The 42512-nt window shown below is 74.5% G+C and carries 42 protein-coding genes, 1 pseudogene and 1 riboswitch; of the genes and pseudogenes, 20 read left to right on the top strand and 23 right to left on the bottom strand.

Annotation, left to right across the window (positions count from 1 at the left end; all coding sequences use genetic code 11):
* From AC2A1K_RS24425 to AC2A1K_RS24400, 6 genes and pseudogenes are all read right to left on the bottom strand, one after another.
* A pseudogene (locus AC2A1K_RS24425) lies at positions 1-242 on the bottom strand (hypothetical protein); the annotation flags it as partial.
* Between the two features lie 130 nt (positions 243-372).
* The gene (locus tag AC2A1K_RS24420) at positions 373-2034 is read right to left on the bottom strand and encodes an AMP-binding protein (RefSeq protein WP_483898932.1); all 1662 of its coding nucleotides are present in this window, start codon (positions 2032-2034) and stop codon (positions 373-375) included.
* Positions 2031-2738 (bottom strand): alpha/beta fold hydrolase, encoded by a 708-nt coding sequence (locus AC2A1K_RS24415; protein ID WP_483898931.1) that lies wholly within the window; start codon positions 2736-2738, stop codon positions 2031-2033. Before AC2A1K_RS24415 ends, AC2A1K_RS24420 begins: the two co-directional genes overlap by 4 nt.
* A 116-nt stretch (positions 2739-2854) precedes the next feature.
* Positions 2855-3097: a hypothetical protein gene (locus AC2A1K_RS24410; protein WP_483898930.1), complete on the bottom strand. Its 243-nt coding sequence runs from the start codon at positions 3095-3097 to the stop codon at positions 2855-2857.
* Between the two features lie 43 nt (positions 3098-3140).
* Entirely contained in the window at positions 3141-4772 is a 1632-nt protein-coding gene (gene groL, locus AC2A1K_RS24405; protein WP_483898929.1) for a chaperonin GroEL, read from the bottom strand.
* Positions 4773-4965: 193 nt separating this feature from the next.
* Positions 4966-6483 carry a serine/threonine-protein kinase gene (locus tag AC2A1K_RS24400; protein ID WP_483898928.1) on the bottom strand — a complete coding sequence of 506 codons (1518 nt, stop codon included), beginning with the start codon at positions 6481-6483 and terminating at the stop codon, positions 4966-4968.
* Positions 6484-6678: 195 nt separating this feature from the next.
* On the opposite strand from AC2A1K_RS24400, the gene moeA reads away from it, so the two are divergent.
* From moeA to AC2A1K_RS24380, 4 genes are all read left to right on the top strand, one after another.
* Positions 6679-7947: a molybdopterin molybdotransferase MoeA gene (gene moeA / locus AC2A1K_RS24395; protein ID WP_483898935.1), complete on the top strand. Its 1269-nt coding sequence runs from the start codon at positions 6679-6681 to the stop codon at positions 7945-7947.
* 376 nt (positions 7948-8323) lie between these two features.
* On the top strand, positions 8324-9127 hold the full coding sequence (locus tag AC2A1K_RS24390) for a phosphatidylserine decarboxylase (RefSeq protein ID WP_483898927.1): 804 nt from the start codon (positions 8324-8326) through the stop codon (positions 9125-9127).
* Complete coding sequence (locus tag AC2A1K_RS24385; RefSeq protein ID WP_483898926.1) at positions 9124-10191, top strand: CDP-alcohol phosphatidyltransferase family protein; 1068 nt, start codon at positions 9124-9126, stop codon at positions 10189-10191. The genes AC2A1K_RS24390 and AC2A1K_RS24385 overlap by 4 nt, the downstream gene beginning before the upstream one ends.
* Positions 10188-12467: an AAA family ATPase gene (locus AC2A1K_RS24380; protein WP_483898925.1), complete on the top strand. Its 2280-nt coding sequence runs from the start codon at positions 10188-10190 to the stop codon at positions 12465-12467. The genes AC2A1K_RS24385 and AC2A1K_RS24380 overlap by 4 nt, the downstream gene beginning before the upstream one ends.
* Positions 12468-12477: 10 nt before the next feature.
* On the opposite strand, the gene AC2A1K_RS24375 is transcribed toward AC2A1K_RS24380, so the two are convergent.
* On the bottom strand, positions 12478-13242 hold the full coding sequence (locus AC2A1K_RS24375) for a LytR C-terminal domain-containing protein (protein ID WP_483898924.1): 765 nt from the start codon (positions 13240-13242) through the stop codon (positions 12478-12480).
* Between the two features lie 77 nt (positions 13243-13319).
* Positions 13320-13619 (bottom strand): nucleoid-associated protein NapA, encoded by a 300-nt coding sequence (gene napA, locus AC2A1K_RS24370; protein ID WP_116707140.1) that lies wholly within the window; start codon positions 13617-13619, stop codon positions 13320-13322.
* Between the two features lie 147 nt (positions 13620-13766).
* On the opposite strand from napA, the gene AC2A1K_RS24365 reads away from it, so the two are divergent.
* The 8 genes from AC2A1K_RS24365 (at position 13767) to AC2A1K_RS24330 (ending at position 22330) form a co-directional block, all read left to right on the top strand.
* The gene (locus tag AC2A1K_RS24365; protein WP_483898923.1) at positions 13767-14354 is read left to right on the top strand and encodes a peptide deformylase; all 588 of its coding nucleotides are present in this window, start codon (positions 13767-13769) and stop codon (positions 14352-14354) included.
* 136 nt (positions 14355-14490) lie between these two features.
* Positions 14491-15402 carry a S1C family serine protease gene (locus tag AC2A1K_RS24360; protein ID WP_483898922.1) on the top strand — a complete coding sequence of 304 codons (912 nt, stop codon included), beginning with the start codon at positions 14491-14493 and terminating at the stop codon, positions 15400-15402.
* Positions 15403-15464: 62 nt separating this feature from the next.
* Positions 15465-16184, top strand: a complete 720-nt coding sequence (locus tag AC2A1K_RS24355) for a TIGR00266 family protein (protein WP_483898921.1) — start codon at positions 15465-15467, stop codon at positions 16182-16184.
* A 325-nt stretch (positions 16185-16509) separates the two neighbouring features.
* Entirely contained in the window at positions 16510-18123 is a 1614-nt protein-coding gene (gene thiC, locus AC2A1K_RS24350; RefSeq protein WP_483898920.1) for a phosphomethylpyrimidine synthase ThiC, read from the top strand.
* Positions 18120-18947 (top strand): bifunctional hydroxymethylpyrimidine kinase/phosphomethylpyrimidine kinase, encoded by an 828-nt coding sequence (gene thiD / locus AC2A1K_RS24345; protein ID WP_483898919.1) that lies wholly within the window; start codon positions 18120-18122, stop codon positions 18945-18947. The genes thiC and thiD (AC2A1K_RS24345) overlap by 4 nt, the downstream gene beginning before the upstream one ends.
* 60 nt (positions 18948-19007) lie before the next feature.
* Positions 19008-19847 carry a bifunctional hydroxymethylpyrimidine kinase/phosphomethylpyrimidine kinase gene (thiD, locus tag AC2A1K_RS24340; RefSeq protein WP_483898918.1) on the top strand — a complete coding sequence of 280 codons (840 nt, stop codon included), beginning with the start codon at positions 19008-19010 and terminating at the stop codon, positions 19845-19847.
* 310 nt (positions 19848-20157) lie between these two features.
* Positions 20158-20973 carry a hypothetical protein gene (locus tag AC2A1K_RS24335; protein ID WP_483898917.1) on the top strand — a complete coding sequence of 272 codons (816 nt, stop codon included), beginning with the start codon at positions 20158-20160 and terminating at the stop codon, positions 20971-20973.
* A gap of 70 nt (positions 20974-21043) precedes the next feature.
* Positions 21044-22330, top strand: a complete 1287-nt coding sequence (locus tag AC2A1K_RS24330) for a cytochrome P450 (RefSeq protein ID WP_483898934.1) — start codon at positions 21044-21046, stop codon at positions 22328-22330.
* Positions 22331-22546: 216 nt separating this feature from the next.
* On the opposite strand, the gene AC2A1K_RS24325 is transcribed toward AC2A1K_RS24330, so the two are convergent.
* Complete coding sequence (locus tag AC2A1K_RS24325; protein ID WP_483898916.1) at positions 22547-23035, bottom strand: LmrA/YxaF family transcription factor; 489 nt, start codon at positions 23033-23035, stop codon at positions 22547-22549.
* Between AC2A1K_RS24325 and AC2A1K_RS24320 the strand changes: the two genes are divergently transcribed.
* Positions 23019-23444, top strand: coding sequence for a nuclear transport factor 2 family protein (locus tag AC2A1K_RS24320; RefSeq protein WP_483898915.1), 426 nt, complete (start codon positions 23019-23021; stop codon positions 23442-23444). The two genes, AC2A1K_RS24325 and AC2A1K_RS24320, sit on opposite strands and share 17 nt — an antisense overlap.
* Positions 23445-23586: 142 nt before the next feature.
* Here the strand turns inward: AC2A1K_RS24320 and thiG are convergent, their stop codons facing one another.
* The 3 genes from thiG to thiO all read right to left on the bottom strand — a co-directional run bounded on the left by thiG (position 23587) and on the right by thiO (position 25820).
* Complete coding sequence (gene thiG, locus AC2A1K_RS24315; protein ID WP_483898914.1) at positions 23587-24342, bottom strand: thiazole synthase; 756 nt, start codon at positions 24340-24342, stop codon at positions 23587-23589.
* Between the two features lie 6 nt (positions 24343-24348).
* Entirely contained in the window at positions 24349-24552 is a 204-nt protein-coding gene (gene thiS, locus AC2A1K_RS24310; protein WP_483898913.1) for a sulfur carrier protein ThiS, read from the bottom strand.
* A riboswitch (TPP riboswitch) is annotated at positions 24547-24654 on the bottom strand. It overlaps the preceding gene by 6 nt.
* A 20-nt stretch (positions 24655-24674) precedes the next feature.
* The gene (gene thiO, locus AC2A1K_RS24305) at positions 24675-25820 is read right to left on the bottom strand and encodes a glycine oxidase ThiO (RefSeq protein WP_483898912.1); all 1146 of its coding nucleotides are present in this window, start codon (positions 25818-25820) and stop codon (positions 24675-24677) included.
* A 32-nt stretch (positions 25821-25852) separates the two neighbouring features.
* On the opposite strand from thiO, the gene thiE reads away from it, so the two are divergent.
* Positions 25853-26539 (top strand): thiamine phosphate synthase, encoded by a 687-nt coding sequence (thiE, locus tag AC2A1K_RS24300; protein ID WP_483898911.1) that lies wholly within the window; start codon positions 25853-25855, stop codon positions 26537-26539.
* Here the strand turns inward: thiE and AC2A1K_RS24295 are convergent.
* The 6 genes from AC2A1K_RS24295 to AC2A1K_RS24270 form a co-directional block, all read right to left on the bottom strand.
* Positions 26517-27437, bottom strand: coding sequence for a S1 family peptidase (locus tag AC2A1K_RS24295; protein WP_483898910.1), 921 nt, complete (start codon positions 27435-27437; stop codon positions 26517-26519). The two genes, thiE and AC2A1K_RS24295, sit on opposite strands and share 23 nt — an antisense overlap.
* 100 nt (positions 27438-27537) lie before the next feature.
* Entirely contained in the window at positions 27538-28836 is a 1299-nt protein-coding gene (locus AC2A1K_RS24290; RefSeq protein ID WP_483898909.1) for a hypothetical protein, read from the bottom strand.
* A gap of 171 nt (positions 28837-29007) precedes the next feature.
* On the bottom strand, positions 29008-29706 hold the full coding sequence (locus AC2A1K_RS24285; RefSeq protein ID WP_483898908.1) for a DUF3159 domain-containing protein: 699 nt from the start codon (positions 29704-29706) through the stop codon (positions 29008-29010).
* Entirely contained in the window at positions 29703-30143 is a 441-nt protein-coding gene (locus tag AC2A1K_RS24280; protein WP_483898907.1) for a VOC family protein, read from the bottom strand. The genes AC2A1K_RS24285 and AC2A1K_RS24280 overlap by 4 nt, the downstream gene beginning before the upstream one ends.
* A gap of 93 nt (positions 30144-30236) precedes the next feature.
* Positions 30237-30881 carry a TetR/AcrR family transcriptional regulator gene (locus AC2A1K_RS24275; RefSeq protein ID WP_483898906.1) on the bottom strand — a complete coding sequence of 215 codons (645 nt, stop codon included), beginning with the start codon at positions 30879-30881 and terminating at the stop codon, positions 30237-30239.
* A gap of 61 nt (positions 30882-30942) precedes the next feature.
* Positions 30943-31350, bottom strand: coding sequence for a hypothetical protein (locus tag AC2A1K_RS24270; protein WP_483898905.1), 408 nt, complete (start codon positions 31348-31350; stop codon positions 30943-30945).
* Positions 31351-31561: 211 nt separating this feature from the next.
* Here AC2A1K_RS24270 and AC2A1K_RS24265 point away from each other — a divergent pair, with 211 nt between their 5' ends.
* The 3 genes from AC2A1K_RS24265 (at position 31562) to AC2A1K_RS24255 (ending at position 35662) form a co-directional block, all read left to right on the top strand.
* Positions 31562-32569, top strand: coding sequence for a helix-turn-helix domain-containing protein (locus AC2A1K_RS24265; RefSeq protein ID WP_483898904.1), 1008 nt, complete (start codon positions 31562-31564; stop codon positions 32567-32569).
* Between the two features lie 40 nt (positions 32570-32609).
* On the top strand, positions 32610-34445 hold the full coding sequence (locus AC2A1K_RS24260; protein WP_483898903.1) for a helix-turn-helix domain-containing protein: 1836 nt from the start codon (positions 32610-32612) through the stop codon (positions 34443-34445).
* Between the two features lie 173 nt (positions 34446-34618).
* The gene (locus tag AC2A1K_RS24255) at positions 34619-35662 is read left to right on the top strand and encodes an alcohol dehydrogenase catalytic domain-containing protein (protein WP_483898902.1); all 1044 of its coding nucleotides are present in this window, start codon (positions 34619-34621) and stop codon (positions 35660-35662) included.
* Here AC2A1K_RS24255 and AC2A1K_RS24250 read toward each other — a convergent pair.
* The 4 genes from AC2A1K_RS24250 to AC2A1K_RS24235 all read right to left on the bottom strand — a co-directional run bounded on the left by AC2A1K_RS24250 (position 35602) and on the right by AC2A1K_RS24235 (position 37852).
* Positions 35602-36027 carry a hypothetical protein gene (locus tag AC2A1K_RS24250; protein ID WP_483898901.1) on the bottom strand — a complete coding sequence of 142 codons (426 nt, stop codon included), beginning with the start codon at positions 36025-36027 and terminating at the stop codon, positions 35602-35604. The genes AC2A1K_RS24255 and AC2A1K_RS24250 overlap by 61 nt on opposite strands.
* Positions 36028-36143: 116 nt before the next feature.
* Positions 36144-36302: a hypothetical protein gene (locus AC2A1K_RS24245; RefSeq protein WP_483898900.1), complete on the bottom strand. Its 159-nt coding sequence runs from the start codon at positions 36300-36302 to the stop codon at positions 36144-36146.
* A gap of 17 nt (positions 36303-36319) precedes the next feature.
* Complete coding sequence (locus AC2A1K_RS24240; RefSeq protein WP_483898899.1) at positions 36320-36604, bottom strand: ANTAR domain-containing protein; 285 nt, start codon at positions 36602-36604, stop codon at positions 36320-36322.
* Positions 36605-37294: 690 nt separating this feature from the next.
* The gene (locus AC2A1K_RS24235) at positions 37295-37852 is read right to left on the bottom strand and encodes a TIGR03086 family metal-binding protein (protein ID WP_483898933.1); all 558 of its coding nucleotides are present in this window, start codon (positions 37850-37852) and stop codon (positions 37295-37297) included.
* Positions 37853-38461: 609 nt separating this feature from the next.
* On the opposite strand from AC2A1K_RS24235, the gene AC2A1K_RS24230 reads away from it, so the two are divergent.
* Positions 38462-39619: a rolling circle replication-associated protein gene (locus tag AC2A1K_RS24230; protein WP_483898898.1), complete on the top strand. Its 1158-nt coding sequence runs from the start codon at positions 38462-38464 to the stop codon at positions 39617-39619.
* Between the two features lie 111 nt (positions 39620-39730).
* Positions 39731-41041, top strand: a complete 1311-nt coding sequence (locus AC2A1K_RS24225) for a Fic family protein (protein ID WP_483898897.1) — start codon at positions 39731-39733, stop codon at positions 41039-41041.
* Positions 41042-41100: 59 nt separating this feature from the next.
* Here AC2A1K_RS24225 and AC2A1K_RS24220 read toward each other — a convergent pair whose 3' ends face one another.
* The gene (locus AC2A1K_RS24220) at positions 41101-41556 is read right to left on the bottom strand and encodes an NUDIX hydrolase (RefSeq protein ID WP_483898896.1); all 456 of its coding nucleotides are present in this window, start codon (positions 41554-41556) and stop codon (positions 41101-41103) included.
* A 75-nt stretch (positions 41557-41631) separates the two neighbouring features.
* Here AC2A1K_RS24220 and AC2A1K_RS24215 point away from each other — a divergent pair, with 75 nt between their 5' ends.
* Positions 41632-42408, top strand: coding sequence for a GntR family transcriptional regulator (locus AC2A1K_RS24215; RefSeq protein WP_483898895.1), 777 nt, complete (start codon positions 41632-41634; stop codon positions 42406-42408).
* The last annotated feature ends 104 nt before the right edge of the window (positions 42409-42512 follow it).

The following is a 42512-nucleotide window of genomic DNA, read 5'->3' as shown; positions in this document are numbered from 1 at the left end:
TGATATGCCTGGCCCGCCGCCGCACCGACGTCATCTACGCCATGCTCCGCGACCACCAGCCCTACCGCGCCCCAGCGCGAGCACCCGAGCCCCTCGCGGCTTGACAACCCCATAGAGACACCCCCCGCGAACGCCACGCGGCACAGCGCCTCGTAGGCCGTCGCGAATCCGCAGGCCACGCACGCCCCGTCGAGGAACGTGCGGCTGTCGGGCAGCAGGACGAGGTCGCGCTCCTCGGCCACCCCAGGTCGGCGTGCCCACGATGACGTCCTGGTAGGCCTCGGGGCCCTCGCCGAAGTGCTCGCGGTAGATCGCCCGCAGGTCGCTGCCGCAGATCGTCGACGCACGCATCTCCACACGACCTGGGGTCACTCACCCCATCCCGGTCGCCGCCCGTTCCGCCGCCCACCGGCGCAGCTCGGCGGCCTTGATCTTCGTGCCGTTCGTGCCCGACGTCGTCGGCATCGCGTCCACGACGTGCACCGCCGCCGGCACCTTGAAGCCCGCGAGCGTCTCACGGCACCACGCCACCAGATCCTCTCCCGACGGCGCCCGTCCCGCCGCGCCGACCACGAAACCGACCGCGGTCGTGGCCCCGTCCGCGCCGGTCACACCGACGACCTTCGCCGTGTCGACGTCGGGGTGCGCGGCCAGCCGCAGCTCGATCTCGGCCGGGTCGACGAGGAAGCCGCGCAGGCGCAGGGCGTCGCCGCGCCGGCAGACGTAGACGAACACGCCCTCGTCGACGAGCACACCGAGATCGCCGGAGCGGAACCAACCGTCGGCGGTCCAGACGTCCGGGGCTCGATCGTCAGGGGCGCCCAGGTAGGCGTCGACGACGTTGGGCCCGCGGAAGTGCAGCTCGCCCTCGCGTCCGGGCTCGAGAACGGCCTCGGTGTCGGGGTCAACGACGCGCACGGCGATGTCGGGGTGCACGACGCGCCCGCCGCTGGCCCAGCGTGCGGGCGCCGGCTCGTCGGCGGGCCAGGCGGCGGTGAGCGCGAAGACCTCCGACGAGCCGTACACCCCGCTCACCTGCGTCCCGGCCTCGTCCCGCAGCCACGCCGCCAGCTCGTGGCTGCGGCCCTGGAAGTCGGCGACGCCCCACCAGCGCCAGCTCGAGAGATCCCGCGGGCGCACCGACCAGGCGTCGTGCAGGCGCAGCACCAGGTCGTCGCCGGAGCCGAGGTGGGTGACGCGGTGCGCCGCGATGTGGTCGAGCACGCGGTCGGCGTCGAAGGTCGGCTCGAACAGCACCGCCGCGCCGGCGGCGAGCCCGGCCATCACCGCGTTGTAGCCGAACACGCCGGACATCGGCAGCGCGCCCAGCACCACGTCGCCCTCGCCGATCCCGAGGACCGCGGCGTCGGCCACCGCATGGGCCAGCACAGCGGAGCCGCTGTGCGCGGCGAGCTTCGGCAGCCCGGTCGAGCCGGAGGTCGTGAACGCGACGGCCAGGGCGCCCGGGTCGGACGGCCCCGGCTCGGGGCCGTCGTCGCGCGTCGGGGTCCAGGCACCGACCCCGACGTCGGACGCGGCGGGGTCGGGCGTCGCCTCGCCGGGGCCCGTGACGACGGCGACCTCGGGGGTGACGCCGGAGTGCGCCGCCGCCGCGCGCAGGCGCTCGAGCAGGTCGAGCCCGTGGAAGCCCGGGGCCAGCGCGACCAGCCGCGGGCGCGCGCGGCCGAGCACGTGCCCGGACTCCTCGATCCCGTAGCGGGTGTTGACGCCGACGACATGCGCGCCGCGGGCGGCGACCGCGAACTGCCAGACCAGCGCGTCGCTCCAGTTCGGCATCCACACCGCGACGGCGTCGCCGGCGGAGATCCCGTGCCCGCGCAGCTCCTCGGCCAGCGCGCGGACCCGGCGCCACAACTCGCCGCGGGTGACGGGGAGGGTGGCGCCGTCGGGGGTCGTGTCGAGCACGACCGTGGCGCCGGGGTCGCGGCGGGCCAGGCGGCCGAGCAGGTCGGGGAGGTCGACCGGCATCGCCCCCGGCGGCGGGAAGGCGCTGACGGCGTGCGGGATGGTCACGAGGCCTCCCGCACCGTCGTCAGCTCGGTGAGCCAGCCGCCGCGGACGGCGTCGACGTCCGCGATCTCCTCCATCGGGTCGTGCCCGATGCCCTCGAGGACCGTGCAGCGGGTCCCCGGGATGCGCGCCGCCGCTGCCCGCACCCGGTCGACGTCGAGCCACAGGTCGTCGTCGCCGACCACCAGGTGGGCGGGGCAGGTGACCCGGGGCAGGGCGTCGCGCCGGTCGTGGGTCACCCAGCCCAGCAGGTCGGAGGTGGACACGGCCGGATCCTCCCCTCGGTGCATGGTCGCGATGAGCTCGGCGCGCTCGCACGGGACGGCGCGGCCGACGACCACCAGTGTGCCGAGGTCGGTGCGGTCGGTGCGGCTCGGCGCGGCGACGTCGCAGAGCTCGCGGCGCAGGCCCGACACCGACGGGCGCCCGCCGGTGTGGGCGTCGGCGGCCATGGCGACGACGGAGCTCAGCGTGTCCGACGCCCGCACCGCGACATCGAGGGCGATCTCACCGCCGATCGAGCAGCCGACGACAGCCGGGCGTACGAGCCCGAGCCGCTCGATCAGCGCGAGGCACCAGGCGGCGTACTCGCCGAGGTCGGTGACGGGTCCGCCGGGGACGGGCTCGGAGCGGACCGTGACCGGGCAGGTCGAGGACCACGGCGCGGGTACCCGCGGACGGCGAGCGCCGGGGCGACGTGGCGCCACTGGACACCGCTCTGGCCCGCGGTGTTCAGGCAGAGCACGGGCGGGGCGTCGTCGGCACCGCACCGTGCTGCTCGACGACGGCGAGGGTGCCGCCCACGGACAGGCAGTCGGCGCCATCAGGCGATCTCCCGGGCGGCGTCGGCGAGGCGGTGGAGCGCGGAGGTCAGCCGCAGGTACTCGTAGCCGTCGCCGGTGACGGTGAAGCGCCCGGCCATCGCCAGGCGCGTGAACGGGTTGTCGGGGCCTCGACCAGTGTCGCTGTACATCATCGGCACCGCCGCGCCGACCTTCCTCGCCGTGATCACCCGCGCGGGGCCACGGCGATGCAGCGAGTCCCCGCACACGACGAAGGGCCGCACCCCCGTGGGGGTGCGGCCCTTCAGGTGCCGGGGAGGGCTGGACTCAGAAGTCCATGCCGCCCATGCCGCCGGTCGGGTCGGCAGCAGCGCCGCCGCCCTTCTCCGGCTTGTCCGCGACCACGGCCTCCGTGGTCAGGAACAGCGCGGCGATCGACGCGGCGTTCTGCAGCGCCGAGCGGGTGACCTTGGCGGGGTCGATGATGCCCGCGGCGATCAGGTCCTTGTACTCGCCGGTGGCGGCGTCGAGGCCCTCACCGGTGTTGAGCCCGCGGACCTTCTCGGCCACGACGCCGGGCTCGTGGCCGGCGTTGTGGGCGATCTGCTTCAGCGGCGCCTCGAGCGCGGTGCGCACGATGTTGGCGCCGGTGGCCTCGTCCCCGTCGAGCCCGAGGCCCGAGAAGACGTCGCCGGTCGAGGCCTGCAGGAGCGCGACGCCGCCGCCGGCGACGATGCCCTCCTCGACCGCGGCCTTGGCGTTGCGGACCGCGTCCTCGATGCGGTGCTTGCGCTCCTTCAGCTCGACCTCGGTCGCGGCACCGGCGCGGATGACCGCGACGCCGCCGGCGAGCTTGGCGAGACGCTCCTGGAGCTTCTCGCGGTCGTAGTCGGAGTCGCTGCGCTCGATCTCGGAGCGGATCTGCTGGACGCGGCCCTGGATCTGGTCCGCGGAGCCGGCGCCGTCGACGATCGTGGTCTCGTCCTTGGAGACGGTGACCTTGCGGGCCCGGCCCAGCAGGCTCAGGTCGGCCGTCTCGAGCTTGAGGCCGACCTCCTCCGAGATGACCTCGCCGCCGGTGAGGATGGCCATGTCGGCCAGCATCGCCTTGCGGCGGTCACCGAAGCCGGGGGCCTTGACGGCGACCGACTTGAAGGTGCCGCGGATCTTGTTGACGACCAGGGTCGCCAGGGCCTCGCCCTCGACGTCCTCGGAGATGATCGCCAGCGGCTTGCCGGACTGCATGACCTTCTCCAGCAGCGGGAGCAGGTCCTTCACCGAGGAGATCTTGGAGGACATGAGGAGGATGTACGGGTCATCCAGCTCCGCCTCCATCCGGTCCTGGTCGGTGACGAAGTAGGGCGAGATGTAGCCCTTGTCGAAGCGCATGCCCTCGGTGAGCTCGAGCTCGAGCCCGAAGGTCTGCGACTCCTCGACGGTGATGACGCCTTCCTTGCCGACCTTGTCCATCGCCTCGGCGATGAGCTCGCCGATCTGGGCGTCGCCGGCGGAGATCGACGCGGTGGCGGCGATCTGCTCCTTGGTCTCGACCTCCTTGGCCGACTTCAGGAGCTGCTGCGAGACAGCCTCGGTGGCCTTCTCGATGCCCTTCTTGAGCGACATCGGGTTGGCACCGGCGGCCACGTTGCGCAGACCCTCGCGGACGAGGGCCTGGGCGAGCACGGTCGCGGTGGTCGTGCCGTCACCGGCGACGTCGTCGGTCTTCTTCGCGACCTCCTTGACGAGCTCGGCGCCGATCTTCTCCCAGGCGTCCTCGAGCTCGATCTCCTTCGCGATCGAAACGCCGTCGTTGGTGATCGTGGGGGCGCCCCACTTCTTCTCCAGGACGACGTTGCGGCCGCGGGGGCCGAGGGTCACCTTGACGGCGTCCGCGAGGCTGTTCATGCCCCGCTCGAGGCCGCGGCGGGCCTCCTCGTCGAACGCGATCATCTTGGCCATGCGGGTGGTCCTCCGATGAGAGACACGTGAGCTCGGCCAGGCGCGGTGCCCGCGACGGACGACCGGCATCCAGACCGCCAGTCTCACCGTCCCGACCTGGCACTCGACGATACCGAGTGCCAACGCCATGTTGGCACTCGGGTCGGGCGAGTGCAACCGAGCCCCCCCACCGGTGTCGTGCCCGGCGTGACGCTCAGACGAGCAGCAGTACGAGCAGCACGACGACCGCGAGGACGACGACGGCGCCCACGACCAGGACCAGCGGCTTCGGTCGGTCCGACGCCGCGCGGACGAAGGACCCGTCACGGTCGGGGGGCATCGGGTCGCGCAACCGCATCGGCGGCGCCACCGAGGAGCGCGTGAGCGGTCCGGGCGGCGGGCTCCCGGGGGGAGGGCCGGGCGGGCCCTGCGCCGCGAACGGGCCCGACGGCGGGCCGGGTGGCCGTCCGGGCCGACCGCCGCGGGGCGGGGTCGGCGGCGCGGTTGGGGGCGGGCCGGGTCGTCCCGCGGGCGGGCCGGACGGCCCGCGCGGCGGCTGGAGGCCGTTCGGCGACGCCGGCGCGGACGGCGCCGGGGTCGCCGGGGTCGCCGGGGTCGCCGGCTCCTCGGCCGGGGTGGTCGGCGGGGCGTCCGCCACGGGGTCGGCGGGCGTGGCTGCGGACGGGGCGTCCGGCGTCGCGTCGGGCACGGCCGCCGGCCTCACCGCCTCGGCCGGCGCCACCGGCGCGGCGGAGGCCACGGGTGCGACGGGACCGACCGGGGCGGCGGGAGGCACGGGCGGCACCGGACGTCCGCGCGGCGGGACGCCGTGGGGCGGCCGGACTGCCGGCCGACGAGCGGGCGGCGGGCCGACCAGCGGCACCGGGCCGGGCCCGGTCAGCGCGCCCCGCGCCGCTTCGACGACGGCGCTGGCGGTCTCGTGGCGCCGGGGTCGGTCGGGGTCCATGCCGCGCCGCACGACGTCGTCGATGCGCGGGTCGAGGCCCACGAGGTCGGCGATCGAGGGCACGTCGCCCGCGAGGTGGCCGTCGATGACCTCGGTCACCGACCCGAGGTAGGGCGCGCGCCCGGTGAGGCAGGTGAACAGCACGCAGGTCAGCGAGTAGACGTCGGTGCGGGCGTCGACGGGCTCGCCACGCAGGTGCTCCGGGGCGGCGTAGGTCGGGGAGCCGAGGAAGTCACCGCCCGAGGTCCGGTGGCCGGTGGCCCCGCGGCGGGTGAGGCCGAAGTCGGCGAGGTAGACGTGCTCGCCGGCGGACTCGCGCGTCGTCACCAGCACGTTCGCGGGCTTGAGGTCGAGGTGCACGAGGCCGCGCGCGTGCACGGCGTCGAGGGCGTCGGCGACCTGACCGAGCAGGCGCAGCGTCCGCGAGACCGTCAGCGGGCGGTTGTCGATGACGCTCGCGAGGTCCGGGCCCTCGACGTGGCGCATCGCGATGTAGAGGTGGCCGTCGGTCTCGTCGAAGTCGTACAGCGGGACGACGTGGGAGTGGTCGACGGCGGAGGTGTTGCGGGCCTCGTCGACGAAGCGCTCGCGGAACTCGCGGTCGGCGGCCAGGGCCTCGTCGATGACCTTGAGCGCGACGCGGCGCCCGAGCCGGGTGTCGGTCGCCCGGTAGAGCACGCTCATGCCGCCGCGGCCGATGACGCCGTCCACGCGGAAGTGACCGAGCCGCTGCCCGGTCAGGTCCCGCGCACTCCGGTCCGCCACGCCGAAACCCTAACGCCGCGACCCCGCCGTTCCGGGCAGAACGACGCGCCCCGGTCGGCAGGCCCGCGACCCGGGCGGGACGATGCCGTGGTGACGGGACACGAGGAGACGGAGCGCGGGGGAACTCGACCGTCGGACGGGCACGGCGCCGGGCACGGCGCCGGGCACGGCCATGACCACGGCGACCCCACGGCGATGCGACCGGTCGCCGAGCACGTCGCCACCGTCGCCGCGCTGCTCGGACCGACGGCGACCGAGACCGTGCCGCTCGCCCGGGCGCACGAACGGATCCTCGCCCAGGACCTCGTCGCGTCGCACCCGCTGCCGCCGTTCGCCAACTCGGCGATGGACGGCTACGCCGTGCGCGGGGCAGACCTCGCCACGACACCGGTGGAGCTGCCGGTCGCCGCCGACGTCCCGGCCGGCCGCACCGACGGCCCGGCGCTGGCGCCCGGTACCGCGCACCGGATCATGACCGGCGCCGCGATGCCCGAGGGCGCCGACGCCGTGGTGCAGGTCGAGTGGACCGACGGCGGTACCGAGCAGGTGCGCGTCGACCGCCCGGTCGCCGCAGGCCAGAACGTCCGCGGCGCGGGCGAGGACGTCACGGTCGGCCAGGTCGTGCTGAGCGCCGGGACGGTCCTCGGCCCGGCGCAGATCGGGCTCGCGGCCGCGATCGGCGCCGGCACGCTGCGGGTGCGCCGCCGGCCCCGGGTGCTCGTCCTGTCCACGGGCTCGGAGCTCGTCGCGCCGGGCGAGCCGCTGCGCCACGGCCAGATCCACGAGTCCAACGGCCCCATGCTCGCGGCCGCGGTCGACGACGCGGGCGGGCGCGGCGAGCTGCTGCGCTTCGTGCCCGACGACGTCGAACAGTTCACCCGCACCCTCGACGAGGCCCTCGCCGCGCGCGCCGACGACCCCGTCGACCTGGTCCTCACCTCGGGCGGGGTGAGTGCCGGCGCGTACGAGGTCGTCAAGGACGCGTTCTCCCGGACGCGCAGCGCTCCAGGGAGCACCCCGAGGGGGGAGCCGGGCCATCGAGGCGGCCGGGGCGTCACGTTCTCGAAGGTGGCGATGCAGCCGGGCATGCCGCAGGGCGCGGGGCACCACAGCGGCCCGCTCGGCGAGGTCGCGGTGGTGACGCTGCCCGGCAACCCGGTGAGCTCGCTGGTCTCGTTCGAGGTGTTCGTCCGGCCCGTCCTGCGCCGGGCGATGGGGCACCCGCAGCCCGACCGCGCACGGGTCCGGGCGCGGCTCGCCGAGGCACTGGACTCCCCGGCGGGGCGCCAACAGTTCCGGCGGGGCCGGATCGACGCGGTCGCGGGCACCGTCGCACCCGTCGGCGCGGCCGGCTCGCACCTGCTCGCCGCGCTGGCCCGCGCCGACTGCCTGTTCGTGGTGGACGCGCAGGTCACGCGCGTGGAGGCCGGCGAGGACGTCGAGGTCTGGCTCCTGGACGGGTGATCCTCCAGGGACTCGATGGAGCCCCTCGAGTCCCGGTCGAGCGTCCCGTCGAGCAATCCCGTTGGACCGTTGGGGCGACTCGGACTTCCGCAGTCGCGCGACATCGGGCACCATGAGTGACAGGTGTCATGGACTCGCATCCACGTGTGTCCAGACATCGTCCGGGTGGGCCCGACACAGGACCAACCGCTTGTCGCTGGGGAGCGGACGAGCGGTTCCCGGCCGGGGTCGCCGTCTCGGGGGATGGCGGCCCCGGCCCCATCCCGGCCTTCCCACCTCGTCTCCCACCTCATCTCCCACCTCGTCCGCGACACGGCCCGGCCGATAGGTTTCTCCTCGCGCGTCGTCGAGGAGAGGGTTCCGTACCGACATGGTCATGTCCGACCAGTCCCCCGCCCAGCACGCCGACCGCCCGGAGACACCCGCGGGGCCCGGCGGCACGGTGCGCCACGCACTCACCCTCGTGCGCGACACGATCCCGCCGCTGCATCCCGGCGGCGCGCCCGTCATCGGGGCGGTCGCCGCCGCCGCGTTCGGCGTCCGGGCCCTGCGCGGTCGCGGCACGTTCGGCGCGCTGGCCGTCACGGCGGGGGTCGCCGCGTTCTTCCGGTCGCCGCACCGCACGACGCCGCGCCGCGCCGGGATCGCGGTGGCGCCCGCCGACGGCACCGTCAGCCTCGTCGACACCGCCGAACCGCCCGAGGACCTCGTCGCCCGCGGCCTGCCGCCCGGCCCGCGCCCGCGGGTCAGCGTCTTCCTCTCGGTCTACGACGTGCACGTGCAGCGCGTGCCGGTCGACGGGCAGGTCCAGGCCGTCGAGCACCGCCCCGGCAGCTACCTGTCCGCCGACCTCCCCGCCGCCAGCGACACCAACGCGCGCACGGCGATGTGGGTGCACGGCACCGACGGGCACGACCTCGCGGTCCTCCAGATCGCCGGGCTGGTCGCGCGCCGCATCATCTGCGACGCCGCGCCCGGCGACGAGGTCCGCGCCGGTGACGTCTACGGCCTGATCCGCTTCGGCTCGCGGGTCGACCTGCTCCTCCCCGCGGGCAGCACCGTGCGCGTCGAGCCCGGGCAGCGGGCGGTGGGCGGCGAGACGGTGCTCGCCGATCTGCCCGACACCGGTGGCGGGACACGTAGCGCAGCGCAGCCGGACCCGAGTAGAAGGTCCCGATGACTCCCGAGACCGCGGCGGGGCGCGGCGGCGGGCGTGGCGTACGGCTGCTCCCGAACGCCGTCACCGTCCTGGCGCTGTGCTCCGGGCTGTCCGGGGTGCAGTTCATGCTCGCGGACAACCGCGTCGCCGCCCTGGCCTGCATCGCTCTCGCCGCTGTCTTCGACGCGCTCGACGGCCGCCTGGCCCGCCTGCTCGACGCGACCAGCCGCATGGGCGCGGAGCTGGACTCCCTGTCCGACTGCGTGTCCTTCGGCGTCTCCCCCGCGCTGATCCTGTTCCTCTGGACGCTCGACGACATCCGCATCGGCTGGGTCGTGGCGCTGGTGCTCGTGGTGTCCGCCGCGCTGCGCCTCGCCCGGTTCAACACGCTCTCCGACGACGAGGAGGCGCCGCCCTACGCCGGCGAGTTCTTCGTCGGCGTCCCCTCCCCGGCCGGCGCGCTGGTGGCGCTGGCCCCGCTCGCGCTCGAGATCCAGCTCGGCCCGGGGTTCTGGTCGCTGCCCGCGGTGGTCGCGGTGTGGACGCTGATGGTCGGAACCCTGATGATCAGTCGCGTTCCGACCGCCTCGCTCAAGAGCGTCCGGGTGCCGCCGACACTCGTGGCGCCGCTGCTGGTCGCGGTCGCGTTCGCCGCGACCGCCCTGGTGACGTTCCCGTTCGTCGTCTACGCGGTGGCCGTGGCGGTCTACCTGGTGCACATCCCGTGGGCGGTCAGCCGCTACCGCTGGCTGGGCCGCCACCCCGAGGTGTGGCACGTGCCCCCGCGCCAGCGCCGGGCCGTGCGCCGCGCCCACCGCCGGCTCGGCCTCGCGCCGCCGCGCCGCAACCTGCGCCGCCGTGTGGCGGGCGCCGCGGCACGGGCCGGCACCGCCGCCCGCAACATCGGGCGCGACCGGGACCGGCGTGGCGGCCCGCCGACGGCGCCCCTGCCGCCCGGACCGCCCGAGCGGCCGGATCGCCCGGCCGACCGCAACGGCACCGGCGACGGGGTGCGCGACCGCAGGCCCCGGCCCCGCGGCTCCCGCCGGCTCGGCCTGCGCCGGCACCGGGAGGACCGCCCGTGAGCGCCCCGGCCGGCGTCGACCTCCTCGCCCGCCTGGGCACCTCCGCCGGCGACGCACGCCGCGGCGTCGTCCGCCTGCACCCCGAGGTGATCACCGCGCTGGGCCTCGAGGCCTGGGACGCGGTGCGTGTGACGGGCGTGCGCGCCACGGCCGCCCTCGTCGCCCCGGCGGCCGCCCCCGCCGCGCCGGGGACCGCGGTGCTGGACGAGACGACCATGGTCAACGCGGGCGTCGTCGACGGGTCGACCGTCGGTGTGGCCGCCGCGCCCGTGGCCGTCGCGCGGCACGTCGAGGTCGCGGGCTCCCGCCTCGCCACCGCGTCGCTGCCGCCCGAGACGCTGCGCCTGGCCCTGACCGGCAAGGTCCTGCTCTCCGGCGACACGCTCTCGCTGCTGCCCCAGGATCTCAGCCCGGTCCCCGGCGCCGACGCGGCCGGCGCGCGCCGGGGCCTCGCCGCCGCACTCGGCGGCACCTGGACCACCGAGCTCGTCACGGTCACCGCCGCCGAGCCGCCGAGCGGCGCCGACCCCGCCTCCGCGCTGGTCGTGGCGCCGACGACGGTCGTGCGCTGGCGCAACGGGGCGAGCACGGGGGCGCCGGCGGTGACACCGGCGGCCGTCGGGCCTCGCCCGGTCGCGGCGCCGGTCGCCGGCCCCGAGCCCGCCGCCGTCGCCCCGGAGCCCGCCGTCGCCGTCGCCGAGGAGCCCACCGTCGCCGTCGCCGACCTCGTCGGGCAGGCCGAGCCCGCGCGGCGGCTCGGCGAGTGGTTCGACCTGGTCTTCCGACGCCCCGAGCTGCTCGAACGCCTCGGCGCCGCGCCGCGGCTCGGGGTGCTCGTCAGCGGGCCCGAGGGCGTCGGCAAGACGACGTTGGTGCGGGCGGTGGCGGCCGACGTCGAAGCACGGGTGGTATGCCTGTCCGCGCCCGACGTCGCCGCGATCGAGGCCGGCGCGGCCGCCGCCCGGGTGCGGGAGGCCGTCGACGACACGACGGCGAGCGCTCCGACGGTGCTGCTCGTGACCGACGCCGAGGTGCTGCTGCCCGCGGCCGACCCGCCCCCGCTGTCCACGCTCGTGCTCGAGGCGCTGCGGCGGGCCGCGGGGACACCGGGCACGGCGCTGGTCGTGACGTCGTCGCGCGCCGAGGCGCTGGACCCGCGGCTACGGGGCGCCGACCTCGTCGACCGCGAGCTCACCCTGCCCGCCCCCGGCGACCGCGACCGCGCCGAACTCCTGCGGGTGCTGCTGCGCGGGGTGCCGCTGGCGAAGGACGTCGACCTGGCGTCGGTCGGCGCCCGGACCCCGGGGTTCGTCGCCGGCGACCTCGTCGCGCTGCGTCGGGAGGCGGCGGTGCGGGCGGCGCTGCGGGTGGGTCCCGAGGACGGCGCCCCGACCCTGACCACCGACGACCTCCTGGGCGCCGTGTCCTCGGTGCGACCGGCGTCGCTGTCGTCGGGGTCGCAGACGCTGTCGTCGGGCGGGCTGACCCTCGATCGCGTCGGCGACATGGTCGAGACCAAGCAGGCGCTCACCGAGACGATCCTCTGGCCGCTGCGCTACCCCGACTCGTTCGCGCGGCTCGGGGTGTCGCCGCCGCGGGGGGTGCTGCTCTACGGCCCGCCGGGGTGCGGCAAGACGTTCCTCGTGCGGGCGCTCGCGGGCACCGGCTCGCTGAACGTGTTCGTGGTCAAGGGCGCCGAGGTGCTCGACAAGTTCGTGGGCGAGTCCGAGCGCGCCGTGCGCACGCTCTTCCGCCGGGCCGCGGCGGCCGCGCCGGCGTTGGTGTTCCTCGACGAGATCGACGCGCTCGCCCCGCGTCGCGGCGGCTCCACCGACGCCGGCGTCTCCGACCGGGTCGTCGCCGCCCTGCTCACCGAGCTCGACGGCGCCGAGCCGCTGCGCGACGTCGTCGTCCTCGGCGCCACCAACCGTCCCGAGCTCATCGACCCGGCGCTCCTGCGGCCCGGGCGCCTCGAGCGCCGCGTCTACGTGCCGCCGCCGGACGCCGCCGCGCGCGCGGACATCCTGCGCGCCTCGGCCCGCGACACCCCACTCGCCGACGACGTCGACCTCGACGCGCTCGCCGAGGACCTCGACCGCTACTCCGCCGCCGACTGCGCCGCCCTCGTCCGCGAGGCGGCGCTGACGGCGATGCGCACGTCTCTGGAGTCGACGGAGGTGTCGGCGAGCGACCTGACGACAGCCCGCGAGGCCGTCAAGCCGTCGCTCGACCCCCGCCAGCTCGCGGAGCTCGAGGCCTATGCCGGGGAGAACTAGCCGGCCAGAACTACCCCCGGCTCTGGCCCCAGTTGTTCGTCGCGATCACGATGACCCCCGGTGAGGCGTTCGCGATGCCGTCGAACCGGGGCATCGAGCGCAGTCCGAACTCGCCGGCGATGGCGTCCGCGGCGCCCTGCTCGCCGGTGCCCGGGCGGTAGTAGACGGTGCTCTCGGGGATGACGCCGCTCGGGTAGTTGCCGACCTCGACGACGTTCCAGCCCTCGGCGCGCATCTCGCCGGCCGCGCGGTCGGCGAGGCCCTGGATGGTCGAGTTGTTGAAGACCCGCACCGCGACCGCGGAGTCCACACCGCCGCCGCCCCCGGCGGCGCCGCCACCGGACCCGCTGGAGCCACCGGAGCCGGCCGCCGGGGCAGCGCCGCCACCGGCGCCGCCACCGGGCACGATCGGCGCGCCCACCACGGGCCCGCCGCCGGCACCGCCGGGCGCCGGCGCACCACCGGCGCCGCCAGGCGGAACGGCGCCACCGGGCGGCACGGGCCCGCCGGGCGGCACGGGTCCGCCGGGCAGGCCCTGACCCGGCACGCCGGCCTGGTTCGGCGCCGGTGCCGGAGCGGGCGCCGGAGCAGGGGAACCGTTGCCGGTCGCCCCGGGGAGCGGTGCCGATGGGCTCGCGGGCGCGGCCGTGGGGCTCGACGGCCCCTCGCCCCCGAGAGCGAGCAGGCCGACCACCGCGGCGACACCCGCGATCGCGAGCAGGACGATGCCCGCGATGCGCATGCGCGAGGCGTCGGCGGACCCGGGCCCAGTCATCTCCTGCTCCCCACCGCGGACCGTCGTCCGCTTCCTGCTCGTTCGGCGGAATGCCGCGTCAGGGAGTCAGGAGACCATCAACGAGGCTCGACGCCGAGGCGACGCGCCGCACGAGCCCGCTGCCGGCTCTGTCTCAGGCGCCTCAGGCGTTTCACGAGCATGGGGTCGGCCGCGAGGGCCTCCGGCCGGTCGACCAGGGCGTTGAGCACCTGGTAGTAGCGGGTGGCGGACATGTCGAAGAGCTCGCGGATCGCCTGCTCCTTGGCCCCCGCGTACTTCCACCACTGGCGCTCGAACGCGAGAATCTCGCGGTCGCGACGGTCGAGCCCGTCCGACGGCTCGTCCTGCGGGGGATGTACCCGAACCGCGTCCGCCACGCTTCTCGCCTCCTGCCCACCACGGCGTCCCGCTGGCCTCGAATGACACGCCTGTCATTCGGGCTCCTCCATTCAATCACGGCGCCCCGACAGCGCGGGGCTCCACGCGTGGGAAGGCGCCGAGCGGCGGGCACTACGGTGCCCGCCGTGACCGTCAGGCCCGTCGTGATCGTCGGCGACCCGGTGCTGCACCGGCCGACCCGCCCCGTGACCCCCGAGGAGCTCGGCGGGGGCGCGCTGCGCACCCTCGTGGACGACCTCTACGAGACGATGGACGCCGCCAACGGGGTCGGTCTGGCCGCGAACCAGATCGGCGACGACCGGCGCGTCTTCGTCTTCGACTGCCCCGACCCCGAGCGGGGCGGGGAGCGCCGCCGCGGCGTCGTCGTCAACCCCGTCCTCACCGCCGACGCGCCCCCGGAGACGATGCCCGACCCCGACGAGGACGAGGAGGGCTGCCTGTCGGTGCCGGGCGAGTCCTTCCCGACGGGCCGGGCCGAGTGGGCCGAGGTGCGCGGGGTCGACGTCGACGGCGCCGAGGTCGTCGTCACGGGCACCGGCTACCTCGCCCGCTGCCTGCAGCACGAGACCGACCACCTCGACGGCTACCTCTACCTCGACCGCCTCGTCGGCCGGCACCGCCGCGCCGCCAAGCGCGCCGTCCGCGACCACGGCTGGGGCCGCCCGGGGAACTCGTGGATGCCCGGGGTCGACCCGGACCCGTTCGGGCACTGAGGCGCCCGGGGGGTTCCGCAGCGAACGTGGCGTTCGCTGCTTCTAAGCGCTCGAACTCCCCGTTGATCACTCGCCGCAGTCCGCTCACAGCGGACACGCCGACCGGAACGCGTGCAACGGTGTAAGCACGAGAGGTATGGACGAGCTCGACGCCTACTCCCGCACCGTGAGCACGGTGGCGGCCGCCGTGGGTCCGTCGGTCGCCGCGGTGCGCGCCGGGCGGGGCAGCGGGTCGGCGGTGGTCGTCGACGACGGGTTCCTGGTCACCAACGCCCACGTCGTCGCCGGCAGCCGCGACGGCACCGTGGCCTACGCCGACGGCACCGAGGGGCGGGTCGCGGTGCGCGGCACCGACCCGCTCTCCGACCTCGCCGTCCTGACGACCCGCGACCCCACCCCGCCCCCGCTGCCCCTGGGCGACGCCGCCGAACTGGTGGTCGGCCAGCTCGTCGTGGCCGTCGGCAACCCGCTGGGGCTGGCCGGATCGGTCACCGCCGGCGTCGTCAGCGGTCTGGGCCGCGCCCTGCCCGTGCGCAGCGGCCGGGCGAGCCGGGTGGTCGAGGACGTCATCCAGACCGACGCCGCGCTGAACCCCGGCAACTCCGGCGGCGCGCTCGCCGACGCGTCCGGGCGCGTGGTCGGCATCAACACCGCGGTCGCCGGGGTCGGGCTGGGCCTCGCGGTGCCGGTGACGGCGACGACGCGGCGCATCCTCGACACCCTGCGCGCCGAGGGCCGGGTCCGGCGCGGCTACCTGGGCCTCGTCGGCGCCCCGGCACCTCTCCCAGCGGACATCGCCGCGCGGCTCGGGCGCCCGCGCGGACTGCGGGTGGCCGAGGTCGTGCCCGGCAGCCCCGCCGCCCGCGCCGGGCTGCACGCCGGCGACCTCGTCGTCTCCGCCGACCGCGAGCCGGTCAGCGACGCACAGGGGCTGCAGCGCCGCCTGTTCGCGCCGTCGATCGGGCGCTCGATGCCGGTCACGGTGCTGCGGGGCGAGGCCATGGTCGACGTCATCGCGGTGCCCGCCGAGCTCACCGAGGCCTCTTGACCGTGCCGTCGGGGCACGCGGTTCGATGTCGATCTCGACAGATCGGACATCCGGAGGACCTCATGACGGCCCTGACCCTGCTCGACGACCGCGGCGGGCTCCCCGGCCTCGCCTACAGCATCGACTTCCGACCGACCGCCGCCGTGGCCACGCTCCTGCTCGACCCGGACCGCCCGGTGCGCGCCGAGGCGGGGGCGATGCTCGCCATGAGCAAGGAGATCGAGCTGGACGCCGGCTTCGAGGGCGGCCTGTGGAAGGCGGTCAAGCGCTCGGCGGGCGGCCGGTCGGCGGCGGTGTCGACCTTCACCGCCCGCCACGGCCGGGGCCGCCTGCTGCTCGCGCCGCCCGGACCAGGCGACCTCGTGGCCGCGGCCCTGAACGGCAACTCCTACGACGTCGCCGGGCACGCCTACCTCGCCGCCTCCGACCAGGTCACGGTGGAGACCGAGTGGGGCGGCGCGAAGGCGTTCTTCGCGTCGGACAACGCCCTGGTCGTGCGGACCAGCGGCGACGGCATCGTCTTCCTGAGCGCTTTCGGCGCGATGCTGCCCCAGGAGCTGGCACCGGGCGAGACCCTGGTCGTCGACACCGGGCACCTCATCGCCTGGGACTCCGGGATGCCGTACCAGATCCGCAAGGCCGCGAAGAGCGCCTGGAAGTCGATGACCTCGGGCGAGGGGTTCGTCGCCGAGTTCACCGGACCCGGGAACCTGCTCCTACAGACGCGGAACCTCTCGGCGCTCGCGGACGCGCTGAAGCCGCACCTGCCCACCAACGGGTGACGCCGCCGAGGTCCGGAGGAACGACCGACGCTCGGCCGGGCGCGCGCCCGGCTCGCGCGCGTGCTCCGGCACGGCGAGGAGGCCGTCGCGGCGCACCTGGCGTGGGCGCTGAGCGTCGTGGGGGACAGCGGACCGCGGCGCGACCGGGTCCGCCGCCGACAGCGAGTTGCTGCCCCTCGACGCGCGCGGATAACGTCGCGCGCACAACAGCACACCGCGGGAGCTCGCCGGAAGCGGGCTGAGAGGGCGGCTGGTCCCAGCACGGGACACGCGCCGCCGACCGCCGAACCTGACCGGGTAATGCCGGCGTAGGGAGGAGATCGCGTTGAGTCGCGCGCCCAGCACCGTCACCACCGGCCCGATCGACGGGTCGTCGAAGGCACACCTGCCCGGCGCCGACGGCGTCGACGTGCCCGTCCGCCGTATCGGACTGACGAACGGCAGCACGCTCGACGTGTACGACACCTCGGGTCCGTACACCGAGGACGATCCCGCGATCGACCTCCGGGCCGGCCTGCCCGGCCGCCGCCGAGCCTGGATCACCGACCGCACGCAGCTCGAGCGTGCCCGGACCGGCGAGGTCACCCCCGAGATGCGCTTCGTCGCCGTGCGCGAGGGCGTCGACGCCGAGACGGTCCGCGCCGAGGTCGCGGCCGGCCGTGCCGTCATCCCCGCCAACCACCGGCACCCCGAGACCGAGCCGATGATCATCGGGAAGCGGTTCGCGGTGAAGATCAACGCCAACATCGGCAACTCCGCGGTCACCAGCGGCATCGCCGACGAGGTCGAGAAGATGGTGTGGGCGACCCGCTGGGGCGCCGACACCGTCATGGACCTCTCGACCGGCGCCGACATCCACGAGACGCGGGAGTGGATCCTGCGCAACTCCCCGGTGCCGATCGGCACGGTGCCGATCTACCAGGCGCTGGAGAAGGTGGGGGATCCCGCGAAGCTCACCTGGGAGATCTACCGCGACACGGTGATCGAGCAGTGCGAGCAGGGTGTCGACTACATGACCGTCCATGCCGGCGTCCTGCTGCGCTACGTGCCGCTGGCGGCGCAGCGGGTCACCGGCATCGTCAGCCGCGGCGGGTCGATCATGGCCGCGTGGTGCCTGGCGCACCACCGGGAGTCGTTCCTCTACGAGCACTTCTCCGAGCTCTGCGCCATCCTGCGCCGCTACGACGTCACGTTCTCGCTCGGCGACGGCCTGCGGCCGGGATCGGTCGCCGACGCGAACGACGAGGCACAGCTCGCCGAGCTGCGCACGCTCGGCGAGCTGACGCACGTCGCCCGCGAGGCCGGCGTGCAGGTGATGATCGAGGGCCCCGGGCACGTCCCGATGGACAAGATCGCCGAGAACGTGCGCCTCGAGGAGGAGTGGTGCGGCGAGGCGCCGTTCTACACGCTCGGGCCGCTGGCCACCGACATCGCGCCGGGCTACGACCACATCACCTCGGCGATCGGCGCCGCGACCATCGCGCAGGCCGGCACCGCGATGCTGTGCTACGTCACGCCCAAGGAGCATCTCGGGCTGCCCGACCGCGACGACGTGAAGACGGGCGTCATCACCTACAAGATCGCCGCACACGCGGCCGACCTGGCCAAGGGCCGTCCGGGTGCGCGGGCCCGGGACGACGCGCTGAGCACGGCCCGCTTCGAGTTCCGCTGGCACGACCAGTTCCGGCTGGCCCTCGACCCGGACACCGCGCGCTCGTTCCACGACGAGACGCTGCCCGCCGAGCCGGCGAAGACCGCACACTTCTGCTCCATGTGCGGCCCGAAGTTCTGCTCGATGCGGATCAGCCACGACGTGCGCGCCTACGCCGAGGAGCACGGGCTCACCTCGCAGGAGGCGATCGACGCCGGGATGGCGGAGAAGTCCCGGGAGTTCGCCGACCACGGCCACCGCGTCTACCTGCCGGTGGCGGAGTCGTGACGGCGACGCCCCCCGTCGCCCTCGCGATCGCCGGCACCGACTCCGGCGGCGGCGCCGGGCTCACCGCCGACATCCGTGCCTTCACCGCCTGCGGGGTGCACGGGGCGGTCGCCGTCGCCGCGGTGACCGTGCAGAACTCCGTCGGCGTCGCGGGCTTCCACGCGATCCCGCCGGACGTCGTCGCCGACCAGATCCGCACGGTGGCCGGGGACATGGGCGTCGACGCCGCCAAGACCGGCATGCTCGCCTCGACCGCGATCATCGAGGCGGTCGTCGCGGCCGGTGACGAGGTCGGGCTCGGGACGCGCGTGCCGTTCGTCGTCGACCCCGTGGCGGCGTCGATGCACGGGCACGCGCTGCTGGCCCCCGATGCCCTGGACGCCGTGCGCACGCTGTTGATCCCGCGCGCCACCCTCGTGACGCCGAACCTCGACGAGGTGCGGCTGCTCGTCGGGGTCGAGGTCGTCGACGACGAGACCGCGCGCGAGGCGGCCCGCGCGCTGCTCGCCCTCGGGGCGGAGGCGACGCTGGTCAAGGGCGGGCACCTGGCGGGGTCGGCGGACGTGGTCGACCTCCTCGTGACCGCCGACGGCGCCGAGCACCGCTTCACGTCGCCGCGGCGGGGGACCGAGCACACCCACGGAGGCGGCGACTCGCTCGCCTCGTCGATCACGGCCGGCCTCGCGCGCGGGATGGAGCTGGTCGACGCGGTCGCGCTGGGCAAGGCGTACATCACCCGCGCCGTCGAGGACGCCTACCCGCTCGGCGCCGGCCACGGCCCGGTCTCGTCGCTGTGGTCGGTCGCGGCCTGGGAACCCAGGTGAGCACTTTCCGGGCGTATGGGCCCGGAAAGTACGCACAACCCGGGGCGCGATGATGTCGCGATGGCCGAGACCCCGCCGCGCGCGCTGACGATCGCCGGTTCCGACTCGGGCGGCGCCGCCGGGCTCGAGGCCGACCTGCGGGCGATGACCGCGTGCGGCGTGCACGGGTGCGTCGCGGTCACGGCGGTCACCGTGCAGAACTCGCTCGGCGTCTCCGGGGTGCACCTCGTGCCCGCGGACACCGTCGCGGCGCAGGTCCGGGCCGTCGTCACCGACATCGGGGTGGGCGCGGCAAAGACCGGGATGCTCGCCTCGCGGGAGATCATCGACGCGGTCGCCGACGTCGTCGACGAGGTCGGCATCGGGCACGACGAACACTCCGTGCCGTTCGTCGTCGACCCCGTCGCCGCCTCCATGGCCGGTGAGCAGCTGCTCGCCGACGACGCGATGGAGGCGATCCGCACGCGGCTGTTCCCCCGCGCGGCGCTCGCGACGCCGAACCTCGACGAGGTGCGCCTGCTCGCCGGCATCACCGTCACCGACGCCGACTCCGCCCGCGAGGCCGCGAAGGCCCTCCACGCGATGGGACCGCGGTACGTGCTGGTCAAGGGCGGGCACCTGCGCAGGTCGCCCGAGGTGATCGACCTGCTCTTCGACGGCGAGCAGACCTGGGAGTTCTCCGGCCCGCGGATCGACACCCCGCACGTCCACGGCGCCGGCGACGCCCTGGCCAGCGCCACGTGCGCCGCGCTGGCCCGGGGCGCCGCGATGCCCGACGCCGTCGCGGCCGCCGAGCGCTACATCCGCCGCGCGGTCGCCGAGTCCTACCCCCTCGGCGGCGGCGTCGGCCCGGTCTCGCCGCTGTGGGCGATCGACGACGCCCTCCGCGAGCGGGGCTGACCTCGACGGCGTCGCGGTACCGAAGCCGGCTTCTCCGCCCGCCGCTGGCGCCACCGCGTGACCGGCGGCAGGACGCCGGCACCGGCGTGGCGGCGCGGCGCCGGTCTCTCGGTGTCGGGCGGGGCGTTGGTCACGCCGGGCTCCCGGGGATCACGCGCTGCTCGTCGGATGCCCACCGGGTGGGCCTCATCCCTAGTCGTCGACGTGCTGCGCGCCTACCGCCTGACCACTCGTCGGAGTGACGCTCCGACCATGTCGTGCCATCCGAGGTGCGGGTGTGCTCCCCGTCGCCCGGGGGCACACAGCCGCCGTGACCGCCGACGCCCCCGTCCTGCGGCCGACCCGCGCGGGCTGGCCCGTCTACGCCGAACGCCCCCGCCGGCGCGCGCGCCAGTTCGTGGCCGACGTCGCCGTGCTCGTGTGGGTGGCGGTCGTCGTCTCGCTCGCGGTGCTGTTGTACGACGCGGTGCTGACGCTGCAGGGACCCGGGCGGCAGATCGGCGCAGCGGGCTCCCGGGTGCGCGACACGTTCGCCGGCGCCGCCGACACCGCGTCCGCCGTACCGTTCGTCGGCGACGACCTGGCGCGCGTCCTGTCCAGCGGCGCCGGCGCGGGCGACGACATCGTCGCCGCCGGCGACCAGCAGGTCGCCGGCGTCGAGGCGCTCGCCACCGGGCTGGCGTGGGCCGTGGCGCTCCTCGCGATCGTCCCGGTAGTCGCGGCGTGGCTCTGGTTCCGGGTGCGCTGGATGATCGCGGCGCGGGCCGTGCTCGCCCTGCGCGACGGGCTGCGTGGCGGGGTCGGCGACGCCGACCTGCTCGCCCTGCGCGCCCTGGTCCACGCCACGCCGCGCCGTCTCGCGCGCGTCCCCGACGCGGCCGTCGGCTGGCGGCGTGGCGACCCCCACGTGCTGTCCCGGCTCGCCCAGCTCGAGCTCGCCCGCCTCGGCCTGCGCGCCCCGACCCTCGTCCGCGCACCGGTCGGGGGCGTACCGTCCGGGGAGGTACCAGACGAACCGGACGATGCCGCCGAGTCCCCACCCGGGCATCTCCCCCGGGTCGACCCCGACGAACGGTGGGGTGACACACGCCCACCACCGGGTCCATCGGGCCCTCGGACGTCCTAGCCTCGGCCCCCGAGCGGGCGTCGTCCGGCGCGGGGAGGGCAGAGTGGACACAGTGGTGGACCGTTCACGGCTGGCCGCGCTGCGGTCACGGGTCGTGGGCTGGGCGGCGCGCCAGTACCTCGCCTGGCGCAGTCGCCGCGGCCTCGACCCGGTGACGCTGCTACCGGACCACGCTCTGATGCCGCTGCGGCGCGACGGCCTCGATCCCGTTCCCGCGCTGCGCGAGGCCCGTGAGGACCACCCCGTACGGCACTTCCCGCTGCCGTTCGGGGTCACCGCATGGCTCATCACCGGGCACGAGGAGGCGCGCGCCGTCCTCGGTCGCACCCGGGGCCTGTCGAACGACTTCGGCCACCTCGTCGGGCAGGCCGGCGTCACCGACGGGCAGAACCCCGGCGGACTGGGCTTCACCGACCCGCCGGAGCACACTCGGCTGCGGCGCCTGCTGACCCCGGAGTTCACGTCCCGGCGCCTGGCGCGCCTCGGCCCGCGGATCACCGAGATCGTCGAGGGCCGCCTGGACGCCATGGAGGAGCTGGCCGCGGCGGGCGAGCCCGTCGACCTCGTCCGTGACTTCGCAACCCCGATCCCCTCGCTGACGATCTGCGAGCTGCTCGGCATCCCCTACGACGAGCGCGACGAGTTCCAGGCGCTGTCGACCGCGCGCTTCGACCTGTTCGGCGGGGCCGGCGCGGTCTTCGACAACATCTCCGGCTCGCTGCAGTACCTGCGCGGCGTCGTCGAGCGCCAGCGCGTCGAGCCCGGCGAGGGCCTGCTCGGCCAGCTGATCCGCGACCACGGCGACGAGCTCGACACCGACGAGCTCGCCGAGCTGGCCGACGGCCTGCTCACCGGGGGCCTGGAGACCTCGGCGTCGATGCTCGCCCTCGGCGCGATGGTGCTGCTGCGCGACCCCGACAGCTTCGCCCTCGTGCGCGACGAGCCCGACGCCGTGCACGGGTTCGTCGAGGAGCTGCTGCGCTACCTGACCGTCGTCCAGATCGCCTTCCCCCGCTTCGCGACCGAGGACATGACCCTCGGCGGCGTGGAGATCAGCAAGGGCGACGGGCTGCTCGTGTCGCTCTCGGCCGCCGACCGCGACCCGCGCTTGCTCTCCGAACCCGAGACCTTCGACCCCCGCCGCCCCCCGGCGCCGCACCTCGCGTTCGGGCACGGCATCCACCGCTGCATCGGCGCTGAGCTCGCGCGGATGGAACTGCGCACGGCCTACCCGGCCCTGCTGCGCCGCTTCCCGCACCTCGCGCTGGCGGACGACGCCGGCACCCTCGACGACCAGCCCTTCCGCAGGACCTCGATCGTCTACGGCGTCGACGCCCTCCCCGTCGCCCTGGGCTGACCCCTCGCTCGGAGCGGCACGGGAGCGGCACGGGAGCCCGGCACGGGAGGTGCGAGCGATGCGGCATCGCTGGCATGTGACGCCAGGATCGCCACATCCTCGCATCGCGACACGCCGTGTCAGCGTGTCGGCGTGGTGCGGGGTGGTTCAGCGCGGCGGCCACGCTGACGAATCCACCACAGCAACGCCGAGAGCGTCAGGAATCCACCCGCTCGGTCAGGCGGGGCCCGCGAGGGCGAGCCTCCCGGCCGCGAGCATCGGCTCGGTGGAGCGCAGCGCCCGGCTGAGCACGAACGCCCCCTCGAGCGCGCAGATGATCGACAGGGCGTGGTCGCGGTCGCCGCCCAGCCGCTCGGTCAGCGCCTCGACCCACGCCGTGAAGACCTCGGCGGTGGCGCGGCGCAGGACCTCGCCGGTGCTCGCGACCTCGAGCGCGACGGTCGCGATCGGGCAGGCCTCGGCGTAGTCGGTGTGCTCGAGGGTCTCCGCGGCCCGGCGAACACCGCCCAGACGGACTCCGTCGTGGTCGCCTGCTCGTCGTAGGCGGCCGTGACGAGCGCCTGGAAGTACGCGCCGCTGGCGCGGACGACCTCGTCGCCCAGCTGCTGCGTCCCGCCGGGGAAGTGGTGGTAGAGCGAGCCGAAGGGGGCGCCGGCCTCGGCGACGACGGGCGCTACTGCCCGTGGCGATGCGGGGCAAGTTCACCGGCGACGTCGCGCGGCTCAACGCCGGCGACCCGACGTCGCTGCTCACGGCCTACGCCGACGACGCCGTGCGGCACTTCCCGCAGGGCGACCACGGCTTCGCCGGCCCGTGGCGGGGCAACGCGGCGATCGAGCGGTTCCTGACGACGTTCGTCGCCGCGCGCGTCCAGGGACGCATCCGTGAGATCGCGATCAGCGGTCCGCCGTGGGCGTTGACGGTGTGGGTGCGGTTCGACGACCACGCCGACGACGGCACGCGGATCTACGAGAACCTTGCTGTCCTCGTACGGCGCACACGCTGGGGCCGCGTCGTCGACCATGAGGACTTCTTCGAGGACACCGAACGCATCGGTGCGTTCCACCGCGCGCTCACCGATCGGGAGGCCGACGCCCTGCAGCCGACTCCGTGATCGTGGGGGATTCCCGGCCTCGTCAGCGTGGCCGCCCGACCGAAACACCCCGCGCCACGCTCTGTCGGCGTGTCGCGCGAGCGAGGATGTGGCGATCCTGGCGTGAGACGCCAGCGATGCCGCATCGCTCGCACCGGGCGTGCTAGTCCACGTGCGGGCTGGAGGCCTGGGCCCAGTGGCGACGGGGGATGCGGCCGGCGGCGTGGGCCAGGCGGCCCGCCTCGACGCCCAGGCGCATCGCCGTCGCCATCGCCTCCGGATCCGACGCGCGCGTGACCGCCGTCGCGAGCAGGACCGCGTCGCAGCCCAGCTCCATCGCCTGCGCCGCCTCCGACGCCGTACCGATACCCGCGTCGAGCACGACCGGGACCGACGACGAGGCAGTGATCATCTCGATGTTGTGCGGGTTGCGGATGCCCAGCCCGGTGCCGATCGGCGCGCCCAGCGGCATCACCGCCGCGCACCCCGCGTCGGCGAGCTTCGAGGCCAGCACGGGGTCGTCGTTCGTGTAGGGCAGCACCGTGAAGCCGTCGTCGACGAGCTGCTCGGCGGCGTCGAGGAGCTCGATCGGGTCGGGCAGCAGGGTGCGGTCGTCGGCGATCACCTCGAGCTTCACGAGGTCGGTCTCCAGCGCCTCGCGCGCCATCCGGGCGGTGTGGACGGCCTCGGCGGCCGTGCGGCACCCCGCGGTGTTGGGCAGGGCCTCGATGCCGAGGCGCTCGAGCAGCGCCAGCACACCGGGGCCGCCGCCCGCGTCGAGGCGGCGCATCGCCACCGTCGTCAGCTCGGTGCCCGACGCGACGAGCGCGCGCTCCAGCACGGCCAGCCCTGAAGCGCCCCCGGTGCCCATGATCAGGCGCGACGAGAACTTGCGGCCGCCGATGACCAGCGGGTCCACGAACGATCAGCCTCCCTGCACCGCGGTCAGCACCTCGACGCGCGAACCCTCGATCAGGGCCACGGTCGCCCAGCTCGCGCGCGGCACCACGGTCCCGTCGACGGCCACCGCGACGCCGCGCTCGGGGACGCCGTGCTCGGCCATCAGGGCGGCGAGGGTCGTGCCGAGGCCGATCTCGCGGCGCTCGTCGTTCAGCCAGACGGTGGTCATCGCTGCCCTCCCTCCCTGCGCCGGCATGACCCGGATCAGGTTCGACGGTCGGAGCCCGAGGGCTCCCTCTCAGCCCGTGCCCGGGCTCCCGTGGTGTCCGATTCCCACCGTACGCGCGGGCCTCAGCCGGGCGCAGCCTGCTCAGGGGCCGACCGGGCGGCGGCCGCCGCCCGCGCCTCCTCCGGCAGCGGCTCCCCCCGCAGCACCGCCACCAGCGCAGCCACCGTCACCGCCACCAGCAGTATCCCGTTGCGCCCGTGCCCGGTCGCGGCCACGAGTCCCGCGGGCCCGACCGGCCCGAGCAGCGGCAGGTTGTCGTCGGTGCCCGGACGGAACGAGGCGGCGGACTCCTCCAGCGCGTAGTCGGCGATCCCCGGCAGCACGCGCTCGACGTCGGCGACCAGGTCGCGCACCCCGCCGACCAGCACGTCCGGGTCGAACCCGGTCTCGTACTGCGTCGCCCCGACCACCAGCCCGCCACCGTCGCGCGGCACCGCGTAGACGGGACGCCCGCTCACCGACGCGCGCACCGTCCGTGACGGCGGCGGCAGCGACGACCGGCGCGCCCGCACCCGCAGGATCTCCCCCTTCACCGGCCGCACCCGCCCCGCGAGCACCGGGTGCATCGTCGCCGACCACGCCCCGGCCGCCACGACAACACGGTCGGCCTCCAGGAACTCGCCGTCGCCGAGCGACACCCCCGTCACCCGCTCCCCGTCGTCGACGACGCGCACCACGGGCCGCCGGGAGACCACCACCCCCCGAGCGGCGCCGGCCCGCGACAACGCCCCGAGCAGCACCCGGTTGTCGACGGCCAGGTCGTCGGGCACCGCCAGCCCCGCCCGCAGCGACGGCCCCAGCGACGGCTCCAGACGCCGCACCTCGCGCCCGCTCAGCCGCTCGACGGGTCGCCCCCACTCGCCCAGGTGCGCCGCCACCCGGTCCAGGTCGGCGACGTCGGCGGCGTCGACGGCGACCTGCAGGGTCCCCTCCCGGCGCAGGCCCACCGGAGCGCCCGCGTCCTCGGCCACCCGAGCGGCGAACGACGGCCACGAGGCCAGCGACGCCGCCCCCAGCTCGAGGACCTCCCGCTCGCCGGGCCACGCCTCGCTGATCGGCGCGAGCATGCCCCCGGCCACCCGCGAGGCCCCGGATCCCGGGTCGGGGTCGACGAGCACGACCTCGCCCGCGAGCCCCTCGCGCGCCGCCGCCCAGGCGACCGCGGAGCCCACGGCCCCTGCACCCACGACGACGAGCCGGTCCCGCACGGTCGCCGAAACTACGCGATACCGTCGTCACGGTGAGTGCACCGAGACCCGCCGGGCCCGCCACCCGCGTCGACCGCCGCACGCGGCTGCAGGACGCCCGCCTCTATCTGTGCACCGACTCGCGCGCCGCGCGCGGCGACCTCGCCGAGTTCGCCGACGCCGCCCTCCGCGGCGGCGTCGACATCATCCAGCTGCGCGAGAAGGGCCTCGAGGCGCGTGACGAGCTCGCCGCGCTCGAGGTGCTCGGGCACGCGGCCCGCCGCCACGGCGCGCTGCTCGCCGTCAACGACCGCGCCGACGTCGCCCTCGCCGCCGACGCCGACGTGCTGCATCTCGGGCAGGACGACCTCCCCGTGGAGTGGGCCCGCCGGGTGGTCGGCGACGACGTGCTCATCGGGCGCTCCACCCACGACGCCGACCAGGCCGCCGCGGGCGCCACCGAGGCGGGCGCCGACTACTTCTGCACCGGACCGTGCTGGCCCACGCCGACCAAGCCGGGCCGCCCCGCCCCGGGCCTCGGCCTCGTCCGCACCACCGCCGCCGCGGCCCCCGCGCGCCCCTGGTTCGCGATCGGCGGGATCGACCACGCGCGTCTCGACGCGGTGCTCGCCGCCGGGGCCGCACGCGTCGTCGTGGTCCGCGCGATCACCGAGGCCGACGACCCCGAGCACGCCGCGAGAACGCTCCGGGAGTGCCTCAGCGCTCCACCGACAACGTGAGCCGCTCCGTCGCGAGGATCTCGTCGATCGGCTGGTAGAGGCTCGTGCCGCCGGCGGTCGCGCAGTCGCCGGTCCCGCCGGAGAGCAGCCCGAGCGCCGAGCTGCCGGACACGAACGGGCCACCCGAATCGCCGCCCTCGCTGCACGCGTCGGTGAGCACGAGGCCCTGCACCGGACCCGTCGCGTAGTTGGCGGTGACGTCCACCGCCGTGACCTTCCCGCAGCGCCAGCCGGTCGTGGAGCCCGACCGGCAGACGGGAGCGCCGACGGGCGCGGAAGCCGTTCCCGTGATCGACCGGGTCGTCGAGCCCTCCGCGGCCACCGACGGGGTCGCCCGCCAGCCGGGACCGACGTCGACGACACCCCAGTCGCCGGTGCGGTCGAAGACCGAGCTGCGCACGGGCCCGATCGGGCTGTTGTTCGCACCGGTGACGTCGCCGCCGCGGTTCGTGCAGTGCCCGGCGGTGATCAGCCGGGGTTCACCGGACGCGGCGGTGGCCGTGAACGCCAGCGAGCAGCGCGTGCCGTTGACCCGGATCGCGTCGCCGCCGACGAGGTCGTACACCGGCGGGTCGGCGCGCGGGGTCGGCGCCGGCACGCCCTCGACGACCCGCACCGAGGCGTCGACCTCGCGCGCCTCCTGGACGTATCCCGCGGTCCGTGCGTCCCGGGGTGCGGTGTTGAGCGCCAGCACGACCGACCCGGTCGCGAGGTCCGTCCACCACGCGCTCACCGCCGCCGGCGCGCCGCGGCGTTCCGCGAGGGCGTCGAGCCGCTCCTTGACCGCGCCCAGCTCCGCGGGACTGTCCGCCGGCGCCGCCCGCGCGGGGACCGGTCCGGCGAGCAGCAGCCCGGCCACCACCGCCAGGGCGAGCACCAGGGCAGCCTGCCGCCCCATGCGCCACCCCCGAGTCGCTCGCGTCCGGCGGCCCAGATGCCGACGGCCGGACGAACGCTAAGGCGTCCGTCCGGCCGTCGGTGGGAGCCGGGGCGAGATCTCAGCCGTTGGTGGAACCCCCGCCGGACCCGCCACCCGAGTCACGCGGGACCAGGTTCGGCAGGAGCCCGTTCTGCGAGGTCCGCGTCGACGGCTGCGACGTGCTCGTGTCGGGCTGCTGGGTGCCGGTGCTGCCGGTGCCGCCCTGCTGCTCGTCCTGCTGCTGCGAGGTCGTCGTCTCGCTCGGGGCGGTGGTCTCCTCGGTGCCCGAGTCCTGGGTCGTGGTGGCCTGGGACGTGCCGGTCTCCTGACCGAAGAGGCTGCCCACCGACGTCCCGCTCTCCCCGCCGGACAGCGGGTGCCCGGTCGCGGTCTCGACGCCGAACGTCGCGAGCAGGGCGATCACGAACACGCTCGCCGCGACGCCGCCGAGGGTCACCCAGGTCTTCCACCCGAGGCTCCTCAACACCGCGAGCATGCCCGCGAGGGTGACCTTGCGGCGCGCGGGCTCCGGCTCGAGCGGCGCGACCGTGGTCACCGCGTCGTCGGGCCCGTACGGAGGATTACCGGGACCACCGGGACCACCGGGACCCGTCGGACGGCCGGGCTGGCCCATCGCCGCGGTCGGCCCGCCACCCGGAGGCGTCCCCGGCTGGCGGCTCCGCGGGACGAACGCGGTCGGGCGGACCTCGGTGGGCGCGCCCGGCGCTCCCGGCGCTCCCGGCGCGCCCTGAGTGCCCGGAGCACCCGGCGCCAGCGACGTCGCCGGGGCGTTCGGGTCGACCCGGGCGTGCACCCGCGTCGGGTCGGCGCCCTCGGCGCGCACCGCCACGCGGGTCTGGGGCACCGGATGACCCGGCTGACCGGGGCGTCCGGTCGGCGGGCCCGCGGCGCCGGGGGCCCGACGAGTCGGGTCGGCCGGAGGCATCCCGGGGCGCACCTGCCGCTGGCCCGGCGGCACCGGGACGCCGGGACCAGGGGTGGGCGGACCGGCGACCGGTCGGCCCGGCTGCGCGGACTGACCGGGCTGACCGGACTGCTGCCCCCGGTTCGGGGTCGGCTTGACTCCGGCGACCTTGCCCACCGCGGTCGCCACCCGGGTGTTGTTCGGCGCGGCGACGACGAGGCGCTCCTTGACCCGGTCGCGCGTCACCTCCAGCGAGCGCTGGTAGAGCGCCGAGCCGATCGTGGTGACGATCGACGCGACCGCGGCGCCGCCGATGGTGCCGAGCACGCCGAGGAAGGACCCGAGGATCGACGCGGTGGCCGCCGCGAGGGCGGCCCCGATGATCTGGGGGAAGGTCAGCCCCACACCGGAGGACTTGGCCTCCGAGGTCGTTTCAGGGTTCGCAGGTGACATGGCTCCCGGTGGGCACGGATCGGGGTGGATCGGGCAGGTCGGGGTGCCGTCCGACGCGACATCCCACAACGGACGACGCCCACCATGGTGCCGCGTTGTCCGCCGGTGAGAGCGTTCACCCTCGGACCACGTCAGGCGCGGCGGAAGGTCGTCATCGCTGGTCCGAACGGATCATGCTTCGGGCACGACGGGGCGTCGGGGGCCCGGGTGCCCGGGAGGCAGGGCCGAACGAACCAACGGCCAGGACGCTGCGACGCACACCACCACGAGCGGCCACGTCAGCACGAGCTGGGCGACGGCCAGCGCCGCTGTCTGACCGGCGATCCAGAGCCCGACGAACACCACGACCCGCACCGCGTACTGGCCCGCCCATACCCAGCTCGCCCGGCAGTAGCCCCGGACGAGGTCCGGGTCCCGGCGCCACAGCGTGGGATGCCCGGTGAGCGTGCCCACGACGACGCCCAGCAGCGGCCAGCGGATCACGATCGAGACCAGCCACGCGACGAGGCTGCCGGCGTTGGCGACGATGCGGGGCAGGAAGAAGTCCTCCGCGCGGCCCGTGTACAGCGCGAGCAGCGCCGCCCCGACCGCGAGCAGCAGGCCCACCGCGAGCGCGCGCGGGCGCTCGCCCCGTCGCAGGCGCCACACCGCGATCACCGCGGCGACGACGACCGCGGCGATCCCACCGAGGAGGATGGGCTGCACCCAGGCCAGCGCGTCGGCCGTCAACCAGACGGCGACGAAGACCACGCCGGGCACCGAGGCGTCGACGGCCTGGCCGCGCCCGCCGAGGAGCTCGGTGAAGGGATCGGCCTCGCGCCGGCGCTCTCGCTCGTCGCGCGCCTTCCCCACCCCAGGATCGTCGGTCAACCGAGGGGCTCCGCGGTGCGTCCCCGGCGCGCGAGCTCGGCGGTGAAGGCCGGCGACGGCGTGCTCGGGCTCGAGATCTCCACGAGCATGCCGTTGGGGTCGGTGACGAGCATCTGGCGGCGGCCGTGGAAGAGGTCCCGCGGCGGAGCGACGAGCGGCAGGCGCAGCCGCCGGGCCTCGGCGTGCACCGCGTCGACGTCGTCGACCATGAACGTGAGGATCACCCCGGCCGGCTCGGCGCGGTACGGCGGCGGCACCAGCTCGTGCCCGACCGCCCAGATCGCGAGCTCATGGACGTCGTCACCGTCGGCGCGGGTGAGCGCCACGTACCAGTCGCTGTCGAACGCGACCTGAAAGCCGAGCAGCGCGACGTAGAAGTCCCGCGTCTCGGGCAGCCGGTCGGACAGGACGGTGGGGAACGAGCGGCTCATCGCCATGCCTCGAGATCCTCTCTCCGGCGGGGCCACCATCGTCCCGCATCGCCGCCGTTCCCCCGGTCGGGGGGCCGACCGCGCGAGATCACAGCTCCGTCACGTCTCGACCGGGCCGACCGTCGCCCGGACGACCGCCCAGCACGCCTCGGTCAGCTGCGTCGCGAGCTGGTCGCGGGTGGCGCCGTGCGGCGCGTCGAGCCAGTGGGAGCTCGCGGAGTCGACCATGCCCACGAGGCCGAAGGCGAGCGGGTGCGCGACCGGCGGCGGGACTTCGGCCCCGAGCGAGCCGTCCACCAGCATCCCCGCGACGTGCTCGGCGACGGTCGCGCGCACGTTGGTCGTCGCGGACTCGCCGCCGGTGCCGAACGAGGTGCGCTTGAGGTACCGGTAGACGTTCGCGTTCGCCTCGAGCCAGCCGAGGTGCGCTCGCAGGGCGGTCGCCAGCATCTCGAACGGGCGTCCCGACGGGCGCCACACCGGCTCGAGCACGTGGACGAGGCGCTCGACCGAGCGCGCGGCGATGGCGCTCTGCAGGTCGTCGCGCCCCTCGAAGTGCCGGTAGAGCCCGGGCCGCGAGACGCCGGCGCGCGCGGCGATCTGCTCGGTGGTGACCTCGGGTCCGTGCTCGCCGATCGCGGCGACCGCGGCGTCGACCAGCTCGAGCCGGCGGGCCTCCCGGTGCCCGGCCCACCGCGCGGCGCGCCCGTCCACGGGCGCGTCGTCGGGGATCTCCTCGGTCATGGTCCGCCCAGCCTGGCACCAGGAGGGGTGACCGGCCAGTGAAACGCAGGTCAGGAGCGGATCAGGACCGGGTGCCGACGTGCTCGCTCGCGCGCCCGACCAGCACCAGCACACACCCGGCGAGCAGGCCCGCGACCACCGCGCGCCCGCCGTGGGTCGGGTCGGCGAGGGCCACCAGCGAGGAGAACACCGTGACCGCCCACCCGAACACCGCGAGCCAGCTCGAGATCGGCCGCAGGCCGGCGACGGTCGTCGTGTCCCGGCGGGCCCGCACCGACCGCCACGCCGCGAGCACGAACGCGAGGACCACGGCCACGACCACCGCGGCCGTCCGGCCGGGACCCGGCGGCACCAGGCCGACGACCAGCAACGTCGCCGCCGCCACGACCAGCGCGGCCCCCGTGACGATCCAGCCGGCGCGGCGCACACGGGCGTCACCGCCCTCGCCGGCGGCGGTCCCGATGGGCATGCGCCGAGGGTATCGGCGTGGTGGCCCGATCTGGCGCGGGCCCGGCCGGTCGTGCGCGTTAGGATGGCCGACCCATCGGTTGACGTCCCAGCCGCTCATCCGGCTGCGCGGTGCCCGAGCCCCGCGGCCCGGTGATTCCCGCGCTGTACCCGGCTTTCGGCGCGGCAGCTCCGCCGCCCCGCGTGCCGCCCTCGCGTTGAGGAGACTCGCGATGGACTCGACCGCTCCCCCGGCGCCGAACCACACGGCCCGGCCCGGCCCGCTCGACGCCGAGCAGGTCCCGGACCTGACGCGCCTGTGCCGGCACGCGCTGCGGGTGGCCGACGCGGTGCGGTGGGCGCAGATCGCGGTGCCGGTCCGGCACGGCACCACCGTGACGTCCTGCGCCGGCGAGCTGACCGTCGCGGCCGTCGACGCCGTCGGGCGAGGTCCGCGCGCGACCGCCGCTCGCTCCGGGGTGCCCGTGGTCGTCGACGACGTCGCGACGGACCTCCGCTGGCCCGCCCTGCGACCCGAGGGGGTCGACGCCCCGGGGTCGCTGCTCGTGCTCCCGCTCGGCCCCGTGGGCGGCACGCTCACGCTCGCCGCCGACGCCCCGCTGACCTTCGGTCCCGAGGTGCGGGCCGTGGCGGGCGAGGTCGCGCGCCTCGCCGGGCGGATGCTGGCCGCGCAGGACGACCCCGGGGCCGGTGACCCGGGCATGCGAGCCCGCGACGTCGTCGTGGCCGCCCGCGCCCTGCTGGCGCGGCACGAGCAGGTGTCCCCGGACGCCGCGTTCGAGCTGCTCCTCGAGCGCGCGCACCATCATGCCGGGACTCTGCTCGCCTGCGCCGAGCAGGTGCTCGACGAGCTCGGCGGCGCGCCGTCCGACGCGCACGGCCGCCCGCCCGAGCCGGCGACGCTACGCCGAGCGATCGCCTACCTCGAGGAGCACGCGGCCCAGGACGTCGACGTCGCCGACGTCGCCGCCGCCGCGGGCCTCGGGGTGCGCGGGCTGCAGATGGGCTTCCGCCGCTGGCGGGACACCACCCCGCTCGCCTACCTGCGGGAGGTGCGCCTCGCCCGCGCCCACCAGGAGCTCCGGGCCGCCGACGCGCGCACCGGCGGCGAGACCGTCGCCGACATCGCCGCCCGCTGGCACTTCACCCACCCCGGGCGCTTCTCGGTGACCTACCGGGAGCGCTACGGCTGCTCGCCGAGCGAGACGCTGCGCGCCTGAGCCCTCCCCGAGCCCCCCGTCGGGGTCTACCGTCGCGGGAGTGGGCCACGCGCGGGAGGTGGACGCCGCGCGGCGGCGCTTCCTGCGCCACGGCCGTGAGGCGGTGACCGCCGACGTCGTCCGGCCCGAGATCCTCGCGTCGTGGGAGCGGTCGCCCGGGATCGACCTCGGCCGACTCGCTGCTCTGCCGGTCGGTGTGGACGACGGCCCGCGCGTCGCGGCCGCCCGCCGGGTCGTCGACCGCGTCCACCCCCGCGACCCCGACCTCGACGCCACCGTGCTCGTCGTCGACCGCGACGGCGTGGTCCTCGTCCGCCGCGACGGCGACCCCGCGCTCACGGAGATCCTCGACGCGCTGCACCTCGTGCCGGGCTCCGGGTACGGCGAGCACGTCGTCGGCACCACCGCGGCGGCGCTCGCCCTGCACGAGGGCGTCGCGGCGACGGTCGAGGGACCCGAGCACCTGCACCCCGCGCTGGCCGTCCTCGCCGGGGCCGCGGCGCCGGTCGACCCCGGTGACCTCGCCGTGGTCGTCGTGCGCCACGCCGAGGACGGCGCCGCCCGCGACCTGCCGCTGGCCCGGGCGCTGGCCCGCGAGATCGCCGACGAGGACGCCGCCGGGCGACGCGGGCGGATCGTCGCGGTCCACGACGCCCTCGCCGCGGCGGCCGCGGACGGGGCCTCGTGGGTGGTGGCGACCGACGGCGACGACCTGGTGCTCGGCGCCGGCGCGCGCCGGCTCCCGCCCGCCGACCAGCAGGTGCTCGCCGACCTCGCCCTCGCCGGCCTGGCGCTGGAACGTCCGGACGCGCCGTACCACGTCGACCTGCCCTCAGGGAGCTGCGCGGAGATCGCGGTCCGCGAGATCCGCTACTCCGACCGGCTCGTCGGGTGCGTGGTGGGCGGTCGACCCGCCGTGGACGAGGGCGGTCGCCGCGAGGCGGAGGCGCGGCGTCGTCAGGGCTCGCACGTCGCGCCCACCTCGCGGCGCGACTTCGCCGCCGACATCCGCTCCGACGAGCGTGCCCACGCCGAAGCGCGGGTGCGCGCCAACCGGGACCTGCTCACCCCCTCGCTGCGCGCCCGCCAGGAGCTGGCCGCGAACCTCGGGCAGCGCCGCCACCAGGTGCTCGTCGGCGAGGCCGGCGTCGGCAAGCGCACGCTGGCGGTCGAGCAGTTCGTCCGCCTGCACCGGGACGGCACGGTCACCGTCGTCAGCACCGACGCCTCCGACGACGGCGCGCGGGCCGTCGAGCCCCTCGAGCGGCTCGTCCACCGGCCGCCGGCGCGCCCGCACCTCGTCGTGCTCCGCGGCCTGCACGGGGTGACCCCGCTGGCCGCCCGGCGGCTCGACGAGCAACTGGGCCTGCTGCTCGTGCGCTCGTCGAACGCCGTCGTCGTCGCGTGCCTGGACACCACGTCGGTGGACGCGAGCCGCCCCTACGGGCTGCTCCTGCGGCACTTCCACGAGACCGTCCGCGTCCCCGCCCTGCGCCACCGCGCCGACGAGCTCGCCGACATCGCGCTCTCGGTGCTGCGCGCCATCGGCGGCGGGCGGTCGCTGCGGCTCTCGCACCAGGTCATCCGCGTGCTCGAGGGCTACGCGTGGCCGGGCAACGTCAAGGAGCTCGAGGACGTGCTGCGCTACGTCGTCGCGCGCAAGCCGGTGGGCGTCATCCAGGCGCCGGACCTGCCCGCGCTGTGCTTCACCAGCCGCCCGCGCCTGACGATGCTCGAGACCGCGCAGGCCGACGCGATCATCCAGGCGCTCTACGAGGCGCGCGGCAACCGCTACCAGGCGGCCGCGATGCTCGGGATCGCCCGCTCGTCGCTGTACCGCAAGATCGATGCCTTCGGGATCAGCTACATCGCGTAGATGCGCTGCGCGCACCCGTGTCCCGGGAGCGGGTCAGTGATCGTCTTCTCGACCGGGCAGGCCCGTCAGGACGTCCCAGGATGGGACAGGATCCTGTGTCCCACGCCACTAGCGTCGGGGAACGGCGGCCTCGGGGAGCGCCGGGCCGCCGGGAGCGATCGACGGGAGTGGCGATGAAGGCACTGGTGTACCACGGCCCCGGCAACAAGGCCTGGGAGGACGTCCCCGACGCGAGGGTCGAGGAGCCCACCGACGTCGTGGTGAAGGTCGAGACGACGACGATCTGCGGCACCGACCTGCACATCCTGCAGGGCGACGTCGCCGCGGTCACCGACGGGCGCATCCTCGGCCACGAGGCCGTCGGGACGATCACCGCGGTCGGCGACGCCGTCCGCGGCTTCTCCGTGGGCGACCGGGTCCTCGTCCCCGCGATCACCAAGTGCGGGCGCTGCGAGTACTGCCAGCGGGGGATGCCCTCGCACTGCCAGACCGTCGGCGGCATCGGCTGGATCTTCGGCCACCTCATCGACGGCACCCAGGCCGAGTTCGTCCGCGTGCCCTACGCCGACACCTCGCTCTACGCCGTGCCGTCCGGGGTCACCGACGAGCAGGCGATCTTCCTCGCCGACTCGCTGCCCACCGGCTACGAGGTCGGCGTGCTCGCCGGCGGCGTCCGCCCGGGCAACACGGTCGCGGTCGTCGGCGCCGGGGCGGTCGGGCTGTCGGCGGTGCTGACCACGGGCCTGTGGGGCGCCTCGAAGGTCATCGCGGTCGACTCGAACAAGTTCCGCCTGGAGAAGGCCCTCGAGTTCGGCGCCACCGACGCCGTCGAGGTCGGCCCGGGCACGGTCGGCGACGTCGTCGCGCTCACCGACGGGCTCGGCGTCGACGTGGCCATCGAAGCCGTCGGCTACCCCGAGACCCTCCTGACCGCGGCCTCGCTGGTCCGGCCGGGGGGAACCATCGCCAACATCGGCGTGCACGGCACGCCGGTCGAGCTGCCGATGCAGGACATGTGGATCAGCAACGTCACGCTGACCATGGGCCTCGTCGACACCGTGTCCATCCCGACCCTGCTGAAGATGGTCGCCTCCGGTCGCATCCCGGCCGAGAAGATGGGCACGCACTCGTTCACGTTCGCCCAGATCGACGAGGCCTACGACGTCTTCGCCAACGCGGCGGCGAACCTCGCCCTCAAGGTCGTCATCACGCCCTGATCGCTCGCCTCTTCCGCAGCGCTCGCCTCTTCCGCAGCGCTCGCCTCTTCCGCAGCGCTCGCCTCTTCCGCAGCGCTCGCCTCTTCCGCAGCGAACGTGGCGTTCGCTGCTTCTAGGCGCGCGAAGTCCCCGTTGATCAGGGCACCAGCACGAGGAGGGGCGACCAGGCCGAGCGCGACGAGCAGTGCGAGCCGGCCGACCCACGACACGGTCGCGGCCCGCGCCACGAGCCGGGCGGCGATCAGCTCCGAGTGCTCGTCGGCGTACGGCTCGGCGCTCGCGGCCCGCACGGTCATCGGCACCACGGCCGGGCGGGCCGCGGGCGTGCGCGGCGCCGGGACGACGACCTGTGCCTCGGTGATCATGCCCAGCCTCTCTCCGCGGAACTCGTGGTTCTCGCGGGGGACGTCGAAGCAGGTCAGGGCTTCGTTAACGGATGTCAGCGGAGATCCACCCACTGGGTGGCGTGTCGCCTCGGCGACTATTGGGCGTCGATCAGATGCCGCCCGAAGGAGCCGTGGACGAGACGGGCCTGACGCGCGTAGTGCGCGAGGGCGACGACGTCCTGGGCGGCGATCCAGACCGAGAGGTCGACCTCGTCGAGCTCGCCCGAGGGGTGGGGGTCGTCGTGGTCGGGCACACGGGCCTCCTCGGCGCCTACGGGTCGCGGGGCCATGTCGCGCTGACGTCGTCGATCAGCCACGCGGCGACGAGCGGGATGTCGATCTCGGTGTCCCGCGACCACTCGGCCAGGCGCCGGGTCGCGGCCTCGGCGTCACAGCCGTAGCGCTCCATGAGGATCCCGGTGGCGCAGCTGACGGCGTCGAACGGATCGGCCGCGGCCGTCGGTGCGTCGAGCCTCGCAGGTTCCTGCTGACCGGCTTCGCCGTCGTCGTGCAGGGCCAATCCTGTCGCCTCCCGCACGGCCATCTGGTGGACCATGAAGCGGCAACGGTACACCTCGCTCGTTCGGTGTACATCGGGCAGGGATCCGGGCGCACCCGAGATCACGGGCGCGCTGTCGACCCCGCCGAGCCGTCGCAGGTACACGAGGTGGCCCTGATCCCCAGCGTCGGAGGACCGGGCCTTCAGACGCCGGCGGCCTCGGGGAGCGCCGCCGTCCCGGACGACCGAACGGCGCTCTCGGTGCGTGCGAAGCAGCGAGAGCGCCGTTCGTCCCACGAGGCGCAGAGGGAGCCGGCGCGGGGAATCGAACCCCGGACCTTTCGCTTACAAGCGCCACGCAACTCGTCTAGAGAAGTACGAGCCGCCGAGCTGGGCCGAGTTCGCGGTCTGATCGCGTTCCGCTGGTCCGCCTCGGATCGCCTGCCGCTGCTACACGGCTGCTACACGGCGCCCGCCGCACGAGACGACCTCGGGGTCTCTCACTCGGCGGCGCGGGGTCGCCTCGGACAGGTCGATCGTGCCGGGGCAAGGGCCACCTCGTCCACACCGTCGGACTGCGCGCTGATCCTGGCCCTTGCGGCGGTGCGAGCGGGCTGTCAGACCCCGGAAGCGCCGACGAGGGCGAGACCCCGTCCCGACCACCTCATTCCCGCGGCCGCGCTCGTCCACCTGGACCTCTCCCGAGGTGGTGCCCGGGGTGCAGGGGCGGAGCGCCCTGCTGTCTTGTCACGAGCCGGCACTCGGGGCGCGGCCGAGGTAGGCGCGGAGCTGCTCGGACGCGGGCGCCGCGGGCGGGACTTGCTGTGCTGGGGCGTAGTGGTTGAGGTCGCGGTCCTCATCACCGACGATCTGGCGGGCCGCATCGAGCGCGGTGAGCCACACCTCGACCGGGCCGGTGATCGCCGTGCCCACGGCGTGGCCGATGTCCGAGTAGTGCGCGAGCAGGTCGAAGAGGTTGATGCCCGCGGCCTGCTCGCCGGTGAACGTGCCGAACGGCAGATGGCATGTGCGCGACAGGTCGACCGAGGCCCAGGCCCGCCGCGCGGTGAACGCCGTCGCCGCGAACGCACGCGCCGGGTCGGAGCCGAGCAGGTCGCCCGATGGTGTTCGCGGTGCGTCGGTCTCGCCGGCGGCGAAGGCGGCGAACTTGCTGGTGGTCGCGGTCAGGTGGTTGAGGACCTGACGCACGTTCCAACCAAGGCAGCACGTCGGTCGCGCCATGTCCAGAACAGTCAGACGTCCGAAGGCTGCCTCGGTCTCGATCAAGGCTTGGATCAGCGCCACGGTCGGCCGCACTGGCCGAGTTTCCCGCACCTCGGGCGGGTGACGCAGGAGACGACTCCGTCCGGCCTTGCTCCCCTCGGCAGTCGTCCGAGCGGCGACGCTCTGGTCCCGCACATCGCCGTCTCGCCGCACTGACCGCCAGGGCCGCGAGACGACGGCCCTTCTGAGGCGCCCACCGCGGACCCCCGACGGGTCCTGTGGCGATGCGGCGCGTCCGCACCCGGTCACACGCAGCGCGAGCCGGCCTCACCGAGAGGCCTCGCCGTGTCCCACTCCCCCACCTCGAGCACGCGGTTCCGCGCGTCCTCGTCATCGTCGCCGGCTCGCACGTCGCGACGGTCGCTGCCCGCCCTGCCTGATCCGTGGCGCACGTACACGCCCGCTGGCTCGCCCTCGCCGTTCGTGGCGGCCGTGGGAGGCGAGGCCGGCCCGCCGGCGCGGGTCGAAGACAGGAGCGGCCGGCGGAAGCCGGCCGCGTCCGACCCGGCCGCCCCGGTCGCCGAAGGCGGCCGGCCTGGGCTTGTTCTATGTGCCATATCGGGCCGCGGGCCCAACGACCACGCCGGCACGAAGCCTGACGACCTCGACGAGACAACGGTCCCGGACTCGGTGGCGGGGCTGTGGACCCCGGCGTTCCCCTCCCCGGAGCTTGTCGACGCGGCCGCCGCGATGCTGCCCGCGATCCGCGAGGAGCCCGGGACCCTCGCGGAAGGGCCGCGGTGGGAGCTGACCGTCGGACCCGGCATCTTCGCTGTCGCCTGCCACGACTGGGCCCGGCGCGAACGCACCGCCGAACGGGCCCACGCGGCGCACGTGAAGGACATCGACGCTGCGGTGGCCGCGCACATCGCCACCGGCGAGTGGCCCGAACCCCCGACGCCGCGGACGGCGATCACGTCCTGGTCGCGGAAGTCGCGGGCGAACATGGTGCGCCGGCTCTGCGAGCTGGACTACACCCCGCTCTACGCCTCGGGCCGGCTGCCGGCGATGGTGACCCTGACCTATCCCGGCGACTGGCTGACGGTCGTCCCCACCGGGCAGGACCTGAAGAGGCACCTGAAGGCGTTGCGCAAGCGCTACGTGCGCGCGTGGGGTGAGGAGTGGGCGTGCGTGTGGAAGCTGGAGTTCCAGCGACGGGGCGCCCCGCACGTGCACATGCTCTGCACCCCGCCCCACGGGCGCGCCCGCACCACCGGAGAGACCTTCGCCGTCTGGCTCTCCGCGGCGTGGGCCGACGTCGCCGACCACCCCGACCCCGAACAGCGCCGCCGGCACGAACGCGCCGGCACCGCCCTGGACTACGCCGAGGGCCTGCGCGCGACCGACCCGCGCCGGGTCGCGGCCTACTTCACGAAGCACGGACTCATGGCATCAAAGGAGTACCAGCACCACGTCCCGCCTGAGTGGTCCGAACCCGGCACCGGCCCCGGCCGCTTCTGGGGCGTCTGGACCCTCCACCGCGCCGTCCGCACCGTCCACGTCTCCCCCGAGGACGGCATCCGTGCCGGACGCATCGCCCGCCGCTGGGCCCGCGCCCAAGGTCGCATCCAGTCGCGGTGGGTGCAGCGCGTCGACCAAACCACCGGACGCATCTACTACCGGCGCTCCCGCTCACGCGTCCGCCTCTTGACCAACGGCAACCGCGGATGGGTCGCGGTCAACCAAGCTCCGGTCCTTGCCGTGAAGATCGCTCGTTGGCTGCGACCTCCGTCTAGCCTTCGAGCAACCCCCCAGTTGGAGGGTTTTCGCAGGCCAGCGGGCCTCTAAGCAGTACCAGTCTAGTGCTGGTTTGGCCCTTATCCCTTCACGCCAGGCCACGACGTTAAGCTTTGGGAGGCGAAGCCTTAACGGGGCCACGATCCATGAAGGGATAACCCCATGGCCGGTTGGGAGCCGAGACACTGGGAGTCACGGCTAGATGCACCCGCTAGGAAGGACCGCCGAGACGGCCGGTACTCAGTGTATCTCCCAGACCGCCTCCAGGACCGACCTCTGGTCCTGCGGCCTGAGCTATCGGCGCGAGCCGCGCAGGTCGAGGACGCTGTACGTCGCCTCACCGTAGGGCCTGAGGCGGGAAGCTTGGAGGGCCTCGCACGCTTCTTACTACGATCTGAGGCCCTCGCCTCGTCTCGGATTGAAGGTCTCAAGGTTTCTGCGGCGCAGGTGGCCATGGCAGAACTCGCCTCATCCGAAGGTATCAACCAGGGAAACTTCACAGACAGCGCTCGGCTCGTAGCGAATAACATAACCGTGCTTCGAGCGGCCGCATCGGAGTTAGCGCGGGCACCTCGCGTTACCATTGAGGGGATCGACGCACTCCATCGATCCCTGCTGCCGGAGGAACACCTCCAAGGCCTGCGAAAGAAACAAAACTGGATCGGCGGAAGCGACTATCACCCGCTAGATGCCGAATTCGTACCCCCTCCGTGGGAGCTAGTCGAGGGTTTGATGGCCGACCTTGCTGACTACGCGTCGGGGGGATTGCACGCGCCTCTCGTGCAAGCAGCCCTGGTGCACGCTCAGTTCGAGACCATCCATCCATACGCGGACGGAAACGGCAGAGTCGGCCGCGCCCTCTTGCATACGGTCTTGACGCGTCGCGGACTCACTCCATCCGCAATCCTTCCCATCAGCCTCGTACTCCTTACTCGGTCAGACGAATACATCGCAGCCCTAACCTCTTACCGGTACAGCTCGGAAGCCGGCTCCCAGGACGCAAATGCAGCTCAAGAGACTTGGATAGAGCTATTCTTCGATGCGACGCTCACGGCAGTGGAGCAAGCAAGTCAGTTCGCTGCCGAACTCGCGGATATGCGTACCCACTGGCACGAGAGACTCGCCGCTAGTCGAGAAGCTGCTGGCATACGCGGTCGCCCGCGGTCGGACTCGGCGGTAGCGCGGCTAATCGATCTCATGCCGGAAATGCCGCTAGCTACAACCCGTACGGTTGAGAGCGTCCTCGGAATCTCGTTTCCTCAAGCACGTGACGCCCTCGAGGCCCTCGCCGACGCTGGCGTACTCACCAGACGACAAGTAGAACGCGGAACTACCGGGTACCTCGCGATGGAAGTATTCGACCTCTTGACTTTAACGGAACGACAACTAGCTAGCACCAGGTGGGACACTCGTGATTCACCACCAAATCGCGAAGTTCCGGCCTTACCTCCGCCCCGTCTCGAAGGCAAATGACGAGGAGCTTGGAGGTCTCCCACGAATTGCTACGGCCCCAGGAGCCCACGACCAGTGCATTAGGTTCGTTGCTTCACTACCTCGTCATAACCAACCAGCCTGGCGCCATCATGAGCGCGTACAGCCACATGGGGCGAGAACGCGTCTCGCACTCGCACGGCGTAAGCCTCCGTCATTCCTGCGTCGACCATCGCGAGAGTCCACCACGAGATAGACTTGGCCTCGACCGAGAACGAGGCTTCCGTGTCGCCCGTCGGATGGCAGCGGAACACGAGCGAGATGATTCCTCGGCTCATGTTCTTGTAAACTCCTGAGAGGAGGTCAACGCTGACCTCCAAACCTGTTTCCTCGAACACCTCGCGCCTCACGCCCTGCTCGGGCGTCTCGTCGAGTTCGAGCACCCCTCCTGGGGGTTCCCAGTGTCCGTTGTCGCGGCGCTGGATGACGAGGACGCGGTCCTGGTCGTCGATGACGATGCCGGCGACGCTGACCGAGTGTTTGGGCGTGTCCGCCACTGTCGCCTCCTGACGTTCGTCACCGTTCGGTAGCGTTCGGCACCGATCGTAGAGGTCCAGTCGTCTGGAGGAGTCGTGCAGCTCGGGGTCATCGACCGCGCGGACGACCGGCCGCCGTACCGGCAGATCGCGGACCACCTGCGCGCGGCCATCGACCACGGGGACCTCGTGGCTGGGGACAAGCTGCCCAGCGAGGCCGAGCTCATCGAGAACTACGGCGTCGCTCGCATGACCGTTCGCCAAGCGGTGCAGGAGCTGCGCAACGAGGGGCGGGTGGTCGCCGAACACGGGCGGGGCACGTTCGTCCGCCCTCCGGTCCAGGTGCGCCGGCTCGCCTCCGAGCGCTTCGCCCGACGTCACCGCGAGCGTGGGTTGGCGGCGTTCAGCGTCGAGGCGGAGAAGGTCGGGTTCACCCCGAAAGTCGACCAGATGGAGATCGCGACCGGACCGGCCACACCAGAGATTCGCGATCGGCTGCGCCTGTCCGACGGCGAGGAAGTCGTGAGCCGGTCGCGGCGCTACCTCGCTGACGGGCAGCCAGTCGAGACGGCCGTCTCCTACCTGCCCGCCTCCGTCGCCGCCGGCTCCCCCATCGTCGAGGCCGACACCGGCCCCGGCGGCATCTACGCGCGACTGGAGGACATGGGCTTCGAGCTGGACCACTTCACCGAAGAGGTCTCGGCCCGCATGCCCAGCGCGGAGGAGCGCCGCCGGCTCCAGCTCACCGACGGCGTGCCCGTGGTCGTCCTCGTGCGCACCGCCTACGACACGACCGGGCGGCCACTGGAGGTCTGCGACACCCTCAAGGCCGCACCCGCCTACGTGCTGGAGTACGAGGTCCCGGCGCGCTGACCAGGCCGTACAACGGCTTCGTAACAGCGAGGCACCACTCCTCTAGACGTCTATCTGACTACTGCTAGTCTCAAGTCGTCTAGAGGAGTTCGAGCGAGGAGAAG

The organism is Actinomycetospora sp. 2LY8.5 (assembly GCF_057180585.1).
Note: the sequence above shows the minus strand (reverse complement) of the source record. Positions and strands in the feature narration are given on the sequence as shown.

Coding starts and splice junctions, on each gene's coding strand:
- groL (WP_483898929.1), bottom strand. CDS start 4,772: ATGGCCAAGATGATCGCGTTCGACGAGGAGGCCCGCCGCGGCCTCGAG.
- moeA (WP_483898935.1), top strand. CDS start 6,679: ATGCGACCGGTCGCCGAGCACGTCGCCACCGTCGCCGCGCTGCTCGGA.
- AC2A1K_RS24390 (WP_483898927.1), top strand. CDS start 8,324: ATGTCCGACCAGTCCCCCGCCCAGCACGCCGACCGCCCGGAGACACCC.
- AC2A1K_RS24385 (WP_483898926.1), top strand. CDS start 9,124: ATGACTCCCGAGACCGCGGCGGGGCGCGGCGGCGGGCGTGGCGTACGG.
- AC2A1K_RS24375 (WP_483898924.1), bottom strand. CDS start 13,242: ATGACTGGGCCCGGGTCCGCCGACGCCTCGCGCATGCGCATCGCGGGC.
- AC2A1K_RS24360 (WP_483898922.1), top strand. CDS start 14,491: ATGGACGAGCTCGACGCCTACTCCCGCACCGTGAGCACGGTGGCGGCC.
- AC2A1K_RS24355 (WP_483898921.1), top strand. CDS start 15,465: ATGACGGCCCTGACCCTGCTCGACGACCGCGGCGGGCTCCCCGGCCTC.
- thiD (WP_483898918.1), top strand. CDS start 19,008: ATGGCCGAGACCCCGCCGCGCGCGCTGACGATCGCCGGTTCCGACTCG.
- AC2A1K_RS24320 (WP_483898915.1), top strand. CDS start 23,019: ATGCGGGGCAAGTTCACCGGCGACGTCGCGCGGCTCAACGCCGGCGAC.
- thiS (WP_483898913.1), bottom strand. CDS start 24,552: ATGACCACCGTCTGGCTGAACGACGAGCGCCGCGAGATCGGCCTCGGC.
- AC2A1K_RS24295 (WP_483898910.1), bottom strand. CDS start 27,437: ATGGGGCGGCAGGCTGCCCTGGTGCTCGCCCTGGCGGTGGTGGCCGGG.
- AC2A1K_RS24290 (WP_483898909.1), bottom strand. CDS start 28,836: ATGTCACCTGCGAACCCTGAAACGACCTCGGAGGCCAAGTCCTCCGGT.
- AC2A1K_RS24280 (WP_483898907.1), bottom strand. CDS start 30,143: ATGGCGATGAGCCGCTCGTTCCCCACCGTCCTGTCCGACCGGCTGCCC.
- AC2A1K_RS24275 (WP_483898906.1), bottom strand. CDS start 30,881: ATGACCGAGGAGATCCCCGACGACGCGCCCGTGGACGGGCGCGCCGCG.
- AC2A1K_RS24270 (WP_483898905.1), bottom strand. CDS start 31,350: ATGCCCATCGGGACCGCCGCCGGCGAGGGCGGTGACGCCCGTGTGCGC.
- AC2A1K_RS24265 (WP_483898904.1), top strand. CDS start 31,562: ATGGACTCGACCGCTCCCCCGGCGCCGAACCACACGGCCCGGCCCGGC.
- AC2A1K_RS24255 (WP_483898902.1), top strand. CDS start 34,619: ATGAAGGCACTGGTGTACCACGGCCCCGGCAACAAGGCCTGGGAGGAC.
- AC2A1K_RS24250 (WP_483898901.1), bottom strand. CDS start 36,027: ATGATCACCGAGGCACAGGTCGTCGTCCCGGCGCCGCGCACGCCCGCG.
- AC2A1K_RS24240 (WP_483898899.1), bottom strand. CDS start 36,604: ATGGTCCACCAGATGGCCGTGCGGGAGGCGACAGGATTGGCCCTGCAC.
- AC2A1K_RS24225 (WP_483898897.1), top strand. CDS start 39,731: ATGGCCGGTTGGGAGCCGAGACACTGGGAGTCACGGCTAGATGCACCC.